The following is a 57,671-nucleotide window of genomic DNA, read 5'->3' as shown; positions in this document are numbered from 1 at the left end:
TTATTGCTTCAAATTGTTCCATATACATATCCGTAATACGTTCCATAGGAAAGGCAGTAGCGGCTTTATAATTGGCTTTTCCAAGCGAAATTCTATATGCGTCGTTGGTTACAATCGCTTCAATAGCATTTGCCAAACTATCTATGCTTATTGGTTCAAAAAATTCGCCTCTATAACCTTCATCTTTTACCAACAAAGCTAAATCGCCCAAATCTGGCATCACAACAGCTTTTCCGTAACTTCCAGCTTGGTGCAACACACCAGAACTTCCAGTAGTTGACGTATACGGAAAAACCACAACCGCACTTTCGTTAAATAATGGCGCAACATCAGCTTCTTCTACATAACCTGTAAATGTCAATTGTGGAACATGTTTATATTGCTCTTGCACATTTGCCAAATAACCAGGTACATTCGGATTGTCGGTTCCTGCGATGACAATTTCTAAATTTAGCCCTGAAGTCTTACGAACTTTCTCAACGGCTTCAATCATAGCTTCCACTTTTTTATAGGTTCCAAATTTTCCAAACGTCATAATTTTTAACGCACCTTTTGGTAAATCATACGAAGGACTTTCAGGTATTTCAAAAGTTCCGTGTGGAATCATCGTTACATTATTTGCTACATATTTCTTCTCTAAAACAGTTACATATTTTTGCATAGTTACTGCAACTTTGTCTGCTTTTAGTAATAGTTTTGTTAAGCTTGTTCCGATAAAATTATATGCTTTTTGTAAAAGTTTATTTGAAGTGAATCCTGCGCTTCCTAAATCAACTTCTTCTAAGATATTGTGTAATAACACAATGTTTGGAATGTTTTTCATTGAGCAAATCCAAGGAAGCATTAAACCGAGTGCAGCCGCGACTTTTTTGTCACCAAACTTCATGAATTGCAAGTTGAATAAAACTGCATCAGGTTTTGTTTGGTTGATGGCTTTGATTACCGAAAAGATGTTTTTGTAGCTGTTAAACTTCCAGCATTCCTTCACAGAAACTTTACAACCAGCTTCTGAAAAATTCAAATCTTTTGCTTCAGGAGTTTCGTCCGTTAATAAAATGATTTCCGTAATGTTTTCCTTCTGGCGAAAGCTTTTTACCAAATGATATGCGTATTCGTTTAAGGTTACTTTACTAGGCGGATATGCTGTTACGATTGCTAACTTCATGACATATAGTTTTTTAGTTATAGTACAAATTTGCACTTTCAACACGTGAAAAATAGACGAGTTGTGCCGAAATGCAATTATGTTTAGATGAAAGGAAAGAAGGTTTAGATTTCATTTCGACTCCACTCAATGTGAAACGTTTTTACAAAGATTTAAGAATATAGAATCAAGAGACAAGACTTTTCTGATGTCATTCTTGTGAAGATAAGAATCCATGGTGTTTTAAAGTGGATTCCGCATCACATTTCGACTATGCTCAATGTCCGTGCGGAATGACAGAAAAAGTAAAAAAGTATTTGAGGTAATAATAGAAATATAGCGTCATGCTGAACTTTTACACTGAGCAAAGCCGAAGTGTGATTCAGTATCACATAAGAGTAAGAAAAAATCTAAAAGCGTTAGCGTTCTAAGAGCGAGGCGATCTAAATTTATGTTCGTAAAAGAAAAAAGACAACTGAACAATCAACAGCAAAATCATTGCAATAATTTGTACATGAACAACTTGTGCTAGATTTTCATGAAAAAAAACTACCAATACAATTTGAAGCATTCCGAAGATTCCAGAAAGTACTACAGGAATGTATTTGTCTAAGGATAAATAGTAATACGCAAAGATATTTGAGATGGCAAAAATTCCTGTAGCTAAAGCATATTTCCATAATAATGGAGTGATAGCTAGGTAACTTTTACCGAATAATATAGTCACAATTTGTGTTGGAAATATTACACAACCAATAATAATTATTGTCGCAATTCCGCCAATGTATGTTACGTATTTTAATAAGATAGGAACCGTGTTTTTTCCTTCTTTATGAAGTTTTACAACGGTTGGTAATAACAACATTACAAACATCCATGCAATGAAATAGACTACACGACCAATTAATGCTAGCGAAGCGTATAAACCTGCGTCATAGGATTCAAAATAGTGTTTTACGAGTAAGATATCACTGTTGTTAATGATGATTTGTGTGAGTTCGTAAAAAGCAGTGATGATAAAAAAGTTGCGTACCAATTTGCTTTGTGTTTTGGTTAAAACGTTTGTGCTTTTCCAAGCTGTATTTTTGAAGTCAAAAGGAATCAATCCACATAAAAAGGAAGCTAAAATTCCTAAAGCAATGAGCAAAGAAGATTCTATTTGTAGAAAGTATAATAATGCCAACGTGATGAGTAATCGACTGATCATTTCGGCTTGATACGTTACCGAAAGTGATACCAATTGTTGTTTTCCTTGAAAAACTCCTCTGTTCACACTCATAATAAAGTAGAAAGGCACTCCGATTCCGAAAACGATAAATATTGTAGCCGTTGAAGTTTTGAAAAACGTTTGTAATTCTGAAGCGAAGAAAACAATCAAAAGACCTAAAACGATTCCAGTTAAAACTGATTTCTTATACATATTGGAAGCAAATGCTTTGAAAATGCTTGCTTCAAATAGTACAGAAAACTTAGCAGTAACCAATTGAAATGTCATCGCAACAAATGATAAAACCAATAAAAAAGTAACCAATACGGCAGCATCTGCGAATTTTTCAGGTCCTAAAAATCGACCTAACAGTAAATTGTATACATAGTTTCCACCATTTACCAATACGCCACTTATCATAAATAAATGTGCTGTTGTAAGGTTACTTTTTATTTTTTTTGCGATTGCGATCATCTTTTTATTTTTAATTAACATCTCGACTGTGCTCGATGTGACATTTTAGATAAATTAATAATAGGTTTTTGTGAAGGTATCTCAATACTCAATACTAACACCTAAATACTAAACTAAGCCACTTGCGAGCAGTTAAAATCTTGGTAAATATCTTTGCAACCATTTCCGATAACTGAAAACATTTTGTGATTTCTTAATGCAATTGCAGTTAAGGTTTTAATTCCTTCTAAACCATCGTGATCAATTTCGGTAATACCATCAATATTTAAAACTACGTTTTGGTATTGTTCAATGATGTATTCGAAGTGAATGATAAATGATCTGGTTGTAGATGAGTTTAATTGTCCATTTACTAAAAAAGTTCCGTTTTGTTGTGTGATTTTTAAAGCCATTTTGTTGAGTTTTTGTGATTAATACTGACACAAATATCTTCGAAATGCTATGAAAATAGGCGCATCGTCGGTGAGATTCACTTTTCTTGCGATGAATGATTGGAAGCTTATGCTTAACTTACAATTGTCTAAAATCAAGAACATGAACACAAAATATATACTATTCTTTTCGTTCCTATTTATAGGTGTTTTTTGCTTCTCTCAGAATATGAAAGAAGGATTTACGTATTTGGAAACAGGAAAGTACCAGCAAGCAGAAAACTTCTTTAAAACGGTTTTACAAGAGTATCCAAAGAATAAAACGGCACGTTTGTGTTACGGTCGTGCAGTTGGATTGAATGGTAATTCGGCAGCAGCCAAGAAAATTTTCACAGACTTATTACAAGATTATGCAAGCGATTTTGAAGTGAAGTTGAATTACGGCGAGTCCTTATTATGGAACAACGAGTTCAATCTTGCGAAAGCGTATTACCAAAAATTAGTAAAAGAAAACACCAAGAGTTTTCCTACCTTGTTAGGGTTTGCAAATACCTTATCAAATTTAAAAGAATACAATGAAGCATTAATTTATGTAAATAAAGCATTGGAAGTATCTCCAGGGAATCCGAATGCGTTAACGTCTAAAAAGTATATCTATTTAGGAAATGCGTATCAAAAACAACAGGCGCAACAATATGCAGAGGCCGAAAAATTATTGCAAGAATGTTTGTCACTTTTCGCAAATGACAAAGATGTGTTGTTGAATTTGGCAAATTTGTATTTGATTATGAATGAATTCGATAAAGCAAAAATGACATACACAAGCTTATTGACAAATACAAAAGATGTTTCCGATAAAGTAAGTGCGTTAAATGGTTTAGCGTTGGTTGAACACTTAAAAGGGAAAGAAAAATTAGCTTTAAAAACGAGTCAATTGGCATATGATAGTTTGGCAAAGAATATAGATGTCGCCGTAATCCAGCAAACGAAAGAACGTTATATTCAGGCCTTAATTTGGAATAAAGAGTATGCAAAAGCGAAACGTTTAATTGACGAAATCATCACAAAAGAGCCAAATGAAAACTGGGTTTTAGCCTTACGCGCAACTTTGAATGTGTATAAAAGTAATTTCAAAAAAAGTTTGGCAGATTACAATCAGATTTTAGTAAATGATTCCACATCATTTGATGGAAATTTAGGGAAAGCCAATGTGTTAAAAGCCTTAGGCAGTTATGATGAAGCGTTTGCTGCTGCAGAAAAGACACTAACGTTTTACAACAATCAGAAAGATGCTACTAACTTTATTAAGGAATTGAATACGAAGTTTTCAGCGTTTTATGATGGAAAAGCCTCGTATACATTTGATAATGGTGATAACGAAGCGTTTTCGATTCAAAACACTGTTGAGTTTCCGTTTTCGACACGTTTGAAACTACTTGGAAACTATAACTACCGAACTACAAATAATACGGTTACGAATAACAAAGCGACTTCGCACGCACTTTCGGCTGGTTTGGCGTATCAGTTATTGCCAAATATGATTTTTAAAGGAACTTTAGGAGTTACATCTGCCAAAGCAGAAACGAATGATTTTACACAGTTGTTAGCAGATCTTTCATTGAATATAAAACCATTTAAATTGCAGACGTTAGACATTGGTTATAAGCGAGAAATTCAGAGTTTCAATGCAGATTTGTTAGATCGTGAGATTGTTCAAAACAACTTCTACGCAAATTATAATGTAAGTACAAATTTCAATTTAGGTTGGTTTACGCAATATTATTATACTTCTCAGAATGATAACAATTCTAGGCATTTATTATTTACGTCGTTATACTATAACATTTTAAGTAAACCATCTTTAAAAGTTGGGTTGAATTATCAATATATCACTTTTGATAAACAAGTGCCAACTATTTATTTCAGTCCTTCAACATTCAACGCTGGTGAAGTTTTCTTAAACTTGATTAAAGATGAAAATATCACAAAGCCAAAGGAATGGTTTTACGAATTGACGGCTGCCACAGGCTTGCAATATATTGAGGATCAGGATTCACAAAGTACATATCGCTTTCAGGGGAAACTAGGCTATAAATTCTCAGACAAGTGTTTGGCAAATGTTTTTGGAACGCGTAGTAACATTGCTTCAGCAACTGCTGCAGGGTTTACGTTTACAGAAATTGGTGTGCGATTGAAGTGGGTTTTTGGGAAGTCTAGGCTTGGGAAGTAGGTATCGCGCATGCTGTGCGTAAGAGTCTTTTATTAGAAATCCAATTTTCCACTATTGGCCAAATCTCTTTTTTAGAATTTTTAGACTTCAAAATTCGACTGTGATTATAATTTTCTAAGTTTCCATTTTTCTTTGAGTAGAAGAGCAGTTTATTTTCTTCATTTTCGAATGCTTTTAGAAATTTTTCACAACCTTCTTTTGGCGCTATAAAATTATCTCCTTGAGCACAAATTGATAATATTGGAATATTAATTTTATTCATTCTTTTTAAATAGTCGAAACCATTTTCTCCGATAAAATTATTGTTTAAATTCCAATTGAACCATTGTTTCATGGTATAATAACTTTCACTATGTTCAGTAGAACCAACAGTTTTTGAAGGAACCTCTCCTAATAATGAAGTTAAGTGTTTACTCAATAGTATTTTTATTCTATTACTTAATTTATCTCCAGCTCCAAAAGCTTGCACGCCAAATAGAGTGATACTATTAATTTTTGAATTATAGGTTGGGTTATTTATTAAAAACATCGTCAATATAATTCCGCCTCCGCTATGAGTTAAGCAATCTATGTTGGTTACATTTTGGTTGTTAAATAAAAACTCAAATGTTGATTTTAGGTCATATTTTGCAATAGTTTCAAAGTTAAATTCATGCTTAACTTTTGAACTTTCCCCATGATTTCTCCATTCCATTATCCAACAAGTAAATCCTTTTTGAGTTAAATATGATGCAATTCCATCACAAATTTTTCTGTTTGAAAATGTTCCGTGCGTTAAAAAGATATGTTGATCAGTTACTTTTTCAGAATTTAACTTCCAAAGAGCTATGTTTTTGTTATCCTTTGTTTTTATATGATAAAGTTGTTCTTTCAGCGTATGAATTTTAAATTATTGTTAGTGTATAAGATGTAAATTTCTACGATTTTTATATACAGATTCACCTTAAAATTATAATAATCTTAAATAGAATCATAGTGTAGAGTGAAAATTTGTACATAACAAAAAGGCAAAAGAAGTGATTCTTTTGCCTTTTATCATCAACCAATTTTAAAATTACTATGAAAAATTACCTACTTTACAATGATTTTTAGGGTTTTGTAGGTTTGAGATTTGCCTTTTATGGAGCAGAAATACAAACCAGATCTTAAGTTATTTCTATTTAGAGGGATTTTGTTCTGACCGTTTTCAGTTCTAACCTTCATTGTATAAACGACTTTGCCTACTTGGTCATAAACAGCTAACAATGCATCTTCAGATTGTTTTGCTGTAAATTGAATTTCTGTGCGTGTTGTCATCGGATTCGGTATCGCTAATAACTTGTCTGTTTCGTTTTGTACCTCAAACTGTGCGACACTTAATGTACTTTCCATACCAAAATGAGCACTGTGTATTTGTATGTCAAATGGAGTATAGCTGTGATAATCGCCTTGTAATGAAAATATGATCGTTTTTACATCCGAAATTGTTGCCGAATTTCCATTGCCATCTTCAAATTCATTGAATAAAATGTGGTATACAGTTTCAGTATTGTTTTCTGGAATTGTTACACGAAAGCGATTGTTCCAATCGCCTAAACCTTCTTGTAATAAGATTACTTCTACAGGTTGCGAATTTGTAATACGGAATTGAAAAGCATCGTAGTCACTTACATCTAAGGTTTGGTCACCTGGTAAAACATGTCTAAATAGATTGATGGTTCCTTGTACTTGTCCTGAAACAGTTGGTTGTCTTTCAATTTCATGTGCATCTTCTAAATCGTTTACAACAGTATTGCCTACAAAGAAGTTGTTTACAATCACATTTTCTTCTTGATAATCAATTCCCCAAGGTCCATCAGCTAAATATAATGCATCTTGTTGTGTAGAAGCAGTGGTGCTAAGTGATAAACCAACATCAAATAATTGCCCTGTAGGGATTTCTATATAATCTGTCCAATAACCTGTTAAAGAGATTTCTTGAGTCATGTTTGTTCTATCCGAAGCTACTTCTGTAGCAGCGATACTAGCGTCAAATGTCATTGATGTTATACCAACTTTATTGACGATATTTAAATGAATGTTACCATTTGCATAATAACCAGAGCGAACAAATACAGGAGGAATTACATCATCTAGCGTTTGGCTATTCAATGGTTTTTCTAGCGTAAGCGTATCAATAATATGATTTCCTATTGTAAATACTTGCGATAATGAGCTTCCCCAAATTTGAAAATTGTAATAATCACCTTCAGGATATTGTTCTATATTCCAAAAACTGTATAAGTTATTAGCGGTATCACCTAGTTTTACAGAAAAACTTAAGGTGTATTCTGTTTCGCCAGTTGGTCTTTTTATTTTAGCGCTTATGAGTTGATGGCCTCTTACGGTAACTGTTCGTACGTCTTCTAAGGAAGAATTATTTAATCGATCGCAAATTACTTTGGAATGATCATAAATAGCTCCTTCTGTAGCAGTTGCCAATACAGCAGAAACACGCGTATTGTTTTGATACATATCTAGGGCAAATACTTCTGAAGCGTTTGTAATATCTAATAAATCTGTAGGACTGGACAAATATGCCGTTTCTGTACCAAACATACCTGTTTCTGGCAAATAAGAATCTAGGCTTGTGCCATCTTCTGGATTGTTGGTAACGTAGGTTTGTCTACTAAAAAATGTTTGAAATTGTTTTTTATTTAGAACGTTTCCGCTTTGAGTTCTTCTTAGGTTTCGTTTGGCAATTAAACCTGCCAAGTTTCCATTACTTTCCAATCCGCCATCATACGCAGAAGTTACATTTGAAGCACTTTCTACATCTGGATAGTTAGTTGTTTTTAATGCCGTGTATGGGTTTGCAGTTACATAGAAAACAGCATCGTTAAAATCATTGTCACACGAACCATAATCACGACGAATGTCTTCAAAACCTAGAATAATACGCTCGTTTTCAGGGTCATTAAGCAATACATTATGATAACGTAATTCTTCTTGCGCTTCAGGATTGTAATCTGGATTAGAATATAATTTCCATAAACCGTTTCCAACTGTACTTGCACTAGAACTCCATGCATTTGCCAATAAAACCCAACCGATTCCTGTACCAGCTTCAAATGTTCCTATTTTTACTTTATCGCCAACTTGCAATCCGCCACCACTTCCTAAAGCAGAAGCATTTGGAAAGATGATGGTAATGTCTTCATTGTTTGGTGGAGTTGGAGATGGATTATCAACATCGTAGGTATAAAAACCTAAAACGTTTCTGTAACCAGCTCCTTCACTTATAAAAGTGACCCAAACGTCTGCAGTTTGATTGAGTTCTAAGTTGGTATCATAACCAGACGAAATATAATGCGGGTTATAATCAGGAACAGGATAACTTTCAGGAATAGAATTGCTAATCATTTCTAGCGTTTCTATCGAAACATCATCACTTGGAGATTCTAAATATAAAGGTGTCCCATTAGCGGTATAATCACCTAAGTATTGATAGGTCTGTGCACTTATTGTCGCTGTAGCAAATATGCTTAAAAGTAGTAGTAGTTTTTTCATAATGATATGTTTTATAGTATAAAAATAGCCGCTAAAAAATGCAAAAAACTGTATCGTCGGCGCGATCATTTTAAGTGTAGATGAAATGCAATTTTCTTTAGGTTAACTATTTTTGGAATATTCGAAGAAACCAATAAATACAAGGGTTTGATAGGTTTTTATATAGAAAAAGGCAAAAGAATCATCTCTTTTGCCTTTCCTTAATTAACCAATTAAAATTACTATGAAAAATCTACCTTTTATTTTATTATGAGTTTTAAAGTTTTATAATTTTGTGTACTGCCTTTTATTTTACAGAAATACAATCCGGAACGCAGGTTATTTAGGTTTAGGGGGATTTTGTTCTGACCGTTTTCAGTTCTAACCTTCATTGTATAAACTACCTTGCCTACTTGGTCATAAACAGTTAACTGTGCGTCCTCGGATTGCTTTGCTGCAAAGTGAATAGTTGTTCGAGTATTCATCGGATTTGGAATCGCAGATGTTTGTTGTATTTCATTTTCAAAATTTGTGATACTTAGTGTACTTTCTGTAGAGAAATATACTTGTGATAAATTCATTGTTTTTGTAACTACTTGTCCATTTTCGGAAGTCATTGTAAATACAATTGTAACTACGTCGTTTAATTCAATTTCTTGATTTGTTGTTGACGTGAAACTGGATAATGGAATATTAAATTCTTGCTCATTTTCTGTAAGTGTAATTGTTGTTTTGTATTGTTCTTCCCAATCAGTAATGCTAGCTTTTACAAATGTGATTTCTACATTTCCTGTTCCGTTTGCTGTTAGATTGAATGTATCATAACCTGTTACATCTACAGCTTTAAATCGTGGAGTTAAGGCTCTGTATGCTGCAAAGTATGTACTTGTAGTTGCTCTCACAGAAATATTTCTTTCTATAGGAAATGTATCCGCATCAAAATAATAATCATTAGGTGAAACAGTATAGTTTACTACACTTGTGCTGGCTTGCGAATCATCAATTCCCCAAGGTCCGTCAGACATGAATAAGTCGTCTGGTGTTGCAACTCCGTCACCAATTCTGAATCCAATATCAAATAAATTTCCAGTTGGTACTTGTAAGTTGGTGATGTAATCTCCATGTAAGTCTAGAGTTGAACTTGAATTGTCAAAACTACTTGTTTCAGTTGTTCTAAAGCCTGCATCAAAACTTACGTTTCCTGTTGCGTTTGTGTTTATGATTTGTAAATCTAACGCGCCATTTTCATACTTTCCTTTTCTCACAAAAACAGTTGGTGGCGTTGATAAATCATAAGCTGAAATAGGTCTTTGTGTGTCTAGTAAATTCAATACTTCTTCGCCTAAGCGATATAAATCGTCTAATGAATTTGACCAAATTTGAAAATTGTAAAACGTTACATTTTCTTCATACTTATCTAAATTCCAATGACTTTCTACTTCGAAATTTGCTTCGTTATTGATCATTTTAGCAGAGAGACTTAATACAAATTCTACCGTATTATCCGTATTTCTGATGAGTGATTTTATAAATTGTTGTCCATTGATATCAATTGTTGAAACAGAGATTAATTCTGCACCTAACAAACGATCGCAAATGTACTTTGTGTGTTCGTATACACCATTTTCTGTTTTTAACGCTATGATAGAAGCTACAGAAGCATTATTTCTTATATAATCAACCGAATAGATTTCTGTAGCGTTTGTAATAGCTACTAAATCTGTTGGTGTTGATTCTATAGCAGTATCTTCGTTGATGGTTTCTAATGGAATAAAATCTTGTAATTCGAAACCACTATTACTCGTTTCTGCATAGAACTCTGTTTTTGTTACTCTTGGAGCATTATTTTTATTGAATGTATAGCTTGTTTTTGCTCTGTTGTAATTACGCTTATTGATAGCGTCAGACAATCTTCCATTGCTTTCTAAACCACCTTCATTTCCTCCAGAAGTTTCTGGGTCAATTACATCACATTCGCCATAACCTGAACATGAAGGATCTTGACAATCTATTAAACCATCACCATCATCATCAATTCCATTGTCGCAAATTTCTTGTAAAACTGGTGCTGTAGGACAACGTGCTCCATCATTACTAGCACTTGAAGGTCCAAATGCAAACAGATTGGAATCCATTCCGTTGGTACCATCTATATCTTGTACATTTTGAATTACATAAATAGTTCCTGTTTGATTGGCCGAAACATAAAAACGTCCTGAAGCATCAAAGTATACAGCGCCATACGTATAGTTTAAGCCTGATAAGATTGGCACAATACCTAATGATTGTACAGCATTTGTTGTTGGATCAATTCGGTATAAAATGTTAGAACTTTTTTCAACCGTATATAATTTGTTATCAACAGCATTGAAAGCCCAATCATGCACATTTATGTTTTGTGATAAATTTTCTGTACTTAAATGTTCTGTATATGTTGGAGAATCTGGGTTAATGTCTATTTTATAATAAGTTGTTCCGCTACCTTTTAAGTGATAAACTCCATCAGCACTTACGTCTCCTACATATCTATTTGAAGAAGGCAATTCGTCTACATAAAAAGAAGTTGTTTGGAAGTCTTGTCCGATACGAACAATTGTTTTAGCAGGTGAACTTAACGATCCCCAAATAAAACCATCTGCAGGATTGTAAGCTGCGGCGTTAATGCTCCCTGGGGTAATATCTTCAGCAACTAAGTACGAGTTTCCAGAAGCTAAATCTATTGAATACACATCATTGTATTGAAACAAATAGGCGTCATATACACAGTTGAATGGATCGTTTTGTGCACTTATAATTACCGAAGTTAGTATGCTTAAAAGTAGTAATAGTTTCTTCATGACATTTATTATTTATGTCACAAATCTAGGAAGTGAAAAAAGGTAAAAACCCAATCGTCGGTACGATCAGATTAACTATAGACGAAATGCAAATTGCTTTAGACTAAGTTTTTTTAGATACACTTTGTTTTTAGAAAATAGAGCTCAGAATATAGGTTTAAAACCTTCTTTAAGTCTAAAAGTGATTAGTGATTTTACACTTACAAAAGATCCAAACGCTTCATCAATTCTGGTCGTTTAGAACGACTTACAGGAATTACATCTTTTTTAATTAATACACTATTGTCTTCAATATCAATGATTTTTTTGAGATTGATAATGTACGAACGATGAATTTTTAAGAATAGCGTATCTGGAAGCTTTTCTTCAATTTTTTTTAAGGTAGAATGAACCGTATAGTTTTTGTCTTCAGTTTTGATATGAATATAATCGCCTTTAGCTTCTACTAAATAGATACTAGGAATGTCTATTTTGATTAAACGACGATCAATATTGATGTAGAAATCATTTTCAAGTTTGGTATCTGCTTTGTTTTCTTCAGTTTTGCTAGCAATTAGTTGGTGTTTTTTAGCTTTTTCAATCGCCATTTTAAAACGGTCAGCTTCAATAGGTTTGAGTAAGTAATCCACAATGCATTCGTATTGAAATGCTTCAATAGCAAATTTAGGATCGGAAGTTGTCAATACAATGCTTGGCGGATTTTTTAGTGTTTTTACAAAGTCAAACCCTGTAAAATCAGGCATGTGAATATCTAAGAAGATGAGGTCTACTTCATTTTCATTCAGGAATTTAATGGCTTGCATTGCATTCGGAAATTCTTCTAAAACATGTAATGTGTCAATTTCATCACACAATGTTTTTATAATTGTTCTTGCTAGTTTTTCGTCATCAATAATAATACAATTCATATTCTTAAATCGTTTTTATATACGCCGTAATTGTGTGTAATATTTGCTCAAAATCGTCCACGCCATCCATCTTTTTTTCACGCAAATTGTGCTCGTACGTATTTGCTAATTTATAACTTTGTTCCAGCCCCAAAATACTAATTTTGTGCTTAATTCTGTGCACATTTTCTTCAATTTTTTTGTAATCTTTTTTTTCTAAACTAGTGTAATAATCTTTTTTTTCTTCGGGAAATTCAGTTTTTATGACGTTGATTAATGTTTGTTTTACACTATCATCATCACGTGCTAATTGTTCTATGTAGGTTAAATTTGGTTGTTCCATGTTGCTACTTTTTTAAAGTAAAATAAAAGGTTGATCCTTCCTTTGGTGTAGATTGTATCCAAATCTCACCTTCATAAAGATCGATAATTTTCTTGACGATGGAAAGTCCTATCCCAGTAGATTTGTAGTTATTTTCTAATTTTTGAAATGCTACAAATACTTTCTCAAAGTATTTTTCTTCAATACCTTTGCCATTATCCTGTATATAAAATTCCCAAAAATCATTCTTATCTGTATAACCAATTGTAATTTTAACTGTTGGTTTGTCATTAAATTTGATGGCATTTCTGAGTAAATTTCGAAATAATTCTTCCAATCGGAAATGATCGCCAGTAACGAATGGTAGTTTTTGTGGAATGGAAATCGTAATGTTTTCAGAGATTTCATTAAAATTGATGACTTTTTGTACAACTGCATTCGTATCAACTTTATAAAATTCCTTTTCCACACTTCCAATGGTAGAATAGCGTAAAATTCCTTTTACTAATCTATCCATCTTTTCAACATTTCTTCGAATCAGTTTGATGGTCTCGGCACCATTTTCGCCCAAAAGTTCATTATAATCGTTTTGTAACCATGTAGTTAATGCATCAATGCTTTGCAAGGGAGATTTTAAATCGTGCGAAACCAAATGTGTATAATCGTTGAGTTCTTGATTTTGACGTTCTAAATTTGCAACTAACTTATCGCGTTGTTGGTTTATTTTTAATATTTCTTTGGTTTGACTATCAATTAAATCAACCAAACGTAACGAATCTAAATCTAAATTTTCTTGATTTTTATTAGAGTTTAATTCGTATGAATTTAGCGTATCAATAACCGTTTTTAGTTTTTGAATGACTTCTTTTTGTGAATCTGATTCGCTTTTTAGTTTTTCATTTGCTTCAAACAATTCTTCAGAACTTAAGGTTGTAGCGCGTTGTAACATTGCAAATTGTTCATTAGAAGTATTGTACGAACGATTTACGGCGTCTAAAAAACGTTCTAACTCAGGATTATTTTGGAATTCTTGAGGAAGATATTTTCGTATTTGTCTTTTTAATAATGGATTCATCATTCACTTATGAGCGTAATTGTCATGGTTTGATTGTGTAACTGGCAAGCTTTTTCACCACTAAATGGCGCAATTTCTCCATATGAATATAGTCCGCAAATAGTTGTGTGTTCACCAACAATTTCAATGACTTCTTCTATTTCTTCTTCTACACGTTGATCTAATACTAATTTTCGCCCAATACAGCTTACTAATATTGCGAGTTCAGGTTTTGTATTTCTAATTGCTAATGCTTGCGAAGCTGCTTGTTCAGAAGCATCAACAATATTATCAACATTTGTCATCATTAATTGTACATGCGAATTTTCAAGAATATCGCCTGCTAAAATCATAGAGTTTTCAGCTTCATTAATGTTTAGAATGGTACGAACAATCGATTGTTTTTCGTTGGTCGATTTTACTTTTAAAGGATATAATAATGCAGCTGCAGGCAATTCTTTTGACTTTTCACCTAAGTATTTTTTGTACAAATCCAACGCAGGCTGATTGTCTAATTCGTACAATACATTTGCTTTTGATTTTGTGACGATACGTTCTGGTCCAAAAGGTGTCCAACCGCCATTAATTGAAAAACTAACATCTAGGGTTTCACCATATAAACCAATGGCTACAATTTCTCCAGCTTTTGGTAATTCATTATAGGAAGCAATTGTTTTTTCAAATCGTGCAGCATCACCACATAAAGCACCAGTAATAAGCAGGTTATCTTCAGTTGCGGCGTTCATTCCTAATGTTAGTTGACTTCCGTTTATAAAACTTCCTTCTGATACAATAAACACATGTTTTAGGTTTTCTGAGTCAAATTGTTCTATGAGTTTTTTTCCTGTGTTATAACTGTCAATTTTTTCATCATTTTCTAAAACATTGGCTGTTTTAATAACAAACTCACTTTTTTCAAACTCTATTGCTGTAATTGTAATGCTTTCATCATCTATATATTGCGATGTTATGTCGCCTGCAGAAGAACCAAATACAAATTCACCATCGTTAAAAAGCTGTTTTACTTCATCAAGAATAGTTTTATCTTCTAATAAATATCTATTTCCAAAAACCAATACCAACGGTTTTGTCAATGAAACTTGTTCACTTAAATATTCCCAATCTGACGTTGCTGTTTTTTTGAGTTGTACCGTTTTCATATTTATTTTTTTATGGTGAAGAAAAAGGTTGTTCCTTTTCCAAGTTCACTTTCTAACCAAATAGTACCTTCGTATAAATCAACGATTTTTTTTACAATAGAGAGTCCAATACCTGTAGATTCTTTGCTTTTATTTAAGGAATGAAAGATTTTGAATATGCGATCATGAAACTTTTTTTCAATACCAATACCGTTATCTTTTACTGAAAACTGATAGAAAGAAGGTTTTTCTACATAATCAATAACTACAATTCCTTTTTCTTTATTACTAAACTTAATTGCATTACTCATTAAGTTTTGAAATAATTGTTGAAATTTGGTAGGATCCCCTTTTGTAACAGGCAATTCTTTTAAAATTTGAATAGAAATATGCTCAGGAATAAATAGTAGTTTCTGTATGTTTAGCATTGTTTCGTTTAAATTGACATCTTGCGATTCGCTAGTTCCTGAACCTGCACTTGAATATTCTAAAATGTTGGAAATTAGGTTTTCCATGGTTTCTAGTGTTTCTTCAATCAATTTTAAATTTTGCAAGGTAGTAGCGTCTAAACTTCCTTCATTGTCCATCTTTATCCAAGAAACTAAAGCATCAATACTGCGTAAAGGTGTTTTTAAATCGTGTGAAACAATATGTGCATATTCATATAACTCGCCATTACTTTTTTCGAGCTCTTTTAATATTTTTTCCTTTTGTTTTTCAAGATTTTTGAGTTCTGTAATATCTCTTGCAATTCCTTGAGCGGCAATTGGTTTATGCTGTTCATCATAAATAATTGTCGCATTTATTTGAACCCACTTTATTTCTTTTTTCTTTGTAATAATACGTGCCGTGTAGTTGGAAAAAGAACCCGTATTTAAGAGTGTATTGAATGATTCAAAAGCATATGTAGCATCTGCTTGATAAATGAGTTTAACAATGTTTAGCTTTTCTTTTGAAATGTCGTATCCAAAAAAATTAGTAGCAACACTATTCATTTTTAAGACATTTCCTTTAATGTCCATCACTACATACGCGTCATTTATATTTTTAAAAACGCCTTCTAATTGAGATGATTTTTCAGTAACAGATGCGGCTAATTTTTCATTAGATATTTTGAGTTCTTCAGACAGCGCATACAATTCTCTGGACTTATCTTCCAAAATTTTCTCTGCGGCTTTTCTTGCAGCTTTCTCTCTTTTTAGCGCGCGTTGTAGTATTTCTATCTGTTCTTGACTCATTCATTTTTGTTAATGATAAACTTCACTTCGGTTCCGTCTTCTTTTATCTTTTCAAGTGTAATTTGTGCAGTACTATTAAAATGTTCAAAAGTTTTGTTCATTAAGCCCAATCCAAAATGGTGCATAGCTCTGCTTGATTTGTAGATCATTGTTAAGGAATTTTCTGTTTTTTCTTCAACTACAAACGTGGGTAATTCGGCATCAGGATATATTTTTCTAACCTCTACATGAATGTGATTTTCAATAGAAGCTAGCATTTCAATAGGATCTTTATAGGTAGCTAACAATCCAGGATAACTACTTTCTATAACACTAAAAAAATGTTCGGCATAGGTGAGTAACAAATCATCAATAGAAATAGTTGTATTGGTACTTAAGTTTTGCAATAACTGCAACATTTCAGAAAAACGATACGTTCCAATGGCTGTATACACACCTTCTGATTCTAACTTCGATTGCTCAATGATTTTATCAACCATATCCAATCCGAACTTATCTTCTACCAAGTCCAAAAATTCTGTAAAGATGATTCCTTTCATATATTATGCACTTTTTAATTCATTAATAGACCAATATGAAAGGGCAATTTCTATTTTAGAAACATACTCTTCATATTTTAATGGTTTTAAAATATAACCAGAAATTCCAATGCGATAACACTCTAAAATATCTTTTCTGTTGTCAGATGTTGTTAAAATTATCGTTGGAATATGACGTAAATCTGGATCATTCTTTAAGATAGCTAAAAATTCGATACCATTAATTTTTGGCATATTTAAATCGAGTAAAATGATATCGGGAAGATTGGTTTTTGTTTCTAAAATAGCCAATGCTTCTTCAGCATTCTTAGCTTCCGTAATTTCATGCTTGGCTTTTAGCAAAGAAACCGTACGATTCATCTTCATGATTTCAATCATGTTATCTTCGATTAATAATACTTTTAATGGCTTTTTCATTTTTTCTAGTTTGAGCAATTATGCTACAATTTTACACCATAAAAAACCAATAAAAGTTGAATGCAGTTTAACGAAGAATAAGTGTAGACGAAATGCAAAAAAGTATAGATGAGAGATTTTGAAGAATTATAGTTTTTTCTATTAAAAATCATTTTAATAATAAAAAACCCTTACTAGTAAACAGTAAGGGCTTGTCTATTTTATTATAGTTTTTTAATGAATTTACACGTGCTTTCCTTTTTCCCAACCGTGTTTTCCTAAGTATTGGTTTCCGCTTTCTACAGCACCTTCTTCAATAGAAGTTCCCATACTATCGTTCCAACGGTTTAAGTATCCGAACAATGAAATTACACCTAACATTTCTACAATTTCACCTTCGTTCCAGTGTTTGTATAATTCTGTTTTAATGTCTTCATTTACAGCATTCGGAATAATAGAAGCTGCCAACGAAAAATCTAAGGCTGCACGTTCTGCATCTGAAAACGCAGAGTGTGTTTTATATTCCCAAATATTATCTAATTGTTCTTGTTCGGCTCCATAACGTTCTGCAGCTCTAATAGCATGTGCTTGGCAATAACGACAACCTGTAGCATTACTACTTACCCAAGCAATCATTCGTTTCAAGGCAGAAGTTACGCGACCTTCATTTGCCATTACGGCTTTATTTAAGTTGATAAATGCTTTTGAAATGGCGGGTCTGCGTTGCATGGTTAAGACCGAATTTGGACAAAATCCAAGCGTTTCGTTAAAAAATTCGGCTAATTCTTTGGTTTCCAAATCATGTTCAGGATTCAATGGTGTTACTAATGGCATAATCGTATATTTTTAAATTAATTCCTTGTATTTTTGAATTCTGTAATCGTTTATAATTACAGCATACGAATTTAAGGAATAAAAAACGAAAAAAACTTCACACATGGCACATAAAATTACAACACAATGGAAAGGGAATATGCAGTTTGAGTCAGACAATCCAAGTGGGCATACTTTATTAATGGATACGTCGCCTGAAAATGGTGGAAATAACGAAGGATTAGGTCCAAAAGCAATGATGTTGTCTTCATTGGCAGGTTGTTCAGGATTGGATGTAGTTTCTATTATGAACAAGATGAAGGTTTCTGTGGACGAATTTAAAATGGAAGTTGCTGGCGAATTGACTGATGAACATCCAAAATACTATCATACGGTAACGTTAGATTATCATTTTTACGGAACTGACTTGGAAGAAAAAAAGATTCAAAAAGCAGTTGATTTGTCTGTTGAGAAATACTGTGGTGTTATGGAAATGTTCCGCCGTTTTGCAAAAGTGCAAACCAATACGTATTTTCACAGTTCTTAATTCGTAGTATAATTTTTCCTCAGTTTTTAGTTACAAGTAATTACTTCAAATGATTTTCTGTCATATTGAGCGCAGTCGAAATAGATAGAAAATAGTATCCAGAAGTATTTAGAAGCAGCAATTTGTAGAATAATAAAATTAGATTTTGATACACAACGAAAATTCGTTGCAAGTGATTTTGAATGTTAAAAAAACTCACTAGAATTAATAGTATAAAAAATCACATCAAAACGTACGTTGAAACGAAAACACACATTAAAATCTAAACAAGAAAAACCATGCGTTGGACATTAAAACCAAAACCAGAAGCACATAAACTCAAACATCTTATGGAAGTGTTGCAGGTCAATGAAGTAGTTGCGACACTTTTATTACAACGAGGAATTGAAACCTATGAAGATGCCAAAACCTTTTTTCGTCCTACTATAGCACAAATTCACGATCCATTTTTGATGAAAGATATGGAGTTAGCTGTCGCTAGAATTGAGAAAGCCATCGCAAATGACGAAAATATCATGGTGTATGGCGATTATGATGTAGATGGAACCACTTCGGTTGCACTGGTTTCTTCGTATTTAAAGACAATTTATCCTAATATAGCAACTTATATTCCAGATAGATATGAAGAAGGTTATGGTGTGTCGTTTCAAGGAATTGACTACGCTTCTGATAATGATATTTCGCTAATTATTACGCTCGATTGTGGTATAAAAGCCATTGATAAAGTCGATTATGCAACCGAAAAAGAAATCGATATTATCATTTGTGATCATCACCGACCAGGAAATGAATTGCCAAAAGCAGTTGCAGTGTTAGATCCAAAACGAGACGATTGCAACTATCCGTACGATGAATTATGTGGTTGTGGAGTTGGTTTTAAATTAATCCAAGCATTAAGCTCTAAAAGAGGACAGACTGTTACAGATTTGTTTCCGTATTTAGATTTAGTAGCCACGGCAATTGCAGCAGATATTGTTCCGGTAACAGGTGAAAATAGAACGCTTGCACATTTTGGAATGCAAGTTATCAATTCGGCACCAAGAGCAGGAATCAAAGCGATAATCAATCAGCTCAAAAAAGATAGTTTAACCATTACAGACGTTGTTTTTGTCATTGCACCACGTATCAATGCAGCAGGGAGAATTAGTCAAGGATTGCACGCTGTCGAATTGCTTACGGAAGAAAATATAGAAGTTGCAACACAATACGCAGCGTCTATTGAAGCGTTCAATATGGAACGTCGCGAATTAGATCAAGAAATTACCAAAGAAGCTTTTCAGCAAATAGAAAAATTGGAAGAACAAGAACGTTTTACTACGGTTGTGTATGATGAAAATTGGCACAAAGGTGTTATTGGAATTGTAGCTTCTCGATTGATTGAAACCTATTATCGTCCAACCTTAGTATTTACGAAAAGTGGCGATAAGTTGGCTGCTTCCGCAAGATCTGTCAAAGGTTTTGACGTATATAATGCCTTAGAACAATGCAAAGAACACCTCATTCAGTTTGGTGGACATAAATATGCGGCTGGATTAACGTTGAAAGAAGAAAACTATCAAGTATTTAAAGATGCGTTTGAAGAAGTCGTAAAAAATACAATTGATAAAAATCTACTCACTCCTGAAATTTTAATAGATAAAGAAATCACACTCAAAGAAATTACTCCAAAATTTTATCGAATTCTTAAGCAATTTGCGCCGTTTGGACCTAGAAATATGAGTCCCGTTTTTATGAGTACAGAATTGAAAGATACAGGTTGGGCAAAATGTGTTGGCGCTGATGAAGATCATTTAAAACTAACAGCTGTACAACAAAGATCGCCACGAATTAGTGGAATTGGCTTCAATTTGGGTGATAAATTACCTAAAGTACAAGGCAAAAAACCATTTGATGCCGTGTATTCTGTTGATGAAAATACTTGGAATGGAAATACAACATTGCAAATGCGCTTGCGAGATATTAGATAATGTATCAATGTGTTGATTTGAAAATGAAGTAATAAGTTAGAGTTAAAATCGTTTATCAAAAATGAAAACAACTCTACAACCACTGCTGCTTTTATTTTCTTCTCTTCTTTTTTCTCAAAATTTAGTCCTGAATCCAAGTTTTGAAGAATGTTTGCATTGTGAACGCTCTATGGGGCATTTTGATAAAAATGTAACCGATTGGAGTACACCAAATAATAGTACAACAGATTATTTTAATTACAAAGGCAAAAAAAGTTACAATCATTACAACGGTTATCAGAAGTCAAGAACCGGAATTGCGCATGCAGGAATTTATGTGTACTCAGAAAAAAATTATCGAGAATACGTTCAAGGAACATTAGCACAAACACTTGAAAAAGGAAAAAAATATACAGTTACTTTTTATGTGAGTTTGGCAGAATTATCTACAAAAGCCACTACAGATTTAGATATTTTGTTTACGGAAGAAAAATTGGAGAAATGTTATTATGCTAATCATTGCAAGAAAAACATTCGACCTAAAAAAGCAACCGATAAAAAATTCAATAAAGTTGAAATACACCGTGACCGTTTTTACCAAGAAAAATTAGGCTGGAGAGAAATTACATTCACATACGAAGCGCAAGGATTTGAAAATTATTTTTCTATTGGGAACTTTAATCGGAATTGGAAAACAAATAAAATACAAATACAACCTGCGAAAGAATATGAATTTGCGTATTACTACATAGATGATGTTTCTGTTGAATCTATAGAAAAAGAAATTGTTCAGGAAGAAATACCAGCAAAAGAAATTGTAATTGTTGAAGAAACCATAAAAGAAGATGAGATATATGCATTTGAAAATGTACTTTTTGAATTTGACAAAGCAATCTTAGTAGCAACTTCTGTAAAAGAACTTGATGATTTGTATGTATATCTAGAAAAGCGACCTAAAATTACTATTGAAATCTATGGACATACTGACAATATTGGAACGTCAAGAAGAAATAAAGAATTATCTTTGGAACGTGCAAAAGCAGTATCAAATTATTTAATCTCAAAAGGATTACACGATACAAGAATCAAATGGTTTGGATTTGGAAGTTCAAAACCAGTAGTTTCTAATGATACAGAAGCGCAACGAAAGAAAAATAGACGCGTAGAATTCAAATTGAATTCGCAATAAATACTTTATGCAAAAACAAGATCCATACGCAGCTTTACGATATAAAGAATTCAATATTTTTTTATTAGTTAGATTCTTCTTAGTGTTTGCGTGGTCTATGCAATTCATTGTAATAGAATGGGAAGTATATTCCATTACCAAAGATCCTTGGTCACTCGGTTTAATTGGGTTAATGGAAGTAATTCCTGCGGTTTCCATGGCGTTATTTGCTGGTCATATTGTTGATCAACGTGAAAAGCGAACGTTACTATCTACTTGTATTGCATTCTTTTCATTAATAAGTTTAGGACTGTTTTTATTGACTTCTCCAGAAATTACTGAAGAATGGTCGCAAAATACTGTATTATATAGTATTTATGCCTTGGTGTTTTTTGGTGGTTTCCTGCGCTCATTTTTTGGACCAACTATTTTCTCTCTAATTGCATTGATAGTTCCAAAAAAAATATACCCTAATGCAGCAACTTGGAGTAGTTCTACTTGGCAAACAGCTACGATTTTAGGTCCAGCTTTCGCTGGATTTACCATTAACTGGATTGGTGTTCATTGGTCGTTATGTATCATTTTTGCATTAGTAACATTATCGTTTATAATTCTGTTTTTAATTCCGAAAAAGCCAATTTTGAATCCGAAAATTGGAGAAAATGTATGGAAAAGCTTAGGAGAAGGAATCAACTTTGTACGAAATGAAAAAGCCGTTTTAGGAGCACTTACCTTAGATATGATTGCTGTTTTGTTTGGTGGAGCAGTGGCATTATTGCCTGTATTTGCACAAGATATTTTAAAAGTTGGCCCAGAAGGTTTTGGTATGTTACGAGCTGCACCAGCCGTAGGAGCAGTCTTAACTATGCTAATTACAGCGTATATTCCAATTAGCAAAAATGCAGGATTGAAACTTTTAGGTGCTATTTTCGGATTTGGTATTTGTATTATTGTCTTTGGATTGTCTACCATATTTTGGGTTTCACTCGTTGCATTATTTGCCAGTGGCGTTTTTGATGGTGTTTCTATGGTGATAAGACAAACAATTTTGCAACTAAAAACGCCAGACGAAATGCGTGGACGTGTAGCTTCTGTAAACTCTATGTTTGTAGGCTCGTCTAACGAATTAGGAGCGTTTGAAAGTGGTTTAACGGCAAAATTGATGGGGACAGTTACAGCAGTAGTTTTTGGTGGAACAATGACCTTACTAACTGTAATAACTACAGGTTTGGTTTCTCCAACATTTAGAAAGTTAGACTTAACGGAAGATGTAGAAGCGCATGCTGAGGAATCTTAACATATAATTTATTTAGACTAATTATAAATAATTGTATATTTGAATCCTCAAATGAAAGAATCATGAGCGATATACATAGAATTTATCACAACGACATTGGAATTTCTTTTCAGTGGAAACAAGATATAAAAAAAAATAACCCAAAATTTCAGGTGATTTTTAGAGATACAGGTTTTTATTTGACGATTGAAGAAATTGAAAACTTCTCAAAGTTTGCAAAACAAGCTGTAAATCGTGGTTGTTGTAAAGATTGTAAAGCAAAAAATAATTGTCGCTCTATTTTATTAAAAACACCTGCAACTACTGTAGATTTAGCCGTTTCTGAACAAGAGTTAAAAACAATTTCAGATTTAATAGAAGGAACTTTATTTCAAATAAAATTAAATGAGTATTTGAAAAATATTTGTGAGCGTTAGCTAATTGGAGTGATATAAGTTTTATATAAAAGAGAAGATAATACTATCGTTTCAATTCTTTAGGATATGAAATAATGAATTTTGTACCAAGTTTTCCATTCGATTCTACTCTAATTGTTCCTTCGTGCTTTGCAATTATTTTCTTTACAATGGAAAGACCAATTCCAGTACTTTCATAAATGTCTTTTTCACTAAGTGTTTGAAATACTTCGAATATTTTTTTATGATATTTTGGAAGAATACCAGGGCCATTATCTTCAAATATGATTTCATAAAATGTTGTCTTTTCAATACTTGAAATCTGTACTTCGCAAACTTCTTTATCGTTATATTTTACAGCATTACTAATCAAGTTTGAAACTACTTGTATTAATTGTATTTTATCTCCACTGACAGTAGGTAGCTTTCCTTTGATTGTAACTTTTACATTCGGTAAACTTTGATAATTTTTGAATTCCTCTTGTACGATGAAATTTAAATCAACTGATTTAATAACGATTTTACCAATCTTTGAATAATGTAAGATACCATTAATTAAACCTTCAAGTCGTTTTACACGTTCTTGCATCGTATCTAAATGACCGTATACTTCTTCAGTCTCGCCTGCTTCTAAATCTTCTTTTATAAAAGATGTCAAGCTAGAAATTCCACGAAGTGGTGTTTTTAAATCATGTGAAGTTATATAGGCAAACTTTTCAAGTTCTTTATTTTTTAACTCTGTATTATCTAAATTTTTATTCAGTTCTTTTAGTTTTCTAAAACTGTCCAAACCTGTACGCACAACCATAAAAACAAATAATGATCCCATAAAAAAAATAGCGCCCGAAAGGATCGCTAATAACTCTGTTTTCCCCAAAATAACGACAACAGCTACAGCTAAATATCCAACTAAGAATACTAACATTAATACACGAAGTTTTTCCCAACTTGCTTTCAATTTACTATCAGGAAGAATATTAAATATTTTTTTTGTGTAGCGTGCACTCATCAACAGAATAAACGCTCCAAGGAGAATAAGTGCAGTTATTAGGTAGTTAGAGAAGTTCATATAGGGGTAATTTGAAAGTATAAGTTATGAAATTCAAATGTATTGATGAAATGTCAACTTATAAATTGAATGAATCAAGGAAAAAAGCAATATTTTAGGATGAAATTTTCTTATTTTTCAATAAATTTCTATGTTTAATGAAGAAAAATGCTAAAAATGTAACTGTTTAACAATTCAGAAATTTAATTATTTGGCAATTCATATTTTTTTAGAGAAAGTGTTTTTCCGTCAAATTCACCATAGGTATAATACTGAATCCAATCGCCTAAGTTTACATATTTACTTTTTTCGTTGAGGTTAATTTCTAACGGCAAATGACGATGTCCAAACACAAAATAATCACAGTGTTTGGTTTCTAATTTTCGCTTGGCATATTGTACCAACCATTCATTGTCTTCTCCTAAAAATGTAGCATCATCATCACCTGAAATCAATTTGTTTTTAACCGATAAATATTGTGCAATTCGTACTCCAATGTCAGGATGTAACCAACGGAAACACCATTTAAAGAAAGGACTGATAAACACTTTTTTCATGCGTTTATAGCCTTTATCTCCAGGGCCTAATCCGTCACCATGACCAATAAAAAAAGTAGTATTGTTAAATGTAAATTCTTGCGGTTTGTAATACACAGGAATATTGAGTTCTTTCTCAAAGTAACCATTCATCCATAAATCGTGGTTTCCCACAAAGAAATAAACAGGAATGCCTTTATCACGTAAATCTGCCAGTTTTCCTAGTGTGCGTACAAATCCTTTTGGTACAACAGTTCTGTATTCAAACCAAAAATCAAACAAATCTCCCAAAAGGAAAATAGCGGCTGCATCATGCTCAATTTCATTTAGCCAAGCAACAAATCTTTGTTCTCTAGGAAGACTCGCTTCTGCTGTTGGGGCACCTAAGTGGTTATCTGAAGAGAAGTATATTTTTTTTCCTTCGGGAATATTCATGGTGTAAATATAAGAATTCTGTTATTCTTAAACTTCACATTACGTATATTCAAATTAAAATTTATTTCCATGATTTAAATGTTAATTATGGTCTTCCCGTACATAGTTCATGATTTGATTTTATAATTTCTCATCTAACCAAATATTTAGATCATGAAAAAAAGAAATTTAAAATCGCTAAAGTTGAATAAGAAGTCAGTTTCTAACCTTTCTTTATCAAGTGTAAAAGGAGGTCTGCCATACGTTACATTTGGAGTGCCTTGTAACACTGACGAATATTGGTGTCATTCAAATCTTTGGGCGTGTCCAACGTATCCTTTGGTATGTGGACCAGAAATATAATGGTACTAAAAAAAGCGAACTTACTAGGTTCGCTTTTTACTTTTTATATCTACAGACTAAATTAATTATCGCTTGCAAACCATTCAGCACATGACGAATCGGTTTCTTGTAAGCGTAAAGAAAATAGTTGAATATTTCCTGGAAGTCTATTTTTTATTTTTGCTGCAAAATCAATCACCATATTTTCGCTCGTTGGTTGGTAATCGGCTAATATTACATTATGTCCTTCACCACGCATTGTTAATGCTAACGATTTATGAGGTGTATTTTGGTTAAACACAATAGCATGATCAAATACATCAACTACTTCTTCTTTTACAATCTTTTTAAGATCGCTAAAGTCGATTACCATTCCCCATTTTACATTATTATTATCTGTAATTGGTGTTCCAATTACCGTCACTGAAAGTTTATAACTATGTCCGTGTACGTTTTTACATTTCCCGTCATAACCGTATAAAGCATGACCAGTTTCAAAATTAAATTGCTTTGTAATGCGAATTTTGCTCATTTTCATTTTCAATTAATGCGCAAAGATAGTTTTTTATCGGATTGGTTGTAAAAGAGTTTGTTAAATAGTTACTCTTGGAGATAATGCTGAACCTGATTCAGTATCATTTGTCATTTCTATGAAGGTAGAAATCTAGGTTTATGATAAATTCAAGAATGGTTTAGATGATCTGATTTTACTATTTAAAATACACTTCAGGTATTTGTTCTTTTACATTTTTAAATGGAAATTCAACATTTTCCATTGGTAACTCTTCAAAAGATAGAAAATGTGGAATGGAAATATTTTGAATATTTTTTTGTGGATGTAATGTTCGTATTATTTCTTTTTGATCATCAGTTAATTGATTATATGGTGTATTGTGTTTTTGTTTGGCAATGGATTCATATAGTTTTTCGTAAGAATCATTTAGAACAGCATTAAAAATGGTGTAGTGTTCGAAATCTGAATTTAAATCGAAAAGACTAACTAATTGTACATTTTTAGCGGTAATAATATCAATTCTTTTTGAAAAATCTTCCAAACTGTATTTTTCTTTTCCAACATAAAATTCATTATTAATAAGAAATAAGAATTGTGTGTTTTCGTTGCTTACGTGTCGAAAAGTTATATTACTTAAGAAATCAAAACCTGTTATATCAGTACTATCCGTTTTTATTTCATATCTTATATTATGTATAGGGGTAATTCTGTGCTTATATAAACTATACTTTTCTTGTACCTTGCTATCAACAACTTCATGTTCTATATCATTCACAGTATATAAAACAAGTGCATTTATTTTTATCAATTCAAGAAAAATATGTTCTACATCTTTCATTTTTGCTCTTTTGTCACATAGTAATGCAAATCTTCTTAATGCGTGATGAGATATTTCACTATTATAATGGCTAAAGAAAAAATGAATAAGTTCTTCAAATTCAGCATATTTATTATTTAGTTGAAGCTTGTATTCATTTGAGTTTGGTACTTTACCAAATCTTATATAAATTATTTCTGTATCAGGATCTGGGTTATAAAAATTAAAGTTTTTGAATTCAGATAATTCTATTTCTAAAAAAGGAGCTACAGTATCTTTTTTAAAAGTGAGATTTTCAAAAACTAAAGAATCTCCTGAAAAAGAAGTTTTGAATGTATGATCTAAAAATGTAAGGCTATTGTTTTTAATTGTAACTGGATATGTGTTCCACAGGTTTCCATCATTACTTAATGAAATACTATCTTGCTTAATATTTAAGAAAGCAGGAGTATAAAAATATTGACTCCAAGTTCCATAATACTGTTCTTTTTTAGAACAAGAAAAGAGTAGTGTTACAACAACAAAACTTAAAATAATCTTCTTCATACGGAATACGGTTAGTTTCCAAAGAAGCATCAAATTTTGTGCCTTGTTTTTTAGGTAGAGAAGTAGTTCTCGATAGATGCTGAATTAAGTTCAGCTTGACGAACAACTATTTCTTAAACTTCGCCAAGGCATTTTTTGTAAAGTCTGATAAAACAAGTGTTCCTGAAAGTTCAGCGCGTTCTGCTAAAAGTGTATCCCAATTTTCGGTGTCTTCCCACAGTATTTTTTTCATACCAGTCAACGCATCCGGATTGTACGAAGCGAGTTTTTCGGCAAAGACTTCTACTTCTTTGTCCAATTCTTGTTGCGTTTCAAACACTTTGGCAAACAAACCTTTTTCTTTTGCCCAATATGCAGTTTTCCACTCGCTTGGCGCGAGACTTAACTCTGAAAACCCAGCTTTTCCAATTCGGTTTTGAACCGCAGGAGCAATCACAAAAGGACCAATTCCTATAGTTAATTCGGAGAGTTTTATAGAAGCAGCTTCTGTAGCAAAGGCATAATCACAAGCAGATATTAATCCTACGCCACCACCAACAGCTTTTCCTTGTACACGACCAATAATCAATTTTCCGCAAGTTCGCATCGCATTGATAACATTTGCAAAACCACTAAAAAACGTCTTTCCAGCTTCTAAATTGTTAATAGAAACTAATTCATCAAACGAAGCACCTGCACAAAAAGCACGATCGCCTTCGCTTTTCAAAATAATTACATTAACAGTGTCATTTTCTGCTAAAGAATGTAATTCGTTCGTTAATCTGTCTAACAATTCACCAGGAAAAGAATTACTAGCAGGATGTCCAAATTCTACCGTAGCAATATTGTTTTGAATGTTTGTATATAAACTTCCGTTGCTTCTTGTTGTGGTCATGATATTGTGATTTTGTTTGACAAAAATAGGAAGATAAATTTATAAACAGTTAAGAATATAGAATCAAGATAAAAGCAAGTGTTAGCTTTTGGATTGAGTGGAGTCGAAATTTATTTTTTGATCTTCGGAACAAATTCTTTACGGAATACGTAGATAAGTGGAAAACCACGTGCAGCTATCCAAAGTGTAAAAGCGATCCAAACGGCATAGAGTTTTAAATCGAATTGATCTAGAATGAAAATTGTCGGTACAAATACACTAAAAGTCGCTATTAATAATACGTTTCGTAAGGTTGCCATTTTTCCTAAACCTTTGAAAATTCCGTCAAATATAAATGCAATTGCACATAATGGTTGCATTGCAAGAATGATCCAGAAAATGGTGTAAAATTCGTCTAAAACAGCTTGTTCTTTAGTGAAAATTATTCCAATAGATTCGTATAGAATTCCGCCAATGATAAGCATTGCAATACCAACAATAACAGCATATTTAGTTAGTTGAACACTGAGTTTTACCAATTCTTCATAGTTTTCTTCTCCATATAATTTTCCTGATAAGATGTTTCCAGCACTAGAATATCCATCAATAAAGAAAGCGCCAAAGAACCAAATATTTAGCAAAATTGTATAAGCAGCACTATATTTTGCACCGTAAGCCGCTGCAAAAGAAGTTCCAAAGTACAATGCAACATTTAAGGCAATTGTTCTAATGATAAGGTTTAGAATCATGACCACCATTTTGGGCAATTCTTTGTGTAATGGCAATTCTATTTTGAGCGGAATTTGTGTCTTTGTCAATAAAAATATTACAGCAAGTATTGCCATAATTAATTGAGAAAGTAAACTTGCATAGGCTGCGCCATCAACATGCATTGCGGTTATATATCCTTCTACACCATAAACCAAAGCAAAATCTAATATAACATTTAATACTGCGCCGATAATGGCAATAATCATAGGAATAAACGTGTTTTGCAAGCCTCTGAAAACACCAAATATGGCAAAGGTTAGGAGTGTAAATGGCAAACCAAAGATGCGAATTCGATAATAGGAACTACTAAAATCTAAAATTAAACCTTCCGCATTGTAAAAGTTCAGAATGTATTCTGCAAACGGATAGGTAATTAGGATTAGTATAAAACTAATTATCAAAATAATTCCGATAGCTTGTGCTGGTAAAGTTTTGATTTCTTCTAATTTGTTAGCGCCTAAATATTGTGAAACTAATGCGGAAATGGCACTTCGTGTTTGTCCAAAAACCCATACTAGCATTGAAATAAATGCGCCTGCAATTCCTACGGCAGCCAGGGCTTCTGTAGCATTTGTTTGAATGTTTCCAACAACGGCTGTGTCGGTAATTGATAATAAAGGTTCCGCAATTCCGGCAATGAGTGCAGGAATAGCGAGTTTATTGATGTGTGAGTTTGTTATTTTTGTTTTCAAAGGACGCGTTCGTAACAGTAAAAAGGATATACACTTTGTTTCGGAAAGTATATATTCCCTAGTTTTTTATAACCGCGAAGTTCGTAAAACTTTTGATTTCTATGGTTCTTACTGAACGTATCTAATCTTATGGAACGATAATTATTTTCTATGGCAAACGACTCTGCAAAGTTCATTAAGTGTTGCGCATATCCTTTTCCTTGGTGTTTTGGATGAACTGCCAATCGATGAATGTAAAGGTTTTTGTCATCTGGCGAAAGCCAATCAATCGTTTTATATTCTTCATCCATGAGGCTAGAAACCACTAAGCAACCAACAATTTCATGTACATCTAATAATACATATAATTCATTCCTATCAACGTCATTTTCAAAAGCTGTTTTGTTTGGATAGTTTTCATTCCATTGAAAAATAGCATTCGCAATCATATGTTTTGCACATGCTTTGGTGATGATTAATAGAGATTCAATATCAGTTGTTGTTGCTTTACGAATATGTAGCGTCATGTAGCTTTTGGTATAAATTATCAATTTTAAAGATATTTATTTTTTGAAGTTTAAAAAATTGAAAATTGAACTTAGAATGAAAAAATGATTATTTTTGCAGAAATTTTAAGACAATGAAAAATATATTGGTTCCTATTGGAGATTCCGAAAATGCAAAGAATACATTGCAATATGCTATTGATTTTGCAGAAGCTATTAATGCAAAAGTATTTGTGTTTAGAGCTTTTAAAGTACTTTCGAAAGCAGGAACAATTTTGAATGTTGATGAAATCGTCGGACGAGAAACGGCAAGTAAAGTAAAGGAAGTTGTTGCAAGTGTGAATTTGAAAAAAGTAGATGTTTCTGTGATTTCTGCGAAAGGAAATGTAATTGATAGCATCAACTCCATTGATAAAGAATTAGGTGTTGATTTAATTATTGTTGGACCAAGAAGTAATTCTATTAAGGAAGAAATGTTTTTAGGAAATACTTCGGGAAGTATTGTAAAACAAACAGATATTTCAGTATTAGTTGTTCCTGAAGGATATACTTTTAAACCAATTAAAAAGGTATTGACTGCTATAAAATCGGGAGCTATTAAGCGTAAAGGTATTTTGAGTCCTTTGGAAACTATTTTAGATGTTTTTGGAGCAAAGATGCGTTTGTTACAAGTAAAGACACCAAATTTTTTACCAGAAGATTTAGAGTTTCATTCGGAGTTAGCAGCAATTACTTCTGGTTATAAGAGTTCTGAAAATTCAACTTTATTTCAAGGAGTTTTGGAACATTTAAATGAAAATAACCCAGATTTAATTTGTGTTTTTAGACGTAAACGAGGATTCTTTAAGAAACTTTGGGAACAAAATACAGTGAAGAAAGTAGATTTTGAAAGTCGCTTACCATTGCTTGTTTTAAAAGGGACAGACTAGTAAATAGTTCTATTAAAAATATACAAAAGCCATTCAAAAATTTTGAATGGCTTTTTTTTGTGCATTTCTCATTTACAGAAATACACTACGGCTTTCATATATTATTTTGTACTTTTAGATAGTAACTAAAATACTTCATTATGAAAAAAAGAACACTAAAGAGTTTAGATTTAAACAAAAAAGTCATCAGTAACTTAAAAGTTGAAACTTTAAAAGGACAATTGAGAAGAGGTTCGGACAATCCCAATTGCAGCGGTGATACAGCAGTGGTATATTCATGCCATCCAGAAACATGTAATACACAACAAGAAGAACGATAAACTTTTAATTATAATACTAATAAACAATTATGATGTTAGAAAAATTAGCACAGTACGAAGTTTTGCATGCTAACGAAATTAGTGGCGGACTCACAACGGTAGAATATATTATTATTCTATAATGATAACTAGAGCGAACTTCGGTTCGCTTTTTTAGTTTGATATAAAATTGATGGTGGTTTGCACAACTTCTTCTAAATCACTTGGTAACTCTTCCTTTTCCCATGGATGACGCGCGCTAAATACATGATCGGCGTTTTCAATTAAATGTAATTCACTTTTAGGATTCCAAGCATGTAAAAGATTTGCTTCTTCTACAGAAACTGCAGGGTCAGTTGTTCCATGAATGATTAACTGTGGAATTTTTATATTTTTTGTTGCTCTTTGAATGTCTAAACGTGTTTTATTTGTTTCAAAGTCTTCAAAAAACTGGTAATAATGTGGCATTTCTTGCTTTGTTCGCCCATTAATTACATAATAAACTCCTGAGTTCTTCCAAGCTTCTAAAGCTTTTCCTTTTGGAAAACGTGTTGCATAGTCAGCAACTCCAGCCCAGGAAATCACTTTGGATATTTTTGATGATTCTTCGGCTTTAATCGTAACAATTCCGCCACCGCGTGAATGTCCAATAAGTGAAATATTTTGCTGAGAACATTCTCCACGAAAGTGGAAATCATCTTTTAATAAATGTAAAATGATATCTTCTAAATCGTTTAGCTCTTTGGTATAAGTATTTTTGCCAAAAGCTTCTAAATCTGGAAAATCGATTGGTTGTTCCATTGTTCCACCATTATGAGAAAAGTTGAACTTTACAAAGAAATAACTAGCTTTTGCGAATGTTTTAGCAACTATATCCCATGCGCCCCAATCTTTGAAACCTTTATAACCATGACAAAAAATGATAATTGGCTTTTGCTGACCGTTTTTCTTGAAAAAGTAATCAACTAGCATATCTTTTTGATTTTCTCGCTTTAAAACGTTGTTTTTGTGCTTTGTAATCATGCTTAGACTTCTTTTTCAGTGAATGGAACGGTTTGATTGCAAATTTCAAGAATGAGTTGCTTGAGTTCTACCAGAAAATCATCCAATGTTTCCGAAGTTACTAACTGATTTTTGGTACGACTTCCTGGTTTGTCTTTGGTTCCAAATTTTAGAAAACCACTTTGTAAGTTTTTAAAGGAAATAATTCCTGCTTCCGTGTCTTGTTGAAATGCCTGTTTTTGATAAATCATGTATGCATACGCCAATACTTGAAAGCTTTTGCTGAATTTGTAATCTTGCGTAAGCAAATCCCAATGCACAATTTCTACATCGCCTTGCGAAACTTTTCCCGTTTTGTAATCAATAATTCGTAGTATGCCGTCTAATTCGTCTACACGATCCACTTTTCCGCCAATATATACAGGGAAATCTAGTTCGGGAATGTCAATTTTTGCTTGTAATGTTTTCTCAATTTGCAGAATACGTAAGACTTTCCCTTTTTTTAGCAATTGCATTTCTTGTTGCAAAAAGTTGGTTACATATCGTTTGGCAACATTAAAAATGATGAGGTTTTTTCCACGATGAATGTTTCCTTCACCATAGGTTTTTTTGAAATTATCCGTAACGAGTTGTTCTACATTCTTAAACATCGCTTTGATATCTTCCACAACTACTATTTTACCTTCAAACGGTTTGTACAACAATTCTAAAGTATCGTGCACAACAGTTCCTAATGTGTTTGCAGCAACTGTTTCTTCAACAGCTTCATACTCTTGAATTCCAAGAATTTTTTGATAGTAAAAGTCTATCGGATTTCTAATGTAAGATGTCAATGCAGAAGGAGAGAATCCTTTATTTGCAATGTCTTTGATGCGTTTTAGAATGCTTACATCTTTTTGTACAACTTGAAGTTGTGCTGTTATTTTTGGAACTTTAGGAATGACAACATGCTGCGAAATCATATGATTTGGCATAGTATAAGTTTCCAATTGCATTAGAAAACGACTTTTTTCACCACCATTTAGTCCATCGGCTTCTGTATTGTAGAGTAAATATACATTTTCAGCTCTGTGTAATAAACGATAGAAATGATACGTATAAATTGCGTCTTTTTCTTTGTATGTTGGTAGATTGAATTGTTTTTTGAGATCGAAAGGAATAAACGAGTTGTTGCTTTTTCCTGAAGGTAAAATTCCTTCGTTTACAGAAGAAAGAATCACCGTTTTAAAATCGAGCACACGTGTTTCTAACATTCCCATTAATTGCAATCCTTGAAGTGGTTCACCTTTAAAATCAAGCGTTTCCGTACTTATAATCTCTTTGTATAAGGTTAATAACGATTTAATATCGGTGATGTAGTTGTGCTGTTTTGTTAACAGTTGCAATTGATTGAATACTTCGTTGAAACGATATAAATATTCTAAAGCAAGTAAATGTTGTTCGCGTTCATCAATGAGACTTGTTTTTAAGCGTCTTATTAATGTAATACAATTTTGAATGGCAATTTTTGGTTTATCATTCCAATAGGTAAACAACATAGAGGCAATATCTTGAATGTCTTTTGGAAAACGCTCAACTATGTTTTCTGTGGAAACATAAATGATGTTATTCGATTGGATATAATGAATGATGTCGGTAGCTACATTTTTATCTTTTTGCTGAAATAGTGGGCGTAAGTTAGTGTCTGAAAGTACATTAATGACGCTTTTATAATAAAACGTATTATTTCTATGATGTTCTTGTAATATGTATAGATTGTTAAATGTAGTTGCTAACGGAATATCCTTTAACGGAAACCCCATGGTGATATTGAGCTTTTCTATTTCCTTTGGTAAGGAATTTAAACAAGGAATTAATAATTGTTCATCACCTAAAACCACAGCAACATCTTGTAAACTTTCTTCTTGTTGTTGTATTTTTTGAAGAATTTCGCCAATGTGTTTTGCTTGTGTTACATTTTTTGGTGCGCCAATGATTTCAATATTTTTTTTGTTGGAAAAGTTATTTGCAATCCATGAAAAAGCATTGTCTTTAAAGTAATTCCAGTCGTATCGGTGTCGACGTAAAAAAAGACTTGCATCATGTTCAGGATCTTCAAAGAAAATATGATCTGTATCCCATAAAATTTCAGCATTTCCAACTTCTAAAAACTCTTGAATGATTTTTTCTTCTGCAGTATTCAATGCATTGAAACCTATGAAATAATGTTTTTTGTCCTCATTTTTATGTAGATAAAACTCTAAACTATCAACAGCTTCTCTGTATACTAATCCTTGATAAGCAATTCCTTTTTGCGTGATTTTTTCAGTTAATCCATCATAATAGTCTTGAAGTTTATTCCAAAAAGTCAGATAGTTTTTGACTAAGGTTGTTGGTTCCTTTTCTAATGACCAATGATTGATTTCTTGAATAGCGCCTAAATAATTGAAAATATCTTTTTGTGGAATGAGGTATCGATCAATTTCGTTGAAATCTTGAAGTAATATTTGTGCCCATTTAGAGAAAGAATCAAAAGATTCTTGCGCATCTTTTGGAGTAAGTTCTTTGTAAACGGTGTAAAATTCAAAAAGTAATTCGGTATTACTTACAGAAGTATATCCTGATATTTCTTCTACCAATTCTTCAATACTGAGAATTTCGGGAGCAAAAGATGTTTTTTGAATTTGTTGAGAGAGTTCGTGTTTTAGGAAGACACCAGCTCTTTTGCTAGGCAACACCAAAGTAAGATTGCTAATGTTGGTATTGTTTTCTAAGATATAGCTAACAACATGAGAAAGGAATGACTTCATGTTGTAAAAATAAAAAAACGCCTCGATATATCGAGGCGTTTTTTATGAAGTTATTTGGAATCTAAATTAGTTAACTAATTTGATCTCTACTCTTCTGTTTTGTGCTCTACCTTTTCTTGATCCGTTAGATGCAATTGGCTTAGCTTCTCCGTATCCAGTAGCAGTAAACTTGTTACCAACTTTAGTCTGTAAATAGTTCATTACAGCGTTAGCTCTCTTGTCAGATAATTTTAAGTTTAATGCGTTAGAACCAACACTATCAGTATGACCTTCAATTGTGAATGCAGAACCAGTAAATGGCTTGATTAATTCAGCAATTTCGTCTAAGATTTTGAAAGTTTCAGCAGTAAACGAATCTTTACCAGAGTTAAAGTATACAGCAGTAGCTAAGTTCTTTAACTTGTTGATGTGAGTTTCAGTCATTACAGGTATTGGAGGACATCCTTGGTTGTCAGCAACACCAGCAACTTCTGGACATCTGTCATCCTTGTCTAATACTCCGTCACCGTCTTTATCAGTCCATGGGCATCCTTTGTTTGCAGATGGTCCAGCTTCTGTAGGACAGTTATCTTTAGCATCAGTGATTCCGTCACCATCAGTATCAGGACATCCGTTCATTGCAGCAGATCCTGCAACATTTGGACAATCATCTTTTGCATCAGCAATTCCGTCACCGTCAGTATCAGGACATCCGTTTAATGCAGCTAAACCTGCAGTGTCAGGACAGTCATCTTTACTGTCTTCGATTCCGTCACCGTCAGTATCAGGACATCCGTTGAATTCTGGTAAACCTTTAACATCTGGACAAGCGTCGTCTTTGTCAAAAATTCCATCTTCGTCAGTATCTTTTCCACCAAACTTGATAGCAACTCCAACTGAATGTTGGAAATGTGGTGCTAAGTAATCTTCAAAAGCATGCTTGTATGTAGTTTGTACATTTAAAGCTACGTTTTCGCTGAACCAGTAGTTAATACCAAGTCCACCGTTTAATGTTCCAGCTCCGATATCATCAATCCAAGTGTAACCTCCACCAACTTCTAAATAAGGATCAAATTTCCCCATGTCATAAAGTTCGTTAATGTTGTACTTGATTGTTCCATCAAATCCGTAGTATGTTAAATCATCTCTCGACTGATCTCCATATTTTTCGATCTTGTTAACTGACCCTCTAACTCCTACTGAGAATCCGTCACCTACATATTTAGAAACGCTAATTGTTGATAATGTAGGTAAAATGTTGTAATGATTTACGTTGAAGTACTCATCAAACCATTTCCCTGTAAGCCCTGCAGCTTCCATATCGTTTGTAGGAAAGAAGTCTACCGCATTGATACCGATGTTAATCTGCCAAGGGTTGTTACTGTCTTGCGCTTTTACGTTGCTGAATCCTACTACAAGCAACAAAGCAACTAAAAATCTGCTAAGATGTTTCATGTTTTAATTATTTAATTTTAAGTGTTAATTAAAGGACAAATGTAAGTTGTTAATACTTATTAACAAAGACAAATATATTAATTTTTTTAAAATCGTTAACATTTAAATCGATTTTAAATATTTAAATTACGTCTAACTCTTTCCCAATTTCTGTAAATGCCGCAATAGCTTTGTCTAAATGTTCCTTCGTATGTGCAGCTGATAGTTGTACTCTTATACGAGCTTTTTCTTTAGGAACTACTGGATAAAAGAATCCGATTACATAGATTCCTTTTTCTAATAATTTGTCAGCCATCACTTGTGAAAGCTTTGCATCATAGAGCATTACAGGTACTATTGCAGAGTCGCCATCTACTATGTCAAAACCTGCAGCTTTGATTCCTTTTTTGAAGTATTCAGTATTGTCAGCAAGTTTATCACGTAAAGTTGTATCGTTTTCTAACATCTCAAATACCTTGATAGAAGCACCAACAATTGCAGGTGCTAATGAGTTAGAAAATAAATATGGTCGCGAACGTTGACGTAATATTTCTATGATTTCTTTTTTACCTGTTGTATATCCACCCATGGCGCCGCCCATTGCTTTTCCAAGTGTTCCAGTAATGATATCAATTTTACCCATTACATTTTTCTCTTCAAGTGTTCCACGACCTGTTTCACCAATGAAACCAGTAGCATGACATTCGTCAATCATAATCATAGCATCGTACTTTTCGGCTAATACTGCAATTTCATCTAATGGAGCTACTAATCCGTCCATAGAGAAAACACCATCTGTTACAATAATTTTGAAACGCGCTCCATCTTCATTTGCTTGCTTTAACTGCTTTTCTAAATCGGCCATATCATTATTTTGATAACGATAACGACCAGCTTTACACAAACGAACACCGTCAATAATAGATGCATGATTTAATGAATCTGAGATGATAGCATCTTCTTTGGTTAGTAAAGGTTCAAAAACACCACCATTAGCATCAAAAGCAGCTGCGTATAAAATAGTGTCTTCTGTTCCGTAATAGTCTGCTATTTTTTGTTCTAATTCTTTATGAATATCTTGAGTTCCACAGATAAAACGTACAGACGACATTCCAAAACCATGTGTATCCATCGTGTCTTTTGCTGCCTGAATTACGTCTGGATGTGAAGACAATCCTAAGTAATTGTTTGCACAAAAGTTAATTACTGTTTCTCCTGTGTTTATGGTAATTTCAGCACCTTGTGCCGAAGTAATAACGCGTTCTTTTTTGTAAAGCCCAGCGTCTTTAATTTCCTGAAGTTCTTTTTCTAAATGTTGTTGTATACTTCCGTACATGGTTGTTTGTTTTTAGCAAAAATAGCTACGATTTTTGAGTTATACCATTTATCTTTTGACTTTACTGCAATAAAACACCTTTTTTAGTATTCCTTTTTAACATAAATTCAAAATAATATCCAGTATCATATATATTTCACAATGATTTCTTCATTAATGTAGAGCAAAATTTTATGCGTAACATTAAAATTCATTTCTACCAACGTATCTGCATATTCATATACTTGTTCTGTATAAAACGGTGAATGCATTCCTGTTTTATAGTCAATAATTGTGGCTTCGTTATTTGTGTTGACCACAATTCTATCTGGACGTAAAATTCTCCCCGATTTTGAAATGATGTCTTTTTCATTATAAACCGTATTGTCTTGATGAAAATAGTGTGCTATTTCAGGGTGATGTACTACTTGATAAATACTTTCCGATAATTTTTCGCGCTGTTGCGTATCAATAATTCCTTTTGAAATGTATTCGTCTAATACGAAATCTATGTCTGACGGATATTTTATTTGCGCCAATACATCATGAATTAAGTTTCCTTTTTCAATGGCTTGTTCTTGTGTTGTATCCCACAATAAGCCTTGTTTTGTCATCAAATGTAAATTGTGATCTTCTTTGGCGGTACTTATAAATTGTTGTTGTTTTATGGTATGAATTTGTTCAGATGTGTTCGCTTTCGCGAGATTTTCCTCAGATTCGCCAAATGTGTAGTAATTCAGCTCATCATTCCAACACTCTTTCTGCTTTAAGTAGTTGATGAATAAGCCTGAAAATGTTTGTAAACGTTCGTTCCCATTACGATCTACATCTTTCTTTGTAATTACATGCAATTGTTGTACTGCACGTGTAAATGCTACATATAAGATGTTGAAATTGTCTAATTCCAATTGCGATTGACGTTCTTGATATAATTGTTCGCCAAGTTCGCCGTATTCTTGAATGGTACTATTAAAGTTAAGATATGCTTCTTCAAAACCATTAAAATCATCTTTAGTAATAGGAAACCAAAGCTTCGGTTCTATTTCTTTGTAAATATCTGTATTGGCAAACGGAAACAATACTACCGGAAACTCTAAACCTTTTGATTTATGAATCGTCATAATTTGAACCGCATTTTCCGAACCTGAAGCTATAATACTTAAATGATTTTTTTTCTTTTCCCAATGTTCTAAAAAACCAGCAAAACCGAGTTGTTTCTTCTGTGTGTATTCTAAAACAAAATCTAAGAAAAACTGTAAATATGCATCCGATTCGTCTGTTAGTTGAAAAGCTCTTACACAATATTCTACCGCTTCGTATAAGGATAGTTGTAAGAAATAGGTAAAGTCAAAATTGAATGTTGTTAAGTTTGAAAAAAGAATTTCTGCATCAAGCGCGACATGTTTTTTTAAGAATTCATGTGTTTTTTCAATAGCAAGTTTTTCTGTTGCCAGATAATTCAATAAATGTAGTTTGACTTCATTGTTTTTGGGTTGAATTGCCAAACGAAGTACATCAGTGATGAATTGAACTTCACGTGAACGTTTGATCAATAAGGTTTCTGATGAAATAATCGGAATTTGATTTCCCGATAAGATATCTGCAATAGCAATTCCTTCAGATTTTCTTCGCGTAAGCACACAAATATCACTATACTTAAATCCTTTCGTTTCTAAATCACGAATTTTTTCAATGATTTTTTCAGGAATGATTTCAAATTCTTCTTCAACTGTTTTGGTTTCCACAAAATCAAATGATATAAAACCACCTTTTTTGTCGTTGGTCAATTGCGTACTTCCATTTTTATAGATATCTGCAAATTGTTCTTGATGAAAAAACTGTGAAATATGCTGAAAAAATTCATTGTTAAAGTTGATGACTTCATCATAACTACGATAGTTTCTAGGTAAGTTTTGCGGATTTTTTTCCACAAAAAACGGATTCACATCTTTGTTCAGTCCGATAAATTGCTCAGCTTTTCCACCTCGCCAACGATAGATAGATTGTTTGGCATCACCAACAATAGTCAATGAACCGCTTTTAGCATCTGAAGTTTCTGTTTGAAGCTTGTTAGAAATTAACGGAATTAAATTTTCCCATTGCATTTCAGACGTATCTTGAAATTCGTCAATGAAATAATGCTTGTATTTTTCGCCCAAGCGTTCATAAATAAAAGGCGCAGGTTCGTCTTTTATGGTTTCACTGATAAGCGTATTGAATTCAGAAATTAATAATAGGTTTTGCTCTTCTTTGATGATTTCCAATTCGTTTTGAATTGCGTTTAGTACAGAAAGTGGCGTAGCGTTTTTATAGAAATTCTTTAAGAAACTTAACTCGTATATGTTGGCTTTGCAACTGTGATATACTTCAGTAAGTTGTGGTAATAAAGCATCAATAGTACTCGCTTTTGAAGCGTCTAAGCTTTTTTTATAAACGTTTCCGTTTTCTAGACTTTCTGCAAGTTTATTACCGTATAATCGTTTTTCATCAAAGTCTTTATCTGCAATTTTTTGAAAATGATTTGGCAATGTTTTTCGTAAAAAATCTTCAAATTCCAATCCTGCACTTTGGATCAATTCCAACACGGCGTTTCCAGCTTTTGCTAATTCTTCCGAGGTTGTGTTGATTTTTATTTTGAGTAGTTTTTTAAGCTCACTAAAATCTTCGAGCGTTTTATCTTTCAGTTTATGAAGGTGTGGTTTTTCGTTTTCATTTAGCAACAGCTTTGCTATTTTATTTAGATCGAAAGCAATGTCCCAACTTTTATCATCATCCGCTTTTTCTAAAGCATATGCTATTAAAACCTCTGATATTAGTTTGTCTTCACCAGCTTTAGAAATTAATTGATCTACTGCTTCATTTAGCAACGCATCTGTGTCTAATTCTACTTCAAAATTTAGCGGAAGCTTTAAATCATAAGCAAACGTTCTGATAACGCTGTGTGTAAATTTATCAATGGTAGCTACTTCAAAAAAGGCGTAGTTGTGTAAAATGCTTTTGAGAACCTCTTTCGATTTTTGTTGTAATTGCGCAGGATGTAATTTTAAATCTTCTGTCAATTCTATAAACATAGACAAATTCATGCTTTCTTCATCAAATGCAAATGCATTTAAGTTTTCAATAATACGCGCTTTCATTTCGGCTACAGCTTTATTGGTAAACGTAACCGCTAAAATTTGTTTGTATGCATCTTTTTGCACTGAAGATAGTAGAATGCGCAAATAGTCTTTTACAAGCGTATACGTTTTTCCCGATCCTGCGGAAGCATTGTAAATAATAAAAGGTGTAGACACGAAAAAGGTTTTATAGGTGTGTACAAAGATAGCTTAAAATATAGAGTAGCTACAAAACAAAAATTCCAGCTTCATTATAAAGCTGGAATGGAATATTTTTTATGTGTAAAATTCAAGAGACGACTTTATATAGTACACCAATTTGTACATAAGTTTGTGCAGCGTGCGGTATGACATTCGTCTGTAAGACAAGTAGCAATCGTAATTTCGTTGCAAGTTCTAAACTCGGTACAGCGCGCTGTTAGTATTGGTCTTGTATCGGCTAACCCACCAATGATTTTGGTTTCGGAAAGATTTGATACTTGTGTTTTTTTGAATTGTAGCTTTTTGATTAGGTTCTTTTTTTTCATGATTTGAAAATTTTTGATTTGTTATTATATGATTAAGAGTATCAGTTGGTTAAGTTGATGCTTTTATAAAGAAACGAAAAGTATTTTAGAATGTATCAGTAAATTCTTAATATTTTAAGTAGTCTATATTTTTCAATTCTTGCGGAAGCATTAAAAAATAAATAATACAAACAGAAAAATCCAGTTTCATTACAAAACTGGATTTCTTACGTTTTCAATTACAACTTTTTAGCACTCGTATCCTGGGCAAGAGATTCCTCCAGAATTTCCTCCTGTTCCACAGCCAGCATTTGTTCCGCAATCATTTGTTGGGCAATTGTAAACCGTACAATTTAAAAACGTAACATTGTTACAGGTTCTAAATTGTGTACATTTTTCTGTCAATCCACATCCTGGATAACATGTTTCTAATAATGATAAATCAACAGGTTCGCACACATATCTTGATCCTCCACCAATAACTTGGTTTTTTCCTAAATTAGATACTTGTGTTTTTTTGAACTGTAATTTCTTAATTAAATTCTTTTTTTTCATGATTTGAAAATTTTAAGTTAGACGTTATATTATATAGAGTATCAGTTGGTTAAGTTGTTACCCTTTTAAGTAAAGAAATGAAAAGTGTCTTAAAAATGAGTACAGCAATTTGTAGTATTTTTAAGCTGCTTTTAATGAATGACAATTAATTGATTATGATCTTTTTGATAATTGTTTGAGTGCCTGTTTTGAAATGAATAAAGTATATTCCCTTGCTTAGTCTATTCGTTTTATTGTATGTGAATGTATTTTGTTTTTTTTCAGCTACAGATTGTATAAAGGAGGTAATTTTATGTCCTGAAAAATTATATATGGTAATGGCAACTTCCGTAGTTTGTAGCGCATCTATTTCAAAATTCATGATTCCTTTGGTTGGATTTGGTGAAATTGAAACTGTATTAATTCTTTCTTTTTCAACCTGAAAACCTCCATAACACATTGTTTCTTCTGATGTTATTCCTGAAGCTCCATAGTTGCAAATAGCTTGTACTTTCCATAGAAAACATTTTTTTGCTAACTCTGGAAGTACAGTATAACTATTTGTAAATACTTGAATAGGCGCATGCATGGTAATTCCTTTACATGAACAAGCGATTTCCGATTGAGATGGTGAAAACACTACATAACTAGTAGCTCCAATTACAGGATCCCATGAAAGGGTATTTCCATTGACTTGTAAATTTTTTGGAGGTGTAGCTTCTTCACAAGCACTGCAATCAGCTATTATTTTAAAGATTTTTTGTAGTGATGTGCTTCCGCAAGAAGTTCCATCCGTAAGTGAAAACGTGATTTTATATTCATAATTTGGTGCAAAGTAATTAGGGAATTGTGCAGTTGTAAATTCATCATTTAAAAGAACACTTACTGTATACGGAGGAAACCAATCAATTTCTTGATAATCTGTAAAATTTCCTACGATTCCTACTCCTGCAAAGCGTCTTTCAATACTTATTTTATAAAACCCTTCTCCTTGCGACCCCACAGGATTCAAAAAAATTTCATCTTTATCGCAAAAAACAGCTCTTTCCATACTGACAAAATCTTCTAAAGTAAATGTTGTTATTCCTTGGAAGTATTGCGGAACTGCCATTCTCGTTTCCTCAAACGTTCCATTGGCTTCTTTTTTTACTCTATGGCTGATGAAGTAAAATTTTTGAGGACTTACTAAAAATATAGCACTCGAGTTTCCTCCTTGGGCTTGACCAACATTGATAACATCATCTAACGATGTAGAACCTTGTATAGAAGTTTCGTAAAGTTTCCATTTATAATCTTGTGGTCCAGTATCTGTAATATGCGATTTAGCATTTATGACATAATTAGAACTAGCACAAAAATAACTTACAATGTCAAATTCAGGGTTGTTTTCTTGAATTGATTTATTTGCATTGGTAGCGTTTACGACACAACTAATTGAAAGAAATAGGAGTAGTGAAAGGATATTCTTTTTCATAATTAATAAAGTTTAAGGTGTTACTATTGTTTATGTTTAGAGGTGATTGTGTGATTTTTGAGCGCTATATTTCCACCAATCATAGTTTAAAACTATTAAAAGAAATAGCCGTAAAAAACAGAAGTACTTGTCAATAGATATAATGACAAAAAGAATTTGAAGCCATTGAAGAAGCGATGTTATTGCATTTTCAGTACAGCGTTCAAAATAGATTAACTTTATGTGAAGATTGTTAGAATCTGTTCTAATCGTTTTATTATGTGACGATAGATGATTATTTTTGAAGTATAAAAACTAATGTTTAATTAATAAATATAGATATAATGGCTTTTGAATTACCAAAATTATCATACGCATACGATGCTTTAGAACCAAATATTGACGCAAGAACAATGGAGATTCACCATTCTAAACATCATAATGGATATACGAACAAATTAAACGCTGCTATAGCAGGAACTGATTTAGAAGGAAAATCAATCGAAGATATTTTAACGAATTTAGATATGAATAATGCTGGAGTTCGTAATAATGGAGGTGGATTTTACAACCACAGTCTTTTTTGGGAAGTAATGAATCCAGAAGATAGAGGATATCTTTCAGGAGAATTAAAAGATGCTATTGAGGCTGCTTTTGGTTCTAAAGAAGCATTTATTGAAGCATTTAGCAAAGCAGCTGCAACACAGTTTGGTTCTGGATGGGCTTGGCTTTGTGTACATAAAGGAGGGAAAGTAGAAGTATGTTCTACACCAAATCAAGACAATCCATTAATGCCAGGAGTTACTTGCGGAGGAACACCAATTTTAGGGTTAGATGTTTGGGAACATGCATATTACTTAAACTATCAAAACAGACGTCCTGATTATATTAATGCATTCTTTAATGTAATTAACTGGAACGAAGTTGAAAAGCGTTATGCAGCAAACAAATAAGAAGTAAAAAGAAACTTCTATAAAATAAGAAAGGCGAACAGTAATGTTCGTCTTTTTTTATGGTTTTTAGAACCTAAAGTTAGGATTCAAGATTCAAGATGTTTTTTGATATCGTTCCTGTAAAGATGAGAGTCTAAAGTGTTTCAATGTAATTTCCTGCTTAGGTAGTAGCAAGTCTAATAGTGAAGCAATCTAAAAAAAGAAGCAAGACTTTTAAAATTGGGAGTCAACATTTTTCAAATAATACTTTGATAAAGTTTGAAAATTTATTCTTCTGAGTAAGCATCTAAGAGATTTCCACTTTCGTGGAAACAAGTCTAAAAGCGTTTACACTGAGCTTGTCGAAGTAAAGCGATTTATTTCACTATTGCGCATAAAAAAAGGTGGAATAAACCACCTTTTTTTGCCCCAAATCTTACCATGAACTTAACCTACTTATGCTATGGCATTGCTAATGTAAGTAGAGTGTATAAATCTCACCTAATAAATCAGACCAAATACCTCTTTTTTAGACTAAGTGTGTATTTTAACTTTTATTTATGATTTCAGTATCAGCAAGATAAAAATTCTTACACCAAAAACATCTTTTTTTATTGGGTTAAAAAAGCCTAATAAGCACGCTCTTTATTTCCTTCGTAAAAATTAATAAAAGCGCGGTTTACAACACGATTTCCTCCATTTGTAGGATAGTTTCCTGTAAAGTACCAATCTCCTAAATTATTTGGGCATGCTTTATTAAGATTGGCAACATTTTGGAAAATTACATTTACTTCCGCGTTTACAACATCAGTCTTGATTAGTTCACTTATTTTTTCTGAAATTTCTTCATCTGTAAAAGGAGCATATATCTCTTTCACGAAGTTTTTCACATCAATATCTTGTAAATTTTCTTGTGCTTTACATTTTTTATAGACTACATCTACTAAGCTATAATTATTTTGGTCTTTCAATAGCTCTAAAGCTGCTCTAAAAGCAATTAAATCTTCCATTCGAGCCATATCAATACCATAACAATCAGGATAGCGTATTTGTGGCGCAGAAGACACCACAACAATTTTCTTTGGATGCAAACGATCCATCATTTTAATGATACTTTTCTTTAGCGTTGTTCCACGCACAATACTATCATCAATAATTACCAAATTATCTTCAGGTTGTATTACGCCGTAAGTTACATCGTATACGTGCGCAACCAAATCATCACGACTGCTATCTTCTGTGATAAATGTTCGAAGTTTTACATCTTTAATGGCAATTTTTTCAACTCTTGGTCTTTCTGAAAGAATTTCACGTACTTTTTCAGCAGATAACGAGCGTTGTCCATTTAAAATTTCGTTGGTTTTACGTTCATTCAAGTATTCTTCTACTGCTTCTGTAAGTCCAAAAAATGAAGTTTCGGCGGTATTTGGAATAAACGAAAATACTGTATTTCTAATGTCATCATCAATCGCTTTCAAAACATTAGGCAGTAATAGTTTTCCTAACATTTTTCGTTCTTGATAGATTTCTGCATCGCTTCCGCGTGAAAAATAAATACGTTCAAAAGAGCAAGCTTTGCGTTCTAAAGGTGCTAAAATTTCTTTCGTTTGAACCGTTCCATTCTTCTTAATGATTAATGCGTTTCCAGGGTCAATTTCCTTTACATCATCAAAATCTACATTAAAAACAGTTTGAATCACAGGACGTTCCGAAGTTACCACTACAATTTCATCATCTTGGTAGTAATATGCTGGACGAATTCCTGCAGGATCACGTAATACAAAAGAATCTCCATGACCTAACAATCCTGCCATAGCATAACCACCATCCCAATCTTTTGCAGATCTTTTCAATATTTTGGCAATATTCAAACGTTCTGCAATTTGTGGAGAAGCTTCTTGCTTATTGTACCCTTCTGCCTTTAGTTTTTTGTATAATTTGGCAACAGCATCATCCAAAAAGTGACCAATTTTTTCCATAATAGTAATGGTGTCTGCCTTCTCTTTTGGATGCTGTCCAATCTGGATTAAGTTTTCAAAAAGTTGATTTACATTGGTCATGTTAAAATTCCCAGCGACAATCAAATTACGATGCATCCAGTTATTTTGTCTTAAAAACGGATGTACGCTTTCAATACTATTTTTACCAAAGGTACCATAACGTACATGTCCTAAAAATAATTCGCCAACATATGGTAATTCTGATTTCTGACGTGCAACATCATCATTAAGCTCAGGCTTTTCTTCTAAAATATTGTTGATGCGCTCATTTACTTGCGCAAAAATATCTTGAATTGGTTGTTGTTGGTTAGAGCGTACTCTACTTATGTAGCGTTCTCCTGGATTCATATCGAGTTTAATGCTTGCCAATCCGGCTCCATCTTGCCCTCTATTGTGTTGTTTTTCCATTAGTAAGTACATCTTATTGATTCCATAAAATGCAGTACCATATTTTTTCTTATAGTAGTCTAATGGTTTTAAAAGCCTTAAAAGTGCAATACCGCACTCGTGTTTCAAAGCGTCACTCATTGTTGTAGTTTGTTGTGTTGTTGTTACTTATTGTGACAAAAAAAAGCGCTCAGTTTTGAGCGCGTTTTTTTAGTTTACTTCTATTTCGAACTGAGTCAGTTGTTTAAACTGCTTCAGGCGTTCTGTAATTTCTTCCTTTGTGAGCGATTCCATTCGTTGTGTTCCAAACTTCTCTACACAGAAAGAAGCCAAATTAGAACCATAAATAATGGCGTTTTTCATACTTTCGAATGAAATATCTTCGTGTTTTGCAATGTATCCTGAAAAGCCTCCTGCAAATGTATCTCCAGCTCCAGTTGGATCAAATACTTCTTCTAAAGGTAGTGCTGGTGCAAAAAAGATGTTTCCATCATTGAAAATCAATGCTCCGTGCTCTCCTTTTTTAATTACTACATATTTAGGACCCATTTCATGAATCTTCTGTGCAGCTTTTACTAAAGAGTATTCACCAGATAATTGACGCGCTTCTTCGTCATTAATTGTAATTACGTCTACTTTTTTGATAACGGCTAATAAATCGTCCCATGCGCAATCCATCCAAAAGTTCATTGTGTCTAATACAATTAACTTAGGTTTTACACTCATTTGATTAATTACGCTCATTTGAACACCAGGATGTAAGTTTCCTAACATTACAATTTCTGCATCTTTATAATTTTCTGGAACAACTGGGTTAAAATCTGCCAATACATTTAGTTCTGTAACTAACGTATCTCTAGAATTCATATCATTATGATATTTTCCACTCCAAAAGAATGTTTTTCCTCCTTTTACAACTTCTATTCCTGAAATATCAATATTTCTAGCAGCTAGCATGTCTAGATATTCTTGTGGAAAATCTTCCCCAACAACAGATACAATAGCTGAATCTACATTAAAATTTGAAGCAGATAATCCAATATATGTAGCTGCGCCACCTAAGATTTTATCTGTTTTTCCAAATGGCGTTTCAATAGCATCAAAAGCAACCGTCCCAACAATTAATAATTTGCTCATTTTTCTAATTAAAATTTTTGCAAACTTACATAAAATTTTCCCAAGAAAATAGTGTAAAGAAGTAGATGTGGGTTTTTCGTTTTTTTTTAGTCTAAAGTGTTGAAATATAGTGTTATTGTGCGCGTTCGCGTAATGCGATAAAGTTGTGGTATGGTGCTCTTGCTATAGTACTATTTACAAACCAACTAGGTAAGTTTCCGCTCGGGTCGCCGTGCATTTGATGTGTAATTTTTACAAAATTGTCTGTTTGTTCCAACAACCAATATCCTTCAAAATAGGTAATGCGTAAATAATCTTCTTGAATTTCATACGCATCGGAAGCTGCCATAATATCAATACGAAGAGTGTCTTTAGAGATTCTTTTCAGCGAAAGCGAAATAACTACATCTCTATTGCGTAAAGGCCAAGGAAGATCAAGTGCCATCCAAATAAGATATTCACTTTCTGAAGTTTTTTTAAGGAGTTTGCTGTCAATAGCTTTATAATTCCATACATGTAGTTGGTCGCCGTCAATAATGATATCTTTTACTGTATCTACAGAACTTTCAATGGTCATTTCAACCTTGTATGCCTTTATTTTACTGGAATCTATAGATTTTGTGTAAATCTGAATATCGTTTTTATCCTTTTTTAATTTCCACGTTTTTTGGGCAAAAAGTGGCGTAAAAAATAAGAAGCTAAGAATAGCAATGTAGATTTTCATGTTTGATTCTGAGGGAATTATAAACGCAAAAATACAAATATGATACCAGAAAAGCTATTTATAGTAGTTTATTGCTTTCACTTTCATGGAAAGTATCAATTTTTAGCTTCTCTTTTTTGGAAGCTTCAACGGCTAAAAAGTCACAACGTTCATTTTGCACATGATTATTATGCCCTTTAATCCATTGAAACCGCACAATATGTCTTCTGTATATTTTTAAAAAACGCATCCATAAGTCGCTATTCTTCTTTCCAGAAAATCCTTTTTTCTCCCAACCAAAAACCCATTTTTTCTCCACAGAATCTACTACATATTTAGAATCTGTAAATACTTTTGCTTCTGTATGCATGAATTTTAGTTTTTCCAAGGCAACAATAACGGCTAACAACTCCATTCGATTGTTTGTTGTTTTACGATATCCTTCAGAAAATTCTTTTCGGTATGGTTTTCCAACCCATTCCATCACAATTCCGTAGCCACCTGGTCCTGGATTTCCTCTAGAAGATCCATCTGTATATATATGAACATCTGCCATTATTCCGTATCTGGATTTGAAATTAATACTTGTTCAATGATTGTTGGAAAATGTGCATATTCTAGCTCATGTATCTTTTTTGCAACCGTTTCAGAGGTGTCAGTTTCGGTCAAAATGGTCTTCGCTTGGAAAATAATAGCACCTTCATCGTAATTTTCATTAACAAAATGTATGGTAATGCCACTTTCTTTTTCTTTATTTGCAACGACAGCATCATGCACATGTGATCCGTACATGCCTTTTCCTCCATATTTTGGAAGTAAGGCTGGATGAATATTAACGACTTTGTTGGGGAATGCAGCCAGAATATGTTCAGGGAATTTCCATAGAAAACCAGCAAGGACAATGAGGTCAATATGCGCACTTTGTAAAAGATTTAGAACATCATCACTGCGATATAGTGCAGTTCTGTTAAAGCTAAATGCGCTGATTTTCAGTGCTTTAGACCTGTCTAAAACTTTGGCATGTTGATTGTTAGTCAGAACTTGAACAACGGAAGCGTTATTTCGTTCTTGAAAATATCGAATAATATTTTCAGCATTGGTTCCGGAACCCGAAGCAAAAATTGCGATACGCTTCATAGAAAAGAATGGAATTTTAGTGACTGTTGTTTCGACAAAAAAAAGAATAATTATTAACAAAATGAAGGTAAAAGCAAATTACTTATTCTAAAATTTTAGTAAATTAGATCACATTTTTTAAACAAAATGTTGTTTTAAATTAAAGTTTTTTATTTTTGCCAACAATTAAATTTTAAAAACTATAAGATTATGTCAGACATTGCATCAAGAGTAAAAGCGATTATCGTAGACAAATTAGGTGTAGATGAAAACGAAGTTGTTCAGGAAGCTAGCTTCACTAATGACTTAGGTGCAGATTCACTGGACACCGTAGAATTGATTATGGAATTCGAAAAAGAATTTGATATTCAAATTCCGGATGATCAAGCAGAAAACATTGCTACTGTTGGTCAAGCTATCTCTTACATTGAAGAAGCAAAAAAGTAAAGAAAGAATAAAATTTCTATATTTAAAAAATACATTAGAATGCAAATCTTGCATTCTAATGTTTTGTTAAAGGGATTTCTTCTTAATTTTTAAACGAACTTATTAAAGATGGAATTAAAGCGAGTTGTAGTTACAGGTTTAGGAGCATTGACTCCAATCGGGAATACCGTAGGTGAATATTGGGATGGACTTCTTTCAGGAAAGAGCGGAGCTGCGCCAGTGACACATTTTGACGCCGAGAAATTTAAGACAAAATTCGCTTGTGAAGTAAAGAACTTTACCGTTACAGATTTTATTCACAGAAAGAATGCTAGAAAAATGGATAAGTTTTCGCAGTATGCAATGGTTGCTTCCGATGAAGCAATTGCAGATGCAAAACTTGATCTAGAAAGCATCAACAAATTAAGAGTTGGTGTTATATGGGGAGCTGGAATTGGTGGTTTAGAAACATTCCAAGAAGAAGTAATTAACTTCGCTAATGGTGATGGAACTCCAAAATTCAACCCTTTCTTTATCCCAAAAATGATTGCAGATATTGCGCCAGGGAATATTTCTATTAAATATGGATTTATGGGGCCAAATTATACAACAGTATCTGCCTGTGCATCATCAGCAAATGCCATGATTGATGCTTTAAACAATATTAGATTAGGACATTGTGATGTTATTGTAACAGGTGGAAGTGAAGCTGCTGTTACGATTGCTGGAATGGGTGGATTTAACGCCATGCACGCCATGTCAACACGCAATGACGATCCACAAAGTGCCTCAAGACCATTTGATGCAACCAGAGATGGTTTTGTATTAGGAGAAGGAGCAGGAGCAATTGTTCTTGAAGAATATGAGCATGCAAAAGCAAGAGGCGCAAAAATATATGCAGAAGTTGTTGGTGGAGGTTTATCTTCAGATGCATACCACATGACAGCGCCGCATCCAGATGGAATTGGTGTTGTAGCCGTTATGAAAAACTGTCTTGAAAATGCTGGAATGAGTCCAGAAGATGTTGATCATATCAATACACATGGAACATCTACTCCGTTAGGAGATGTAGCAGAGCTAAAAGCAATTACAGAAGTTTTTGGAACGCATGCTAAAAACATAAATATAAATTCTACGAAGTCCATGACAGGACATTTATTAGGAGCGGCTGGAGCTATTGAAGCAATTGCCTCTATACTTTCCATAGAACATGGAATTGTACCGCCAACAATAAATCATTCTACCGTAGATGAAAATATAGATCCGAGTCTCAACTTAACACTCAACGAAGCCCAAAAACGAGATGTAAAAGTTGCTATGAGCAACACATTTGGTTTTGGAGGACATAATGCTTGTGTGTTATTTAAAAAATTAGACTAATTCAAGTTCAATGAATTTTGTTCGAAAAATATTAAATTCCCGATCCAATAAAGACGGGAATTTTTTTGTTGAACTCGAAGATATTCTAGGATTTAAAACACGAAGAAAGAAGTTTTATAAGAAAGCATTTACGCATCGATCTATGAATCAGAAAGATGCGAAAGGGAATTCTGTAAACTATGAACGTTTAGAGTTTTTAGGTGACGCTATGTTAAGCAGTGTTATTTCTGCGTACTTATTTACCGAAGTTCCTTCAGGGAATGAAGGTTATTTAACTAAAATGCGCTCTAAAATTGTGAGTCGTGAACATTTAAATGAACTCGGACGCGATTTAAAACTTATAGAACTTGTACAATCACGCATTCCAAAAGATAATTTTGGTGAAAACATTCACGGAAATTTATTTGAAGCGCTAGTTGGTGCTATTTTTTTAGACAAAGGATATAAATACTGCGAGCGCTTTATTCACTACCGTGTCATTTCTCCATATGTAGATATCGAACGTTTGGAAGGGAAAGTTATTAGTTATAAAAGTTTACTTATTGAATGGTGTCAGAAAGAGAAGAAAAACTTCAAATTTGACGTTTATGAAGATACTGGAAATGACGAATTAAAACATTTTGCAGTAAAGCTTTTTATTGATAACAGAGTTGCAGGAAAAGCACGTGCAACATCTAAAAAGAAAGCAGAGGAAAAAGCTTCAAAACGCGCTTATTTTGCTTTTCAATCACAAATATCTATCTAAAATTATAGTTAGATTCTATTCTTTTTCAGAAGATTTTACAACAATTTTACTCAAAATTTACGATTTCAAAAAAGTAAACCTTCAACGATAACGTTTTCGTTATGAATTCTTTAGAAACATTATAAAAAAATAACATTTATGTAGTCATTAAATTATATATTTACAATGCTAATTGTAAGATTTATGGCAATTCATAAACTCTTTGAGGATGATTTTGAAGAAGATAACTATACCCTGATAGCAATTCATTGCTCAACAGAAGATTATCGATTGGCATATCTTCTAAATACAAATCTGAATTTGAAATTAGCGCGAAAATCGGAAGATTTGGATTACAATTATATGGAAGCTTCTTTTTCAATTTATGAATGGGATGATGATGAAAATTGCATCAAATGGAATTTGGTTGCAAATACAAGCAAAAAAGAAGTAGAACGTGTGGCAAGTGCAGGATCATTATTTTCGGAACAACAAGGAAAACAATTAGTATCTAAATATTTGATTCCTGAACGAAAACGAGTAGATTATTTTATCAAAATTGAAACAGATAATTACTTAAAATCTTCCAAACTTATTGTGTCAAAAGTAAATGCTATTGCAGAAGTAATTACTGCATATACCATAAACCCCAATCAACTAAAATCTAAAAACAATTTAATTTTTGAGTAATGCCAAAAAGAAAAAAGACGAAAATAGTAGCTACGTTAGGACCTGCAACAAGTTCTAAGGATATCCTTAAAAAAATGATTGAGCAAGGAGTAGATGTATTTCGCATCAACTTTTCGCATGCCAATTATGATGACGTAAAAGAGCGTATTGCAATGATTCGTGAGCTGAGCAAAGAATACGGATATAACACGTCAATATTAGCCGATTTACAAGGTCCAAAACTGAGAGTTGGAGTAATGTCTGAAGATGTCATTGTAGAACCAGGAGATGAAATCAAATTCTGTACAGGAAAAGAATTCAAAGGAAATTCTAAGAGAGTGTATATGAATTACACTAATTTTCCAAGAGATGTAAAAGCTGGTGAACGTATTCTTTTAGATGATGGAAAACTTATGTTTGAAGTAGTCGATACAGATGGAAAACAAGAAGTAACGACGAAAGTAATTCAAGGTGGACCATTAAAATCTAAAAAAGGAGTAAACCTTCCAAATACTGATATCTCATTGCCTGCATTGACAGAAAAAGATGTGAATGATGCTATTTTTGCTATTGGGCAAGAAGTGGATTGGTTAGCACTTTCGTTTGTACGTCACAGTCAAGATTTAATGGATTTACAGGCGATTATTAATGAGCATTCGGAACATAAAATTCCAATTATTGCAAAAATTGAAAAACCAGAAGCCGTTGAAAATATAGATAAAATTGTTGCTTATTGTGATGGTTTAATGGTGGCACGTGGTGATTTAGGAGTAGAAGTGCCTGCACAAGAAGTTCCATTAATCCAAAAACAATTAGTATTACGTGCTAAAAAAGCTAGAATTCCTGTAATTATTGCTACCCAAATGATGGAAACAATGATTACAAGTTTAACACCAACAAGAGCTGAGGTAAATGATGTTGCCAACTCTGTAATGGATGGAGCTGATGCTGTAATGTTATCAGGAGAAACTTCGGTTGGTAAATATCCTGTACAAGTAATTGAGCAAATGACCAGAATCATTAAAAGTGTCGAAGATTCCCCACTAATTAATGTACCACATTCGCCACCACACATTCGCACCAAGCGTTACATTACAAAATCTGTATGTTATCACGCTTCGCATATGGCAAACGAAATTAAAGCAAAAGCAATTTGTACACTTACCAATAGTGGATATACTGCATTCCAAATTTCGGCTTGGCGACCAGATTCACATATTTTAGTATTTACATCAAACTATAGAATTCTTTCACAATTGAACCTACTTTGGGGCGTAAAAGCATTCTTCTATGATAAATTTGTAAGTACAGATGATACTGTTGAAGATGTTAACAGAATCGCTAAAGAAAAAGGGTTTGTAAAGAAAAATGATATGCTAATCAATTTAGCAGCTATGCCAATTACAGACAAGGGAATGGTAAATACCTTACGTGTTTCGCTAATTGAATAATGCTAACTAACATATACTTTTATAAAAACAATTTATGCTTCAAATACTATACTGTAATTGAAGCATATTTTTTTACAACTAACAATTAAAATAGAGATTTCAATTTAGAAAAAAATAAATTATGATTTTTCAACAACTACAACAAAACATTGAAAAACTAGTACAACAGTTTGATACAATTTCAGCAGATAGAAAATTACAATTAGAAAAACTATCAGCGTATATTCAGCAAAAATATACTGAAAAACAAACGCCAAAATTAATTGTGATTTGTACGCACAATTCACGTAGAAGTCATTTAGGACAACTATGGTTGGCAGCTGCGGGCGATTACTATAAACTGCCAAAACTAGAAAGTTTTTCAGGAGGAACAGAAGCAACGGCATTTCATCCAAATGCAATAGCAGCTGTACAAAGAATTGGTTTTAAGGTAGAAATAGCAACAGAAGCAAATAATCCAAAATATGCTGTTTCTTGGAAAGAAAATCAAGAAGTATATCAAGCGTTTTCAAAGCGATTTGAAGATGATCCAAACCCGAAAGAAGCATTTTCAGCCATTATGGTTTGTACAGAAGCGGATGAAGGTTGTCCCTTTGTTCCGGGAACCGACTTTAGAATTGCGTTGCCGTTTGAAGACCCAAAAGCATTTGATGGAACTTCACAAGAAGCTGCAAAATATGACGAACGTTGCCAACAAATAGGAACAGAAATGTTATATGTGTTATCGAAGGTTTCAATGAGTTAAATACAAAAAAATAGATCTAAAAATCAAACTTTAACTGGACAGAAATACTCTTTTTCTGTTCAGTTTTTTGTTCCTTTTTCTCTTTCTTATCAGTATTTAAATTACTCAAAGAAATCCCCAACAAACGCACAGAGTTTTTCAATTTCTCTTGATATAATAAATCTTTGACCGTTTCTAAAATTAAGCTTTTATCTGAAATAAAATAAGGAATTGTTTTGCTGCGTGTTTGTGTAGTAAAATCACTGTATTTTATCTTCAAAGTGATTGTTTTTCCAGAAATGGTATACTTTTTTAAGCGTCTTTCGAGTTCATTGGCAATATTTTCAAGCTTTTCAAGCATGAAAATTTCACTAGTCAAATTATCTGAAAACGTACGCTCAGCAGCTACTGATTTAGCAATTCTATTCGGCTTTACAGGACTTAAGTGAATTCCTCTCACAACATTATAATAGAAGCTTCCCGATTTACCAAAATGCTCAGTTAAGAATTCAATATCTTTCCTTTTTAAATCTTTTCCAGTAAAAATTCCGAGTTGATACATGCGCTCGGCGGTTACTTTTCCAACACCGTAAAACTTCCGAATATCTAAGGTTTCTAAAAAGTCTAATACTTCTTCAGGCGGAACTGTTTTTTGCCCATTAGGTTTATGATAATCACTCGCAACTTTGGCAATAAACTTATTAATTGAAATTCCAGCAGAAGCCGTTAAGCCAATATCTTTCAAAATTTTAGCTCTAATTTCTTCAGCAATCATGGAAGCACTTGGATTTCCTTTCTTATTCTGTGTTACGTCTAAATACGCTTCATCCAATGACAACGGTTCTACTAAATCCGTATATTCATAAAAAATAGTGCGAATCTGTTTAGAAATCTCTTGATAACGTGCATATCTTGGCTTCACAAAAATCAAATCAGGACAACGTTTCTTTGCTAAAAAACCACTAATAGCACTTCGGACACCAAACTTTCTAGCTTCATAACTTGCTGCACTTACCACACCACGTTTTGATCCACCACCAACGGCTAAGGGTTTTCCTTTCAGTTCAGGATTATCCAACTGTTCTACAGACGCGTAAAAAGCGTCCATATCCACATGAATGATTTTTCGTAAAGGGAAATCGAAATCCATATTCAAAATTATAATATCTTTAGCATTATATAACAGTATTCATGCAAGAAATAGAACGAAAATTTCTCATTAACGGTTTACAATTCAAAGAAGAAGCTGTTAATTCCTTCGAAATAGCACAAGGTTTTCTTAATACACATCCTGAGCGTACAGTTCGTGTACGAATTAAGGGTGATGAAGGATTTTTAACAATCAAAGGAAAATCGAACGAAAGTGGTACAAGTCGTTTTGAGTGGGAAAAGACGATTTCCATCGCGGAAGCAAAACAATTATTACAATTGTGTGAAGAAGGAATTATTGAAAAAATTAGATACAATATTCCAAAAGGCAATCATGTTTTTGAAGTGGATGAATTTTTTGGACAAAATGAAGGATTAATTGTCGCTGAAGTAGAATTACAACACGAAGATGAAACATTTGAAACTCCAAGTTGGCTTGGCAATGAAGTCACAGGACAAAAAAAATATTACAACTCGCAACTAAGTAAAAAACCTTATAAAACCTGGCATTATGAATAAATATATCTGTGTATTTTTTATTATAATCTTTTGTTTTTCATGCAATAAGACACCAGAGAAAACAGCAGAAAAAGAGGCTGCAACTGTACAGAAATCAGCACTACAACTCAAAAAAGAATTAGTAGCAAAAGGATTTAAAATTTTTGATTATGTAGACGAAAAAACCAAAGATACTATGTTGATGCAGCAATACTTTATAGCGTTTTTAAAAAAAGGAGAAAATCGTTCTCAATCGAAAGAGGTTGCAGACAGTTTACAAGGTTTACATATGGCGCATTTAGGAAAAATGTATGAACTTGGTTATGCAGATATATCAGGTCCTTTTGGAGATGATGGCGATATTCGTGGTATCACAATTTACAATGTGCCAACCTTTGAAATGGCTGATAGTTTGGCAAATTCAGATCCAATGGTAAAAGCGGGTCGATTAAAAATTGAAATGCATCCTTGGTGGGCAGCAAAAGGGTTTCCTTTACGATAATCCAACAAA

The 57,671-nt window shown here is 32.9% G+C and carries 53 protein-coding genes (1 of these 53 cut by a window edge); 18 read left to right on the top strand and 35 right to left on the bottom strand.

What is annotated here, in order from left to right; genetic code table 11:
- The 3 genes from Q0828_RS03465 to Q0828_RS03455 form a co-directional block, all read right to left on the bottom strand.
- Positions 1 to 1,165 carry the 5' portion of a glycosyltransferase gene (locus Q0828_RS03465; RefSeq protein ID WP_298417710.1) on the bottom strand. Its footprint begins 41 nt before the window's first position, so only the first 1,165 of its 1,206 coding nucleotides appear in the window; the start codon lies at positions 1,163 to 1,165; its stop codon lies off the left edge, out of view.
- Positions 1,166 to 1,571: 406 nt separating this feature from the next.
- The gene (locus Q0828_RS03460) at positions 1,572 to 2,825 is read right to left on the bottom strand and encodes an oligosaccharide flippase family protein (RefSeq protein ID WP_298417709.1); all 1,254 of its coding nucleotides are present in this window, start codon (positions 2,823 to 2,825) and stop codon (positions 1,572 to 1,574) included.
- Positions 2,826 to 2,938: 113 nt separating this feature from the next.
- The gene (locus Q0828_RS03455) at positions 2,939 to 3,217 is read right to left on the bottom strand and encodes a hypothetical protein (RefSeq protein WP_298417708.1); all 279 of its coding nucleotides are present in this window, start codon (positions 3,215 to 3,217) and stop codon (positions 2,939 to 2,941) included.
- Positions 3,218 to 3,359: 142 nt separating this feature from the next.
- Here Q0828_RS03455 and Q0828_RS03450 point away from each other — a divergent pair, with 142 nt between their 5' ends.
- Positions 3,360 to 5,426 (top strand): tetratricopeptide repeat protein, encoded by a 2,067-nt coding sequence (locus tag Q0828_RS03450; RefSeq protein WP_298417706.1) that lies wholly within the window; start codon positions 3,360 to 3,362, stop codon positions 5,424 to 5,426.
- Here the strand turns inward: Q0828_RS03450 and Q0828_RS03445 are convergent.
- The 11 genes from Q0828_RS03445 to Q0828_RS03395 all read right to left on the bottom strand — a co-directional run bounded on the left by Q0828_RS03445 (position 5,410) and on the right by Q0828_RS03395 (position 18,179).
- Positions 5,410 to 6,210, bottom strand: a complete 801-nt coding sequence (locus tag Q0828_RS03445; RefSeq protein ID WP_298418214.1) for an alpha/beta fold hydrolase — start codon at positions 6,208 to 6,210, stop codon at positions 5,410 to 5,412. The two genes, Q0828_RS03450 and Q0828_RS03445, sit on opposite strands and share 17 nt — an antisense overlap.
- Before the next feature lie 287 nt (positions 6,211 to 6,497).
- On the bottom strand, positions 6,498 to 8,954 hold the full coding sequence (locus Q0828_RS03440; RefSeq protein WP_298417705.1) for a DUF4114 domain-containing protein: 2,457 nt from the start codon (positions 8,952 to 8,954) through the stop codon (positions 6,498 to 6,500).
- A gap of 239 nt (positions 8,955 to 9,193) precedes the next feature.
- Positions 9,194 to 11,770, bottom strand: a complete 2,577-nt coding sequence (locus tag Q0828_RS03435) for a T9SS type A sorting domain-containing protein (RefSeq protein WP_298417703.1) — start codon at positions 11,768 to 11,770, stop codon at positions 9,194 to 9,196.
- A gap of 200 nt (positions 11,771 to 11,970) precedes the next feature.
- Positions 11,971 to 12,678 carry a LytTR family DNA-binding domain-containing protein gene (locus Q0828_RS03430; protein ID WP_298417701.1) on the bottom strand — a complete coding sequence of 236 codons (708 nt, stop codon included), beginning with the start codon at positions 12,676 to 12,678 and terminating at the stop codon, positions 11,971 to 11,973.
- 4 nt (positions 12,679 to 12,682) lie between these two features.
- A complete protein-coding gene (locus Q0828_RS03425; protein WP_298417699.1) occupies positions 12,683 to 13,000 on the bottom strand; it encodes an Hpt domain-containing protein in 318 nt (105 codons plus the stop codon).
- 4 nt (positions 13,001 to 13,004) lie between these two features.
- A complete protein-coding gene (locus Q0828_RS03420) occupies positions 13,005 to 14,054 on the bottom strand; it encodes an ATP-binding protein (protein ID WP_298417697.1) in 1,050 nt (349 codons plus the stop codon).
- Positions 14,054 to 15,193, bottom strand: a complete 1,140-nt coding sequence (locus Q0828_RS03415; RefSeq protein ID WP_298417695.1) for an FIST N-terminal domain-containing protein — start codon at positions 15,191 to 15,193, stop codon at positions 14,054 to 14,056. The genes Q0828_RS03420 and Q0828_RS03415 overlap by 1 nt, the downstream gene beginning before the upstream one ends.
- Positions 15,194 to 15,195: 2 nt before the next feature.
- A complete protein-coding gene (locus tag Q0828_RS03410; RefSeq protein WP_298417693.1) occupies positions 15,196 to 16,410 on the bottom strand; it encodes a PAS domain-containing sensor histidine kinase in 1,215 nt (404 codons plus the stop codon).
- Positions 16,407 to 16,949: a heme NO-binding domain-containing protein gene (locus tag Q0828_RS03405; protein WP_298417691.1), complete on the bottom strand. Its 543-nt coding sequence runs from the start codon at positions 16,947 to 16,949 to the stop codon at positions 16,407 to 16,409. Before Q0828_RS03405 ends, Q0828_RS03410 begins: the two co-directional genes overlap by 4 nt.
- A gap of 3 nt (positions 16,950 to 16,952) precedes the next feature.
- Complete coding sequence (locus Q0828_RS03400; protein ID WP_298417690.1) at positions 16,953 to 17,366, bottom strand: response regulator; 414 nt, start codon at positions 17,364 to 17,366, stop codon at positions 16,953 to 16,955.
- 222 nt (positions 17,367 to 17,588) lie between these two features.
- Positions 17,589 to 18,179, bottom strand: a complete 591-nt coding sequence (locus Q0828_RS03395; RefSeq protein ID WP_298417688.1) for a carboxymuconolactone decarboxylase family protein — start codon at positions 18,177 to 18,179, stop codon at positions 17,589 to 17,591.
- Between the two features lie 103 nt (positions 18,180 to 18,282).
- Between Q0828_RS03395 and Q0828_RS03390 the strand changes: the two genes are divergently transcribed.
- The 5 genes from Q0828_RS03390 (at position 18,283) to Q0828_RS03370 (ending at position 23,532) form a co-directional block, all read left to right on the top strand.
- A complete protein-coding gene (locus tag Q0828_RS03390; RefSeq protein ID WP_298417686.1) occupies positions 18,283 to 18,705 on the top strand; it encodes an OsmC family protein in 423 nt (140 codons plus the stop codon).
- A gap of 278 nt (positions 18,706 to 18,983) precedes the next feature.
- Positions 18,984 to 20,672 (top strand): single-stranded-DNA-specific exonuclease RecJ, encoded by a 1,689-nt coding sequence (gene recJ, locus Q0828_RS03385; RefSeq protein ID WP_298417684.1) that lies wholly within the window; start codon positions 18,984 to 18,986, stop codon positions 20,670 to 20,672.
- Positions 20,673 to 20,733: 61 nt separating this feature from the next.
- Positions 20,734 to 21,840: an OmpA family protein gene (locus tag Q0828_RS03380; protein WP_298417683.1), complete on the top strand. Its 1,107-nt coding sequence runs from the start codon at positions 20,734 to 20,736 to the stop codon at positions 21,838 to 21,840.
- 7 nt (positions 21,841 to 21,847) lie between these two features.
- A complete protein-coding gene (locus Q0828_RS03375; protein ID WP_298417681.1) occupies positions 21,848 to 23,116 on the top strand; it encodes an MFS transporter in 1,269 nt (422 codons plus the stop codon).
- A gap of 62 nt (positions 23,117 to 23,178) precedes the next feature.
- On the top strand, positions 23,179 to 23,532 hold the full coding sequence (locus tag Q0828_RS03370) for a hypothetical protein (RefSeq protein WP_298417679.1): 354 nt from the start codon (positions 23,179 to 23,181) through the stop codon (positions 23,530 to 23,532).
- 43 nt (positions 23,533 to 23,575) lie between these two features.
- Here the strand turns inward: Q0828_RS03370 and Q0828_RS03365 are convergent, their stop codons facing one another.
- Together Q0828_RS03365 and Q0828_RS03360 are read right to left on the bottom strand one after the other, a co-directional pair.
- Positions 23,576 to 24,580 carry an ATP-binding protein gene (locus Q0828_RS03365; protein WP_298417677.1) on the bottom strand — a complete coding sequence of 335 codons (1,005 nt, stop codon included), beginning with the start codon at positions 24,578 to 24,580 and terminating at the stop codon, positions 23,576 to 23,578.
- 182 nt (positions 24,581 to 24,762) lie between these two features.
- Positions 24,763 to 25,530 (bottom strand): UDP-2,3-diacylglucosamine diphosphatase, encoded by a 768-nt coding sequence (locus Q0828_RS03360; protein WP_298417675.1) that lies wholly within the window; start codon positions 25,528 to 25,530, stop codon positions 24,763 to 24,765.
- A gap of 153 nt (positions 25,531 to 25,683) precedes the next feature.
- On the opposite strand from Q0828_RS03360, the gene Q0828_RS03355 reads away from it, so the two are divergent.
- Positions 25,684 to 25,872, top strand: a complete 189-nt coding sequence (locus Q0828_RS03355) for a hypothetical protein (RefSeq protein WP_298417673.1) — start codon at positions 25,684 to 25,686, stop codon at positions 25,870 to 25,872.
- 61 nt (positions 25,873 to 25,933) lie between these two features.
- Here Q0828_RS03355 and Q0828_RS03350 read toward each other — a convergent pair whose 3' ends face one another.
- The 5 genes from Q0828_RS03350 to Q0828_RS03330 all read right to left on the bottom strand — a co-directional run bounded on the left by Q0828_RS03350 (position 25,934) and on the right by Q0828_RS03330 (position 30,550).
- A complete protein-coding gene (locus tag Q0828_RS03350) occupies positions 25,934 to 26,383 on the bottom strand; it encodes a 6-carboxytetrahydropterin synthase (RefSeq protein ID WP_298417672.1) in 450 nt (149 codons plus the stop codon).
- 178 nt (positions 26,384 to 26,561) lie between these two features.
- Positions 26,562 to 27,728 (bottom strand): hypothetical protein, encoded by a 1,167-nt coding sequence (locus Q0828_RS03345; protein WP_298417670.1) that lies wholly within the window; start codon positions 27,726 to 27,728, stop codon positions 26,562 to 26,564.
- 106 nt (positions 27,729 to 27,834) lie between these two features.
- On the bottom strand, positions 27,835 to 28,602 hold the full coding sequence (locus tag Q0828_RS03340; protein ID WP_298417669.1) for an enoyl-CoA hydratase/isomerase family protein: 768 nt from the start codon (positions 28,600 to 28,602) through the stop codon (positions 27,835 to 27,837).
- Positions 28,603 to 28,712: 110 nt separating this feature from the next.
- Positions 28,713 to 30,044, bottom strand: a complete 1,332-nt coding sequence (locus Q0828_RS03335) for an MATE family efflux transporter (protein WP_298417667.1) — start codon at positions 30,042 to 30,044, stop codon at positions 28,713 to 28,715.
- Positions 30,041 to 30,550, bottom strand: coding sequence for a GNAT family N-acetyltransferase (locus tag Q0828_RS03330; protein WP_298417666.1), 510 nt, complete (start codon positions 30,548 to 30,550; stop codon positions 30,041 to 30,043). Before Q0828_RS03330 ends, Q0828_RS03335 begins: the two co-directional genes overlap by 4 nt.
- A 113-nt stretch (positions 30,551 to 30,663) precedes the next feature.
- On the opposite strand from Q0828_RS03330, the gene Q0828_RS03325 reads away from it, so the two are divergent.
- Positions 30,664 to 31,458 carry a universal stress protein gene (locus Q0828_RS03325; protein WP_298417664.1) on the top strand — a complete coding sequence of 265 codons (795 nt, stop codon included), beginning with the start codon at positions 30,664 to 30,666 and terminating at the stop codon, positions 31,456 to 31,458.
- 140 nt (positions 31,459 to 31,598) lie between these two features.
- Positions 31,599 to 31,778 carry a hypothetical protein gene (locus tag Q0828_RS03320; RefSeq protein WP_298417663.1) on the top strand — a complete coding sequence of 60 codons (180 nt, stop codon included), beginning with the start codon at positions 31,599 to 31,601 and terminating at the stop codon, positions 31,776 to 31,778.
- A 153-nt stretch (positions 31,779 to 31,931) separates the two neighbouring features.
- Here Q0828_RS03320 and Q0828_RS03315 read toward each other — a convergent pair whose 3' ends face one another.
- The 8 genes from Q0828_RS03315 to Q0828_RS03280 form a co-directional block, all read right to left on the bottom strand.
- Positions 31,932 to 32,780 (bottom strand): dienelactone hydrolase family protein, encoded by an 849-nt coding sequence (locus Q0828_RS03315; protein ID WP_298417661.1) that lies wholly within the window; start codon positions 32,778 to 32,780, stop codon positions 31,932 to 31,934.
- 2 nt (positions 32,781 to 32,782) lie between these two features.
- Positions 32,783 to 35,548, bottom strand: coding sequence for a PD-(D/E)XK nuclease family protein (locus tag Q0828_RS03310; protein ID WP_298417659.1), 2,766 nt, complete (start codon positions 35,546 to 35,548; stop codon positions 32,783 to 32,785).
- A gap of 66 nt (positions 35,549 to 35,614) precedes the next feature.
- Entirely contained in the window at positions 35,615 to 36,982 is a 1,368-nt protein-coding gene (locus tag Q0828_RS03305) for an OmpA family protein (RefSeq protein ID WP_298417657.1), read from the bottom strand.
- A gap of 121 nt (positions 36,983 to 37,103) precedes the next feature.
- Positions 37,104 to 38,297, bottom strand: coding sequence for a glycine C-acetyltransferase (gene kbl, locus Q0828_RS03300; protein WP_298417655.1), 1,194 nt, complete (start codon positions 38,295 to 38,297; stop codon positions 37,104 to 37,106).
- 125 nt (positions 38,298 to 38,422) lie between these two features.
- Entirely contained in the window at positions 38,423 to 41,569 is a 3,147-nt protein-coding gene (locus Q0828_RS03295; protein WP_298417654.1) for a UvrD-helicase domain-containing protein, read from the bottom strand.
- 125 nt (positions 41,570 to 41,694) lie between these two features.
- On the bottom strand, positions 41,695 to 41,919 hold the full coding sequence (locus Q0828_RS03290) for a class I lanthipeptide (protein ID WP_298417652.1): 225 nt from the start codon (positions 41,917 to 41,919) through the stop codon (positions 41,695 to 41,697).
- 228 nt (positions 41,920 to 42,147) lie between these two features.
- The gene (locus Q0828_RS03285; RefSeq protein WP_298417650.1) at positions 42,148 to 42,453 is read right to left on the bottom strand and encodes a hypothetical protein; all 306 of its coding nucleotides are present in this window, start codon (positions 42,451 to 42,453) and stop codon (positions 42,148 to 42,150) included.
- A gap of 145 nt (positions 42,454 to 42,598) precedes the next feature.
- Entirely contained in the window at positions 42,599 to 43,906 is a 1,308-nt protein-coding gene (locus tag Q0828_RS03280; RefSeq protein WP_298417648.1) for a T9SS type A sorting domain-containing protein, read from the bottom strand.
- 323 nt (positions 43,907 to 44,229) lie between these two features.
- Between Q0828_RS03280 and Q0828_RS03275 the strand changes: the two genes are divergently transcribed.
- Positions 44,230 to 44,838 (top strand): superoxide dismutase, encoded by a 609-nt coding sequence (locus Q0828_RS03275; RefSeq protein WP_298417646.1) that lies wholly within the window; start codon positions 44,230 to 44,232, stop codon positions 44,836 to 44,838.
- A 608-nt stretch (positions 44,839 to 45,446) separates the two neighbouring features.
- Here the strand turns inward: Q0828_RS03275 and Q0828_RS03270 are convergent.
- From Q0828_RS03270 to Q0828_RS03250, 5 genes are all read right to left on the bottom strand, one after another.
- Positions 45,447 to 47,345 carry an amidophosphoribosyltransferase gene (locus tag Q0828_RS03270; protein WP_298417645.1) on the bottom strand — a complete coding sequence of 633 codons (1,899 nt, stop codon included), beginning with the start codon at positions 47,343 to 47,345 and terminating at the stop codon, positions 45,447 to 45,449.
- Between the two features lie 69 nt (positions 47,346 to 47,414).
- The gene (locus Q0828_RS03265; protein WP_298417643.1) at positions 47,415 to 48,341 is read right to left on the bottom strand and encodes a PfkB family carbohydrate kinase; all 927 of its coding nucleotides are present in this window, start codon (positions 48,339 to 48,341) and stop codon (positions 47,415 to 47,417) included.
- A 112-nt stretch (positions 48,342 to 48,453) separates the two neighbouring features.
- The gene (locus Q0828_RS03260; protein WP_298417641.1) at positions 48,454 to 49,044 is read right to left on the bottom strand and encodes an START domain-containing protein; all 591 of its coding nucleotides are present in this window, start codon (positions 49,042 to 49,044) and stop codon (positions 48,454 to 48,456) included.
- A gap of 58 nt (positions 49,045 to 49,102) precedes the next feature.
- Positions 49,103 to 49,579, bottom strand: a complete 477-nt coding sequence (gene rnhA, locus Q0828_RS03255) for a ribonuclease HI (RefSeq protein WP_298417639.1) — start codon at positions 49,577 to 49,579, stop codon at positions 49,103 to 49,105.
- Positions 49,579 to 50,160, bottom strand: a complete 582-nt coding sequence (locus Q0828_RS03250; RefSeq protein ID WP_298417637.1) for a phosphoribosylglycinamide formyltransferase — start codon at positions 50,158 to 50,160, stop codon at positions 49,579 to 49,581. The genes rnhA and Q0828_RS03250 overlap by 1 nt, the downstream gene beginning before the upstream one ends.
- A 189-nt stretch (positions 50,161 to 50,349) precedes the next feature.
- On the opposite strand from Q0828_RS03250, the gene Q0828_RS03245 reads away from it, so the two are divergent.
- The 6 genes from Q0828_RS03245 to Q0828_RS03220 all read left to right on the top strand — a co-directional run bounded on the left by Q0828_RS03245 (position 50,350) and on the right by Q0828_RS03220 (position 55,534).
- Complete coding sequence (locus Q0828_RS03245) at positions 50,350 to 50,586, top strand: acyl carrier protein (RefSeq protein WP_108115526.1); 237 nt, start codon at positions 50,350 to 50,352, stop codon at positions 50,584 to 50,586.
- A 108-nt stretch (positions 50,587 to 50,694) separates the two neighbouring features.
- Positions 50,695 to 51,945, top strand: a complete 1,251-nt coding sequence (gene fabF / locus Q0828_RS03240) for a beta-ketoacyl-ACP synthase II (protein WP_298417633.1) — start codon at positions 50,695 to 50,697, stop codon at positions 51,943 to 51,945.
- Between the two features lie 10 nt (positions 51,946 to 51,955).
- A complete protein-coding gene (gene rnc / locus Q0828_RS03235; protein ID WP_298417632.1) occupies positions 51,956 to 52,690 on the top strand; it encodes a ribonuclease III in 735 nt (244 codons plus the stop codon).
- 183 nt (positions 52,691 to 52,873) lie between these two features.
- Entirely contained in the window at positions 52,874 to 53,359 is a 486-nt protein-coding gene (locus Q0828_RS03230; RefSeq protein WP_298417631.1) for an IPExxxVDY family protein, read from the top strand.
- Entirely contained in the window at positions 53,359 to 54,789 is a 1,431-nt protein-coding gene (gene pyk, locus Q0828_RS03225) for a pyruvate kinase (protein ID WP_298417629.1), read from the top strand. The genes Q0828_RS03230 and pyk overlap by 1 nt, the downstream gene beginning before the upstream one ends.
- Before the next feature lie 121 nt (positions 54,790 to 54,910).
- Positions 54,911 to 55,534, top strand: a complete 624-nt coding sequence (locus Q0828_RS03220; protein ID WP_298417627.1) for a hypothetical protein — start codon at positions 54,911 to 54,913, stop codon at positions 55,532 to 55,534.
- A 16-nt stretch (positions 55,535 to 55,550) separates the two neighbouring features.
- Here Q0828_RS03220 and dinB read toward each other — a convergent pair whose 3' ends face one another.
- Complete coding sequence (gene dinB, locus Q0828_RS03215; RefSeq protein WP_298417625.1) at positions 55,551 to 56,663, bottom strand: DNA polymerase IV; 1,113 nt, start codon at positions 56,661 to 56,663, stop codon at positions 55,551 to 55,553.
- 41 nt (positions 56,664 to 56,704) lie between these two features.
- Here dinB and Q0828_RS03210 point away from each other — a divergent pair, with 41 nt between their 5' ends.
- Positions 56,705 to 57,181, top strand: a complete 477-nt coding sequence (locus Q0828_RS03210; protein ID WP_298417623.1) for a CYTH domain-containing protein — start codon at positions 56,705 to 56,707, stop codon at positions 57,179 to 57,181.
- Entirely contained in the window at positions 57,174 to 57,662 is a 489-nt protein-coding gene (locus Q0828_RS03205; protein WP_298417621.1) for a hypothetical protein, read from the top strand. Before Q0828_RS03210 ends, Q0828_RS03205 begins: the two co-directional genes overlap by 8 nt.
- The last annotated feature ends 9 nt before the right edge of the window (positions 57,663 to 57,671 follow it).

Origin of the sequence: uncultured Kordia sp. (assembly GCF_947496985.1) — a bacterium.
Classification (GTDB): Bacteria; Bacteroidota; Bacteroidia; order Flavobacteriales; family Flavobacteriaceae; genus Kordia.
Note: the sequence above shows the minus strand (reverse complement) of the source record. Positions and strands in the feature narration are given on the sequence as shown.

Excerpts from the sequence above, each read along its gene's own strand:
- Q0828_RS03460 (WP_298417709.1), bottom strand. The coding sequence starts at position 2,825 with ATGATCGCAATCGCAAAAAAAATAAAAAGTAACCTTACAACAGCACAT.
- Q0828_RS03455 (WP_298417708.1), bottom strand. The coding sequence starts at position 3,217 with ATGGCTTTAAAAATCACACAACAAAACGGAACTTTTTTAGTAAATGGA.
- Q0828_RS03450 (WP_298417706.1), top strand. The coding sequence starts at position 3,360 with ATGAACACAAAATATATACTATTCTTTTCGTTCCTATTTATAGGTGTT.
- Q0828_RS03440 (WP_298417705.1), bottom strand. The coding sequence starts at position 8,954 with ATGAAAAAACTACTACTACTTTTAAGCATATTTGCTACAGCGACAATA.
- Q0828_RS03435 (WP_298417703.1), bottom strand. The coding sequence starts at position 11,770 with ATGAAGAAACTATTACTACTTTTAAGCATACTAACTTCGGTAATTATA.
- Q0828_RS03430 (WP_298417701.1), bottom strand. The coding sequence starts at position 12,678 with ATGAATTGTATTATTATTGATGACGAAAAACTAGCAAGAACAATTATA.
- Q0828_RS03425 (WP_298417699.1), bottom strand. The coding sequence starts at position 13,000 with ATGGAACAACCAAATTTAACCTACATAGAACAATTAGCACGTGATGAT.
- Q0828_RS03420 (WP_298417697.1), bottom strand. The coding sequence starts at position 14,054 with ATGAATCCATTATTAAAAAGACAAATACGAAAATATCTTCCTCAAGAA.
- Q0828_RS03415 (WP_298417695.1), bottom strand. The coding sequence starts at position 15,193 with ATGAAAACGGTACAACTCAAAAAAACAGCAACGTCAGATTGGGAATAT.
- Q0828_RS03410 (WP_298417693.1), bottom strand. The coding sequence starts at position 16,410 with ATGAGTCAAGAACAGATAGAAATACTACAACGCGCGCTAAAAAGAGAG.
- Q0828_RS03405 (WP_298417691.1), bottom strand. The coding sequence starts at position 16,949 with ATGAAAGGAATCATCTTTACAGAATTTTTGGACTTGGTAGAAGATAAG.
- Q0828_RS03400 (WP_298417690.1), bottom strand. The coding sequence starts at position 17,366 with ATGAAAAAGCCATTAAAAGTATTATTAATCGAAGATAACATGATTGAA.
- Q0828_RS03395 (WP_298417688.1), bottom strand. The coding sequence starts at position 18,179 with ATGCCATTAGTAACACCATTGAATCCTGAACATGATTTGGAAACCAAA.
- Q0828_RS03390 (WP_298417686.1), top strand. The coding sequence starts at position 18,283 with ATGGCACATAAAATTACAACACAATGGAAAGGGAATATGCAGTTTGAG.
- recJ (WP_298417684.1), top strand. The coding sequence starts at position 18,984 with ATGCGTTGGACATTAAAACCAAAACCAGAAGCACATAAACTCAAACAT.
- Q0828_RS03380 (WP_298417683.1), top strand. The coding sequence starts at position 20,734 with ATGAAAACAACTCTACAACCACTGCTGCTTTTATTTTCTTCTCTTCTT.
- Q0828_RS03375 (WP_298417681.1), top strand. The coding sequence starts at position 21,848 with ATGCAAAAACAAGATCCATACGCAGCTTTACGATATAAAGAATTCAAT.
- Q0828_RS03370 (WP_298417679.1), top strand. The coding sequence starts at position 23,179 with ATGAGCGATATACATAGAATTTATCACAACGACATTGGAATTTCTTTT.
- Q0828_RS03365 (WP_298417677.1), bottom strand. The coding sequence starts at position 24,580 with ATGAACTTCTCTAACTACCTAATAACTGCACTTATTCTCCTTGGAGCG.
- Q0828_RS03360 (WP_298417675.1), bottom strand. The coding sequence starts at position 25,530 with ATGAATATTCCCGAAGGAAAAAAAATATACTTCTCTTCAGATAACCAC.
- Q0828_RS03355 (WP_298417673.1), top strand. The coding sequence starts at position 25,684 with ATGAAAAAAAGAAATTTAAAATCGCTAAAGTTGAATAAGAAGTCAGTT.
- Q0828_RS03350 (WP_298417672.1), bottom strand. The coding sequence starts at position 26,383 with ATGAGCAAAATTCGCATTACAAAGCAATTTAATTTTGAAACTGGTCAT.
- Q0828_RS03345 (WP_298417670.1), bottom strand. The coding sequence starts at position 27,728 with ATGAAGAAGATTATTTTAAGTTTTGTTGTTGTAACACTACTCTTTTCT.
- Q0828_RS03340 (WP_298417669.1), bottom strand. The coding sequence starts at position 28,602 with ATGACCACAACAAGAAGCAACGGAAGTTTATATACAAACATTCAAAAC.
- Q0828_RS03330 (WP_298417666.1), bottom strand. The coding sequence starts at position 30,550 with ATGACGCTACATATTCGTAAAGCAACAACAACTGATATTGAATCTCTA.
- Q0828_RS03325 (WP_298417664.1), top strand. The coding sequence starts at position 30,664 with ATGAAAAATATATTGGTTCCTATTGGAGATTCCGAAAATGCAAAGAAT.
- Q0828_RS03320 (WP_298417663.1), top strand. The coding sequence starts at position 31,599 with ATGAAAAAAAGAACACTAAAGAGTTTAGATTTAAACAAAAAAGTCATC.
- Q0828_RS03315 (WP_298417661.1), bottom strand. The coding sequence starts at position 32,780 with ATGATTACAAAGCACAAAAACAACGTTTTAAAGCGAGAAAATCAAAAA.
- Q0828_RS03310 (WP_298417659.1), bottom strand. The coding sequence starts at position 35,548 with ATGAAGTCATTCCTTTCTCATGTTGTTAGCTATATCTTAGAAAACAAT.
- Q0828_RS03305 (WP_298417657.1), bottom strand. The coding sequence starts at position 36,982 with ATGAAACATCTTAGCAGATTTTTAGTTGCTTTGTTGCTTGTAGTAGGA.
- kbl (WP_298417655.1), bottom strand. The coding sequence starts at position 38,297 with ATGTACGGAAGTATACAACAACATTTAGAAAAAGAACTTCAGGAAATT.
- Q0828_RS03290 (WP_298417652.1), bottom strand. The coding sequence starts at position 41,919 with ATGAAAAAAAAGAACCTAATCAAAAAGCTACAATTCAAAAAAACACAA.
- Q0828_RS03285 (WP_298417650.1), bottom strand. The coding sequence starts at position 42,453 with ATGAAAAAAAAGAATTTAATTAAGAAATTACAGTTCAAAAAAACACAA.
- Q0828_RS03280 (WP_298417648.1), bottom strand. The coding sequence starts at position 43,906 with ATGAAAAAGAATATCCTTTCACTACTCCTATTTCTTTCAATTAGTTGT.
- Q0828_RS03275 (WP_298417646.1), top strand. The coding sequence starts at position 44,230 with ATGGCTTTTGAATTACCAAAATTATCATACGCATACGATGCTTTAGAA.
- Q0828_RS03270 (WP_298417645.1), bottom strand. The coding sequence starts at position 47,345 with ATGAGTGACGCTTTGAAACACGAGTGCGGTATTGCACTTTTAAGGCTT.
- Q0828_RS03265 (WP_298417643.1), bottom strand. The coding sequence starts at position 48,341 with ATGAGCAAATTATTAATTGTTGGGACGGTTGCTTTTGATGCTATTGAA.
- Q0828_RS03260 (WP_298417641.1), bottom strand. The coding sequence starts at position 49,044 with ATGAAAATCTACATTGCTATTCTTAGCTTCTTATTTTTTACGCCACTT.
- rnhA (WP_298417639.1), bottom strand. The coding sequence starts at position 49,579 with ATGGCAGATGTTCATATATATACAGATGGATCTTCTAGAGGAAATCCA.
- Q0828_RS03250 (WP_298417637.1), bottom strand. The coding sequence starts at position 50,160 with ATGAAGCGTATCGCAATTTTTGCTTCGGGTTCCGGAACCAATGCTGAA.
- Q0828_RS03245 (WP_108115526.1), top strand. The coding sequence starts at position 50,350 with ATGTCAGACATTGCATCAAGAGTAAAAGCGATTATCGTAGACAAATTA.
- fabF (WP_298417633.1), top strand. The coding sequence starts at position 50,695 with ATGGAATTAAAGCGAGTTGTAGTTACAGGTTTAGGAGCATTGACTCCA.
- rnc (WP_298417632.1), top strand. The coding sequence starts at position 51,956 with ATGAATTTTGTTCGAAAAATATTAAATTCCCGATCCAATAAAGACGGG.
- Q0828_RS03230 (WP_298417631.1), top strand. The coding sequence starts at position 52,874 with ATGGCAATTCATAAACTCTTTGAGGATGATTTTGAAGAAGATAACTAT.
- pyk (WP_298417629.1), top strand. The coding sequence starts at position 53,359 with ATGCCAAAAAGAAAAAAGACGAAAATAGTAGCTACGTTAGGACCTGCA.
- Q0828_RS03220 (WP_298417627.1), top strand. The coding sequence starts at position 54,911 with ATGATTTTTCAACAACTACAACAAAACATTGAAAAACTAGTACAACAG.
- dinB (WP_298417625.1), bottom strand. The coding sequence starts at position 56,663 with ATGGATTTCGATTTCCCTTTACGAAAAATCATTCATGTGGATATGGAC.
- Q0828_RS03210 (WP_298417623.1), top strand. The coding sequence starts at position 56,705 with ATGCAAGAAATAGAACGAAAATTTCTCATTAACGGTTTACAATTCAAA.
- Q0828_RS03205 (WP_298417621.1), top strand. The coding sequence starts at position 57,174 with ATGAATAAATATATCTGTGTATTTTTTATTATAATCTTTTGTTTTTCA.